Origin of the sequence: Pseudomonas sp. Leaf129, assembly GCF_001423465.1 — a bacterium.
Taxonomy (GTDB): domain Bacteria; phylum Pseudomonadota; class Gammaproteobacteria; order Pseudomonadales; family Pseudomonadaceae; genus Aquipseudomonas; species Aquipseudomonas coleopterorum.
In genome coordinates, this window is sequence record NZ_LMOC01000010.1 from 1 (window position 1) to 57,048 (window position 57,048).

Annotated in this window: 47 protein-coding genes, 1 tRNA gene and 1 pseudogene (1 of these 49 only partly in view); 23 read left to right on the forward strand and 26 right to left on the reverse strand. The window is 62.5% G+C overall.

Features of this window, described 5'->3' with window-relative positions:
• Positions 1-150: 150 nt before the first annotated feature.
• Positions 151-1,065, reverse strand: a complete 915-nt coding sequence (locus ASF66_RS18710) for a LysR family transcriptional regulator (RefSeq protein WP_056844920.1) — start codon at positions 1,063-1,065, stop codon at positions 151-153.
• Positions 1,066-1,149: 84 nt separating this feature from the next.
• Here ASF66_RS18710 and ASF66_RS18715 point away from each other — a divergent pair, with 84 nt between their 5' ends.
• Positions 1,150-1,932: an NAD(P)H-dependent oxidoreductase gene (locus tag ASF66_RS18715; protein ID WP_056844921.1), complete on the forward strand. Its 783-nt coding sequence runs from the start codon at positions 1,150-1,152 to the stop codon at positions 1,930-1,932.
• Positions 1,933-1,993: 61 nt separating this feature from the next.
• A complete protein-coding gene (locus tag ASF66_RS22215; RefSeq protein ID WP_177331310.1) occupies positions 1,994-2,143 on the forward strand; it encodes a GNAT family N-acetyltransferase in 150 nt (49 codons plus the stop codon).
• A 52-nt stretch (positions 2,144-2,195) separates the two neighbouring features.
• On the opposite strand, the gene mksF is transcribed toward ASF66_RS22215, so the two are convergent.
• The 3 genes from mksF to mksB are packed head-to-tail and all read right to left on the reverse strand — an operon-like array spanning position 2,196 to position 6,968.
• Positions 2,196-5,027, reverse strand: a complete 2,832-nt coding sequence (gene mksF, locus ASF66_RS18720) for an Mks condensin complex protein MksF (RefSeq protein WP_056844922.1) — start codon at positions 5,025-5,027, stop codon at positions 2,196-2,198.
• Complete coding sequence (gene mksE / locus ASF66_RS18725; RefSeq protein WP_056844923.1) at positions 5,024-5,689, reverse strand: Mks condensin complex protein MksE; 666 nt, start codon at positions 5,687-5,689, stop codon at positions 5,024-5,026. The genes mksF and mksE overlap by 4 nt, the downstream gene beginning before the upstream one ends.
• Positions 5,679-6,968: an Mks condensin complex protein MksB gene (mksB, locus tag ASF66_RS18730; protein ID WP_056844924.1), complete on the reverse strand. Its 1,290-nt coding sequence runs from the start codon at positions 6,966-6,968 to the stop codon at positions 5,679-5,681. The genes mksE and mksB overlap by 11 nt, the downstream gene beginning before the upstream one ends.
• Positions 6,969-7,127: 159 nt before the next feature.
• Here mksB and ASF66_RS18735 point away from each other — a divergent pair, with 159 nt between their 5' ends.
• Together ASF66_RS18735 and rimI are read left to right on the forward strand one after the other, a co-directional pair.
• Entirely contained in the window at positions 7,128-7,937 is an 810-nt protein-coding gene (locus ASF66_RS18735) for a hypothetical protein (RefSeq protein ID WP_056845158.1), read from the forward strand.
• On the forward strand, positions 7,930-8,382 hold the full coding sequence (gene rimI / locus ASF66_RS18740; protein ID WP_043186281.1) for a ribosomal protein S18-alanine N-acetyltransferase: 453 nt from the start codon (positions 7,930-7,932) through the stop codon (positions 8,380-8,382). Before ASF66_RS18735 ends, rimI begins: the two co-directional genes overlap by 8 nt.
• 75 nt (positions 8,383-8,457) lie before the next feature.
• Here the strand turns inward: rimI and ASF66_RS18745 are convergent, their stop codons facing one another.
• A complete protein-coding gene (locus ASF66_RS18745) occupies positions 8,458-8,865 on the reverse strand; it encodes a hypothetical protein (protein WP_043186284.1) in 408 nt (135 codons plus the stop codon).
• A 138-nt stretch (positions 8,866-9,003) separates the two neighbouring features.
• Between ASF66_RS18745 and can the strand changes: the two genes are divergently transcribed.
• Both can and sodC read left to right on the forward strand, forming a co-directional pair.
• Complete coding sequence (gene can / locus ASF66_RS18750) at positions 9,004-9,642, forward strand: carbonate dehydratase (RefSeq protein WP_049861794.1); 639 nt, start codon at positions 9,004-9,006, stop codon at positions 9,640-9,642.
• Between the two features lie 101 nt (positions 9,643-9,743).
• A complete protein-coding gene (sodC, locus tag ASF66_RS18755) occupies positions 9,744-10,268 on the forward strand; it encodes a superoxide dismutase family protein (RefSeq protein WP_056844925.1) in 525 nt (174 codons plus the stop codon).
• Between the two features lie 140 nt (positions 10,269-10,408).
• Here sodC and ASF66_RS18760 read toward each other — a convergent pair whose 3' ends face one another.
• From ASF66_RS18760 to ASF66_RS18770, 3 genes are all read right to left on the reverse strand, one after another.
• Complete coding sequence (locus ASF66_RS18760) at positions 10,409-11,347, reverse strand: 2-hydroxyacid dehydrogenase (protein ID WP_056844926.1); 939 nt, start codon at positions 11,345-11,347, stop codon at positions 10,409-10,411.
• 106 nt (positions 11,348-11,453) lie between these two features.
• Positions 11,454-11,530 (reverse strand) — tRNA-Met (locus ASF66_RS18765).
• A gap of 119 nt (positions 11,531-11,649) precedes the next feature.
• A complete protein-coding gene (locus tag ASF66_RS18770) occupies positions 11,650-12,945 on the reverse strand; it encodes an NCS2 family permease (protein ID WP_049861797.1) in 1,296 nt (431 codons plus the stop codon).
• Positions 12,946-14,243: 1,298 nt separating this feature from the next.
• Here ASF66_RS18770 and ASF66_RS23330 point away from each other — a divergent pair.
• Positions 14,244-14,537, forward strand: a pseudogene (locus ASF66_RS23330) (HAMP domain-containing protein); the annotation flags it as partial.
• A gap of 63 nt (positions 14,538-14,600) precedes the next feature.
• On the forward strand, positions 14,601-15,398 hold the full coding sequence (locus ASF66_RS23335; protein WP_442962793.1) for a methyl-accepting chemotaxis protein: 798 nt from the start codon (positions 14,601-14,603) through the stop codon (positions 15,396-15,398).
• Between the two features lie 88 nt (positions 15,399-15,486).
• On the opposite strand, the gene ASF66_RS18780 is transcribed toward ASF66_RS23335, so the two are convergent.
• From ASF66_RS18780 to ASF66_RS18800, 5 genes are all read right to left on the reverse strand, one after another.
• Positions 15,487-16,644, reverse strand: a complete 1,158-nt coding sequence (locus ASF66_RS18780; RefSeq protein WP_043186305.1) for an osmoprotectant ABC transporter ATP-binding protein OsmV — start codon at positions 16,642-16,644, stop codon at positions 15,487-15,489.
• Complete coding sequence (locus tag ASF66_RS18785) at positions 16,641-17,294, reverse strand: ABC transporter permease (protein ID WP_049861800.1); 654 nt, start codon at positions 17,292-17,294, stop codon at positions 16,641-16,643. The genes ASF66_RS18780 and ASF66_RS18785 overlap by 4 nt, the downstream gene beginning before the upstream one ends.
• Entirely contained in the window at positions 17,291-18,205 is a 915-nt protein-coding gene (locus ASF66_RS18790) for a glycine betaine ABC transporter substrate-binding protein (RefSeq protein WP_056844928.1), read from the reverse strand. Before ASF66_RS18790 ends, ASF66_RS18785 begins: the two co-directional genes overlap by 4 nt.
• 17 nt (positions 18,206-18,222) lie before the next feature.
• On the reverse strand, positions 18,223-18,936 hold the full coding sequence (locus tag ASF66_RS18795) for an ABC transporter permease (RefSeq protein ID WP_049861802.1): 714 nt from the start codon (positions 18,934-18,936) through the stop codon (positions 18,223-18,225).
• A gap of 690 nt (positions 18,937-19,626) precedes the next feature.
• The gene (locus ASF66_RS18800) at positions 19,627-24,357 is read right to left on the reverse strand and encodes a dermonecrotic toxin domain-containing protein (protein WP_056844929.1); all 4,731 of its coding nucleotides are present in this window, start codon (positions 24,355-24,357) and stop codon (positions 19,627-19,629) included.
• Positions 24,358-24,573: 216 nt separating this feature from the next.
• Here ASF66_RS18800 and ASF66_RS18805 point away from each other — a divergent pair, with 216 nt between their 5' ends.
• On the forward strand, positions 24,574-26,157 hold the full coding sequence (locus ASF66_RS18805) for a peptide chain release factor 3 (protein WP_049861804.1): 1,584 nt from the start codon (positions 24,574-24,576) through the stop codon (positions 26,155-26,157).
• Positions 26,158-26,171: 14 nt separating this feature from the next.
• On the opposite strand, the gene ASF66_RS18810 is transcribed toward ASF66_RS18805, so the two are convergent.
• Positions 26,172-27,245 (reverse strand): polyamine ABC transporter substrate-binding protein, encoded by a 1,074-nt coding sequence (locus tag ASF66_RS18810; RefSeq protein ID WP_056844930.1) that lies wholly within the window; start codon positions 27,243-27,245, stop codon positions 26,172-26,174.
• 159 nt (positions 27,246-27,404) lie between these two features.
• On the opposite strand from ASF66_RS18810, the gene ASF66_RS18815 reads away from it, so the two are divergent.
• Together ASF66_RS18815 and ASF66_RS18820 are read left to right on the forward strand one after the other, a co-directional pair.
• Positions 27,405-28,511 (forward strand): polysaccharide deacetylase family protein, encoded by a 1,107-nt coding sequence (locus ASF66_RS18815; RefSeq protein WP_056844931.1) that lies wholly within the window; start codon positions 27,405-27,407, stop codon positions 28,509-28,511.
• Between the two features lie 352 nt (positions 28,512-28,863).
• On the forward strand, positions 28,864-30,258 hold the full coding sequence (locus ASF66_RS18820; protein WP_049861807.1) for a PhoH family protein: 1,395 nt from the start codon (positions 28,864-28,866) through the stop codon (positions 30,256-30,258).
• Positions 30,259-30,314: 56 nt separating this feature from the next.
• Here the strand turns inward: ASF66_RS18820 and ASF66_RS18825 are convergent, their stop codons facing one another.
• The 4 genes from ASF66_RS18825 to ASF66_RS18840 form a co-directional block, all read right to left on the reverse strand.
• Complete coding sequence (locus tag ASF66_RS18825) at positions 30,315-31,040, reverse strand: hypothetical protein (protein ID WP_056844932.1); 726 nt, start codon at positions 31,038-31,040, stop codon at positions 30,315-30,317.
• Between the two features lie 9 nt (positions 31,041-31,049).
• A complete protein-coding gene (locus ASF66_RS18830; RefSeq protein WP_156463228.1) occupies positions 31,050-32,198 on the reverse strand; it encodes a hypothetical protein in 1,149 nt (382 codons plus the stop codon).
• Positions 32,199-32,209: 11 nt separating this feature from the next.
• Positions 32,210-34,729, reverse strand: a complete 2,520-nt coding sequence (locus tag ASF66_RS18835; protein ID WP_082484715.1) for a TcfC E-set like domain-containing protein — start codon at positions 34,727-34,729, stop codon at positions 32,210-32,212.
• A gap of 85 nt (positions 34,730-34,814) precedes the next feature.
• Positions 34,815-35,297: a CS1 type fimbrial major subunit gene (locus ASF66_RS18840; protein ID WP_049861811.1), complete on the reverse strand. Its 483-nt coding sequence runs from the start codon at positions 35,295-35,297 to the stop codon at positions 34,815-34,817.
• A gap of 235 nt (positions 35,298-35,532) precedes the next feature.
• On the opposite strand from ASF66_RS18840, the gene moaC reads away from it, so the two are divergent.
• From moaC to moaE, 3 genes are read left to right on the forward strand one after another with little or no spacing between them, the layout of a single operon-like run.
• Positions 35,533-36,006, forward strand: a complete 474-nt coding sequence (gene moaC / locus ASF66_RS18845) for a cyclic pyranopterin monophosphate synthase MoaC (RefSeq protein ID WP_056844935.1) — start codon at positions 35,533-35,535, stop codon at positions 36,004-36,006.
• Positions 36,003-36,245, forward strand: coding sequence for a MoaD/ThiS family protein (locus ASF66_RS18850; RefSeq protein ID WP_049861813.1), 243 nt, complete (start codon positions 36,003-36,005; stop codon positions 36,243-36,245). The genes moaC and ASF66_RS18850 overlap by 4 nt, the downstream gene beginning before the upstream one ends.
• Positions 36,246-36,247: 2 nt before the next feature.
• Positions 36,248-36,697 (forward strand): molybdopterin synthase catalytic subunit MoaE, encoded by a 450-nt coding sequence (gene moaE, locus ASF66_RS18855; RefSeq protein ID WP_056844936.1) that lies wholly within the window; start codon positions 36,248-36,250, stop codon positions 36,695-36,697.
• A 161-nt stretch (positions 36,698-36,858) separates the two neighbouring features.
• Here the strand turns inward: moaE and rhlB are convergent, their stop codons facing one another.
• Together rhlB and ASF66_RS18865 are read right to left on the reverse strand one after the other, a co-directional pair.
• On the reverse strand, positions 36,859-38,295 hold the full coding sequence (gene rhlB, locus ASF66_RS18860) for an ATP-dependent RNA helicase RhlB (protein WP_056844937.1): 1,437 nt from the start codon (positions 38,293-38,295) through the stop codon (positions 36,859-36,861).
• Positions 38,296-38,525: 230 nt separating this feature from the next.
• Entirely contained in the window at positions 38,526-39,182 is a 657-nt protein-coding gene (locus ASF66_RS18865) for an alpha/beta hydrolase (RefSeq protein ID WP_056844938.1), read from the reverse strand.
• A 468-nt stretch (positions 39,183-39,650) separates the two neighbouring features.
• Between ASF66_RS18865 and ASF66_RS18870 the strand changes: the two genes are divergently transcribed.
• The 7 genes from ASF66_RS18870 (at position 39,651) to ASF66_RS18900 (ending at position 47,180) form a co-directional block, all read left to right on the forward strand.
• Positions 39,651-40,679, forward strand: a complete 1,029-nt coding sequence (locus ASF66_RS18870; RefSeq protein ID WP_049861817.1) for an amino acid ABC transporter substrate-binding protein — start codon at positions 39,651-39,653, stop codon at positions 40,677-40,679.
• Positions 40,680-40,743: 64 nt separating this feature from the next.
• Positions 40,744-41,925, forward strand: a complete 1,182-nt coding sequence (locus tag ASF66_RS18875) for an amino acid ABC transporter permease (protein ID WP_056844939.1) — start codon at positions 40,744-40,746, stop codon at positions 41,923-41,925.
• 10 nt (positions 41,926-41,935) lie between these two features.
• Positions 41,936-43,033 carry an amino acid ABC transporter permease gene (locus tag ASF66_RS18880; protein WP_056844940.1) on the forward strand — a complete coding sequence of 366 codons (1,098 nt, stop codon included), beginning with the start codon at positions 41,936-41,938 and terminating at the stop codon, positions 43,031-43,033.
• Positions 43,034-43,043: 10 nt separating this feature from the next.
• A complete protein-coding gene (locus tag ASF66_RS18885; RefSeq protein ID WP_056844941.1) occupies positions 43,044-43,808 on the forward strand; it encodes an amino acid ABC transporter ATP-binding protein in 765 nt (254 codons plus the stop codon).
• A 524-nt stretch (positions 43,809-44,332) separates the two neighbouring features.
• The gene (locus ASF66_RS18890) at positions 44,333-45,556 is read left to right on the forward strand and encodes an MFS transporter (protein WP_056844942.1); all 1,224 of its coding nucleotides are present in this window, start codon (positions 44,333-44,335) and stop codon (positions 45,554-45,556) included.
• Between the two features lie 30 nt (positions 45,557-45,586).
• A complete protein-coding gene (locus ASF66_RS18895; protein ID WP_056844943.1) occupies positions 45,587-45,862 on the forward strand; it encodes a GIY-YIG nuclease family protein in 276 nt (91 codons plus the stop codon).
• Between the two features lie 382 nt (positions 45,863-46,244).
• Complete coding sequence (locus tag ASF66_RS18900) at positions 46,245-47,180, forward strand: glutathione S-transferase family protein (RefSeq protein ID WP_056844944.1); 936 nt, start codon at positions 46,245-46,247, stop codon at positions 47,178-47,180.
• 298 nt (positions 47,181-47,478) lie between these two features.
• Here ASF66_RS18900 and yejK read toward each other — a convergent pair whose 3' ends face one another.
• On the reverse strand, positions 47,479-48,486 hold the full coding sequence (gene yejK, locus ASF66_RS18905) for a nucleoid-associated protein YejK (RefSeq protein WP_049861824.1): 1,008 nt from the start codon (positions 48,484-48,486) through the stop codon (positions 47,479-47,481).
• Between the two features lie 408 nt (positions 48,487-48,894).
• Here yejK and ASF66_RS18910 point away from each other — a divergent pair, with 408 nt between their 5' ends.
• On the forward strand, positions 48,895-49,176 hold the full coding sequence (locus ASF66_RS18910) for an HU family DNA-binding protein (protein WP_043186365.1): 282 nt from the start codon (positions 48,895-48,897) through the stop codon (positions 49,174-49,176).
• A 185-nt stretch (positions 49,177-49,361) separates the two neighbouring features.
• Here ASF66_RS18910 and rlmF read toward each other — a convergent pair whose 3' ends face one another.
• The 5 genes from rlmF to ASF66_RS18935 form a co-directional block, all read right to left on the reverse strand.
• A complete protein-coding gene (gene rlmF, locus ASF66_RS18915; protein WP_056844945.1) occupies positions 49,362-50,300 on the reverse strand; it encodes a 23S rRNA (adenine(1618)-N(6))-methyltransferase RlmF in 939 nt (312 codons plus the stop codon).
• A gap of 105 nt (positions 50,301-50,405) precedes the next feature.
• Entirely contained in the window at positions 50,406-53,252 is a 2,847-nt protein-coding gene (locus ASF66_RS18920; protein ID WP_056844946.1) for a valine--tRNA ligase, read from the reverse strand.
• Positions 53,253-53,472: 220 nt separating this feature from the next.
• Positions 53,473-53,850, reverse strand: coding sequence for a hypothetical protein (locus ASF66_RS18925; protein WP_056844947.1), 378 nt, complete (start codon positions 53,848-53,850; stop codon positions 53,473-53,475).
• Positions 53,851-53,857: 7 nt separating this feature from the next.
• Positions 53,858-54,286, reverse strand: coding sequence for a DNA polymerase III subunit chi (locus ASF66_RS18930; RefSeq protein WP_056844948.1), 429 nt, complete (start codon positions 54,284-54,286; stop codon positions 53,858-53,860).
• A gap of 122 nt (positions 54,287-54,408) precedes the next feature.
• Positions 54,409-55,899, reverse strand: coding sequence for a leucyl aminopeptidase (locus ASF66_RS18935; protein ID WP_049861829.1), 1,491 nt, complete (start codon positions 55,897-55,899; stop codon positions 54,409-54,411).
• 263 nt (positions 55,900-56,162) lie between these two features.
• Here ASF66_RS18935 and lptF point away from each other — a divergent pair, with 263 nt between their 5' ends.
• Positions 56,163-57,048: the 5' portion of an LPS export ABC transporter permease LptF gene (lptF, locus tag ASF66_RS18940; protein ID WP_056844949.1), read on the forward strand. The gene runs 233 nt beyond the window's last position; 886 of the gene's 1,119 nt are visible here — the first part of the coding sequence; the start codon lies at positions 56,163-56,165; its stop codon lies beyond the right edge, outside the window.

Here is a 57,048-nt window from a genome sequence, read left to right on the forward strand (position 1 = left end):
CGCCGATGGTAGTGTGGGGTTTCCCCATGTGAGAGTAGGTCATCGTCAAGATTCAATTCCGAAACCCCTATCTGCGCAAGCAGGTAGGGGTTTTGTCTTTCTTGAGGCAAAAATAACCACGTTGGCGGGTGGTTTTTTCAGCACGCCTGCCTATGGATCTGTGCCCCTGTGCATTCCAGAGGCGATGAGATCGCGCAGCCACATGTGGCCAGGGTCTCGATGCAGTCTTTCCGGCCATAACATGAGCATCTCAAAACCTGGAATAGCGAGTGGAGGTGTCTGGACGTGAAGAGCTGGCTGATCCTGCACAAGTCTTTCCGGCACCACCGCGACCAGGTCACTGTGAGCCAGTGCTGAGACAAGCGAGTTGAAAGTGGACACGGATAGAACGACTTTGCGCTCCAGGCCCTGAGCAGCCAGTGCCTGGTCAGTACTGCCAATGAAGCCAGCGCCATTGGGTGACACCACGGCGTGTTCAAGACCACAGAATGCCTTAAGCGAAATCGGGGTTGCCAATGCGGGATGACCTCGACGCCCTGCCAGCACATAGCGTTCGTGAACCAAAGACTTGTGACGCAGTTTTGGTGATGCTTCATCGCGGGTGTGCAGGGCCAGATCGATCCGACCATTTTCAAGGTCATCGGCGAGGCTGAGGGGACTCTTGTTCAACAGCACCAGGCGGGTGTCCGGTGCCAGGCGCCTGAGCACCGCCAACGATGGCCAGACCAATGCGGTCACGGCGTAATCACTCGCAGCGATTTTCCAGGTGTGATTGGACAGTGCAGGCTCGAATGGGGCGCTCGGGCTCAGCGTCGCTTCCAAAGCTACCAGCGCTTCACGCAACGGTCCGCGCAACGCCTTGGCTCGCTCGGTAGGTGACATCCCTCGCGGGCCTGGCAGCAACAAGGGATCGTCCAGAATCTCCCGCAGTCGACCCAGTTGCAGGCTGACTGTCGGTTGAGCCAGATTCAGGAGTCGGGCCGCGCGCGTGACGTTTTGCTCGGACAGCAACGCATCCAGCGTGACCAGTAGATTGAGATCCAGGCGACGCAAGGTATTGTGCATGTAAATACCAGCTGTTTCGGGAATTCATTTCTATCATAGCGAGCCAGTCGCTACCGTGTGGCATTCATTTACCTGGAGCTCCACATGAAGCTGCTGCTTGTCTACGCCCATCCTGAACCTCGATCCCTGAATGGCTCACTCAAGGATTTTGCCATCGCTCACCTGAAAGCCGGGGGGCACGAAGTGGTCGTTTCGGATCTGTACGCGATGGGTTGGAAAGCGCCTCTGGATACCGACGATGCGCCTGGCTATGACAACCAAGCGCCTTTCAACCCTGCGCTTGAATCGCAGCGTGTGTTCGCTGCGGGCACGCAGCCGGTGGACATCGAGGGAGAACAGGAAAAGTTGCGTTGGGCGGACGCCGTGATCTTTCAGTTTCCACTGTGGTGGTTCTCGATGCCTGCAATCCTCAAGGGCTGGATCGAGCGCGTCTATGCCTACGGGTTTGCCTACGGCGTTGGCGAACACAGCGAAAGTCATTGGGGTGATCGCTACGGCGAAGGCAGCATGATGGGAAAGCGCGCCATGTTGGTGGTGACCATGGGCGGGTGGGAGCCTCATTACAGTGATCGAGGTGTGAACGGTGCGCTGAATGATCTGCTGTTCCCCATTCAACACGGTGTGCTTTTCTATCCTGGGTTCACGGTGATGCCGCCTTTTCCGATCTACAAAACAGGCAAAATGGACGCGACTCGGTTCGAACAGGTTTGTGAAGCCTACGCAGTCCGGCTGGATAATCTGTTCAGTGATGAGCCGCTGCGATTTCGTCGCCAGAATGGTGGGGACTATGAAATTCCGGCGTTGACTCTAAAGCCGCATGTTGCGCCTGGGCGTAACGATCTGGGCATCCATATGTGCGACGACTGAACGCTCGAAGGGTTGAAAAAGTCGAGTTCACGAAGACGTCGAGCCGGAGAATGCCGCCAGCTTGCATCTGCTGGAGAAGCTTGGATTTGCCCACGAAGGTACGTTGCGCGATGTCGAATACAAGGACGGGCGCTACATCAGCCTGCACCAGTTGAGCCTGATCAAGACCGACCCGGCGGCGGTTGAGCTGATCAGGTCGGCGGGTGGTTGAAGGCTTCAAAAAAAAAGCCCCGCTGTTGCGGGGCTCGTTCATTGCGTTGCGTTTACCGATTGGCCTCGCTTTCGAGTGCAGCGACCGCTTTCGTCAGTTCGTCGTGGCGGCGGATGAATTTCCAGTCCGCTTCATCGATGTAGATACCTTCGGCGCTGCTGCCGCCTTCGAGGTCGATGGCGACGTGAGCGGATACCTGTGGTTTCACGCTCGCCAGAATCGGTGTGAAACCCAGTTGCTGGCTGGTTTCCAGCAGGGCGGCCTGGTTGCGTTCGTCGATATCGGCGGCTTCGTCGAGGTAATAGGGCAGACGGATGCGGCCGGCTTGATCGCGATCCATCAGGTGCAGCAACAGGTACATGTTGGTCAGCGCCTTGATGGTCATTGTGGTGCCGTTGGAGGCGGCGCCATCGATGTCCGTGTGGATGACCGGCTGACCGTTGATCTTGGTGATTTCGAAGGCCAGTTCGAACAGGTCCTTGAGGCCGAGCTGGTTATGATTGGCCGCGACCATGCGGGCCAGGTATTCCTTGGCCTCCTCGTTCTTGCTGTCCTGCTCGGCGCTCTGGTTGAGGTCGAATACGGAAAGGGTTTCGCCTTCCTCGTATTGGCCTGCGCTGTGGATGATCTGGTCGATGTGCTTGAGGGCGTCCTTGTTGGGTGCGAGCACGATGCGGAAGCTTTGCAGGTTCGACACCTGGCGCTTGTTGATCTCGCGGTTGAACAACGCCAACTGATGTTCGAGGCTGTCGTAGTCGCTGCGGATGTTGCGCAGGGTCCGGGCGATGTCGGTGACGGCGGCGCGTCGAGCCTTGCCCAGGGTCAGGGCCTCGTCGGTGCGATGGGCGTAGGCGTTGATCAGCAATTGCAGACGGCGCTCGACGTTGTCTTCGCTGTCGAACTTGGCCACGCCCTTGAGGCGCACCTGGGCGTACAGGGCTTCGATCTGTCCGTCGACACGTTGCAGGCTCTGCCAGCTGTCCTGATAGTCATTGAGCAAGGGCAGCAGGTTGTCCATCGAGTCGTCGATCAGCTCCATGAAAGGCGTGCCGAATGGCAGATTGGCCGGGAGCAGGTGGCGGCGGCGCAGGGCATCGTCCAGGGTGCGCTGTTTGCTTTCCAGGTCGGCGATCTGCCGGCCCACCAGTTGCAGCTTGGCAGACAGCTGTCCGACGCGCTCGGTGAAGGCGTCGCTGGAGCGCGCCAGTTCGTCCTGGGCCGCTTCGAGTTGGGCAAGCTGTTCGAGTTTGTCCTGCTCTTCGCCGCTTAGGGTTTGGCTGCGACGGTAGTCTTCCAAGGCCTTCTGGGCATCCAGAACCTCTTGGTACAGCGTCTCGGAGCGCGACTTGCTGGCCGAGAGGTCCGCGGCAACGGCCTGCTGGGTCTTGAGTTGCTGCAACTCCTTTTCCAGGCGCGCACGTTGCTCGCGCAGGGCGGCGCGATCAGCCAGGGCCTGCAACACCGGCGGTTCGATGGTGGACAGGTCGATGGAGAGTCCGGGCAGTTCGAAGCGCTCGCCCTTGAAACGGTCGAGCACGGTCTGCACGGTGTCGACCCAGGCATTGCCGTCATCCAGGTCCAGGCCTCGTGGACCGGTGGGCAGGCTGAACAGTGCGCCGTTGAACAGGCGCATCAGGCGGTCGACATCCTGCTGCGAGAACTCTTCGCGCAGGCGCGCATAGCTATTGTTGTCGGCATGCTCCAGTTGCTGGCGGATGGACTTGAGGCGCTGCTCGACGTCGCCGACCCGCTCCTGCAGGTCCTGTGCGCTGAACTGGCGAGACTGCGCCAGGGCGCCGGCCAGTTCGTCGTGGGCATCCTTGGCAGCCAGCAGCTGCTGCTCCAGCATCCGGACGTCGGTGACCAGCGCGAAGCGGTTCTTGAGGACCGAGAGTTCGCCGAGCCAGCGCTGGATGGTCGAGATTTCGCGCTCCAGGCGCATGAGCTCTTGGGTGCTGCCGCGCTGGTTGGTCTGGAGCACATCCTGTTCGTTGCGGTAGTGCTCGGACTGGATGACCAGCTCTTCCTTGCGCGCGCCGGCATAGTCCTGCCAGGTACCCAGCAACCCATCCAGGATCGGCGAGAGGCGGTGCAGCTTGCCGCGCAGGCCGTCGCGTTGGGCGACGCCATTGGCCAGTGCCTCGACCAGCGGGCCGGCAGCGACCAGGGCGTTATAGTCCTGCTCCATACGGCGCACGTCGCGGAAGGCCTCTTCACAGGCGGCGATGTAGTCCACGCTGCCTGAGCGCAGGCTGTGCTCGAAGGCATCGAGGAACAGCTGCTTGAGTTTGGCCGCGGTGATTTCGCGCATGTGCAGCAGGTTGATGAACAGGGCGCGAAAGGTTTTCAGGCTCTGCTCGCTGGTCGAGCGCAGGGGGATCAGGGTGAGGTCGAGCGGTACGCTGGTGTGGCCGCCGACCAGCAGGCGACGCAGCTCCTCGGGTTTGAGCTCATAGGCCTTGAGGTTATGGCGTTCGAGATTGCTGAACAGCTCTTTCTGGCGCAGGCAGGTACCGTCCTGCTGGTAATGCGCTAGATCCAGCTCGCCCGCGTAGGCAAAGAACTGATGACCGAAGCCCCCGCCAGGACCGCGACCGACGACGCCGATGACATGGGGGCCATGGGCCAGGACGACTTCGCAGAGGATGTAGCTGGTATCGGTGGCGAAATAGAAGCGACGCGACTGCTCCAGGGTGTACTTGCCGAAGCTCATGTCGGACATGCGCGCCAGGATCGGGAACTGCAGGGCGTTGATCGAGGCGCTCTTGCCCAGGTTGTTGGCGCCGTAGACCGACAGCGGCTGCTCCAGCGGGAACAGTCCCAGGCTGTAGCCGGCGGTGTTGAGCAAGGCGAAGCGGCGGATGCCGTAGCGTTCCTGGGTCATGCGTCGAGCTCCTGTCGCTCTTGGGCTATGGCGAGGGCCAAGGCCTGTTCGTCGCTGATGTCATCGCCGTCATCGGTATCGTCCCCCGCGAGCATCGGCACCGGCAGGGGCAGGGCGCTGTGCAGGCTGGCGGCCAGGTCGCGGTCCTGCTGCACCGATAGGCACACATCGAGGAAGCGATGCATCGGCGCCAGGAAGCGATAGATGCCATTGTCTTCGGCGGTGAAGCCGAGTTGGGTCATGCGCCGCAGGATCTTCTCTTCCAGTTCTTCCTGGGTCTGCACCTCGGCCTGCAGGAACAGGTCGCGGTATTTGTCCAGCAGGGCCGGCAGTTCGTCGCGCCCCAGGCTGCCGCCATCGAGTACGGCAATCGGATCGCGGCCTTGATCGGCCAGGTGCTCCACCAGGATGAAGGTGAACAGGGACAGACGCTGCGCGGTCTTGTTGACCTGAGCGGCAGCGAGTTCGGGCACGAAGTAGTAGAAGCCGCGGGTGTCGCAGACCAGTTCGAAGCCCAGGGCCTTGAACAGGCCGCGGTACACGTCCTGCAGGGTCGAGAGTTGCGAGTAGAGCTCCGGGTCGCGTCGGCTGATGTGAAAGCCTTTGAGCAGCTCGCGAAAGATCGGCGCCAGGTGGGTCAGTTCGTTGAGGTCAAGATGCATGTTCGGTGCTCGCGGAGTGTGCCGGGGTGACCGCTGTGGCGGGCTCGGCGCTGGAAAGCAGGGCGAAGGAGCGCAGGCTCAGCTGGTGCTCGCGGGTATGGTAGTCACGGCGTTCGAGGCGTTGGCGGGCAAAGCGCTTGTCCCGCGACAGGCGCGAGAACCAGTACAGCAGCTCATCGGTGGCGCCATCGGGTTCCTGATCGAGCAGCCAGAGCATCAGGTCGGGCATCGGCAGGGCGTTTTCGCAACGTTCGAGCATTTCCTTGACCGTGCGGGGTGCGCGCTGGCTGCCTGCGGTGTCGCTCTTGTGCGCCTTGGGGAAGGGCGCGGGCTTGGCTTCGAAGCGGGCGAGGGCGTAGACATAGGCTTCGACCTGGCTGGCGCTGCCCAGGAATGTGCTTTGCGGACGGCTGAACAATGGCAGGGCGGCCTGGGGGACGGCGTCCAGGCCTTTGCGGCGAATGGCCGAGAGCGCGAGGGCTGCGCCGCGGGTCACGGCGTTGTGCCGGCGTGCTTCTTCGCGCAGCGGCAGCAGCAGTTCGCGGGCATGGCGCAGGGTCAACTGCGCGCACGTCTGCATTTCCAGAATGCGCGCGTGAGTGCGCAACAGCATGTCGTCATCGACCAGGTGACCAAGGCGCTGCTGTTCACTGAGCAAACGCAGCAGGACGTTTTCGACCTTGCGCACGCCTTGCTCGAAAGCACCGTCGGCGTTGACCAGTTGGATCATGGGTTCGACGTATTCATCCCATGTCGCGAGGACCTCGGCGTAGCGCTGGCGCAGGTCAACCTGACGATCGCGGGTCTTGGCCCGCTCGGCCACGGCCACCAGCGCCTGTTCGTCACTGGCCAGTTTCTTCAGGACATCGCGCACGCGCATGTCGAGCAGTCGCAGCTGGCGAGCCAGGTCGTTGCCATCGCGAATGTCGAAGGCATCCTGGATGTGCCCGGCCAAACGTTCGAGGTGGCGCAGGTAGGCTTCGATCTCCAGGCACAGGCCCAGGCGATGTTCGCGCCGCAGGTAGGCGAGGAAGTCGTGGATCTGCGCGTTGAGCTCGAAGCGGTTGGGGCTTTTCGCGACGGGTACCAGGATGTCCAGCCGGATCCAGGTGTCGAGCAGGCTGGTGATCTCCTGGGCAGTGCTGTCCAGGCGTTGGGCAGTCAGCTGCTGACGCAGTTCGACAAGGCTCAGGGTGCCTTGGTCGAAGTGCTCGCACAGCGGCTCCAGCAGGGCCCAGTGGTCGGCGAGGGCGCGCAGCACGCGCTTGGGTTCGATCATCGGCTGGTCGACTCGTGCCAGGTTAAAGGGTCGCGATTGTACTGCATGATGGGGCGGGTTTTGGTGCTGCGCGCGAGCGCTTGTGTAAAACGTGGCGGCACTTCGTGTCGAACATCGGTAGAATCCACCGCCTCGACTTACCCACAGATGGCTGACCCTTTGCTCAACGAGTCCCGTCGTCGCGCCTATCTGGACGCCATGCAGGTAGTGCATTGGCTGCCCCGCACCGAGCTGCCGTTCGCAGCACCTTCGCGTGCCTGTGTACTTGCGCATGTCGAGGTGTTGCCGTCGCCTCTGGAGCCTGCCGAGCAGGCGGCGGTGACCTCGGCGCTGCCGAATGCTCCGCGCGCGGTGGAGCCTGCGATGCCCGATCCGGCCAAGGTTCAGCGGCCCAGGATCGAGGTGCCGCGGCCCAGCGTTGCACGTCCGGCCGTGGCTGCTGTAACCGAAGAGGCCGTCGAGGCACCGGTCGCCAAACCGGTCAGTGCGCCGCCGCGTTTTGCCTTGCAGGTGCTGCGCGCCGGTCCTTGTCTGGTGCTGGTTGAGCTGGCCACAGGGCAGGCTTTCCAGAGTCGCGATCCTTCCTACCTGCTGCTCAAGGACATGCTGCGCGCTGCCGGCCTGCCCGATGCGCCACAGATTCTGGGCGAGCCGATCCGCTGGCCGTTTCTGCAGCGCGGCCAGTTGGACCAGGGGCCGGATGCGGCCTGCGATTTCGTGCAGGGCTTCGTCATGGCGCAGCTTGAGCAGGCGCCGTGCACGTGCCTGTGGTTGGTCGGGTTGCCGGCGATTCGGTTTGCCGGGCGTGCCAATGCCGAGGATTACAACCGCGAGCTGGAAGTGGAAGGGCTTGGACTGGCCTGGGCCGTACCGGGTCTTGAGCTGTTGATGGATGAACCCGAGCGCAAGGCTGCCGTGTGGCAGGCGATGCGCCGTCTGCTACCGCGTTGGAAAAACCGTGATGAGTGATGCCGTAAGCTTTCGCCGAATGACCGAAGCGGATCTGGATGCTGTACTCAAGATCGAATTCGCTGCCTACACCCATCCGTGGACGCGGGGCATCTTTCTCGATGGTTTGAAATCATACGAGATCTGGTTGATGTTCGACGGCCAGCAACAGGTGGGCCATGGCGTGCTCAACGTCATCATCGACGAAGCTCATCTGCTGAACATCACCGTGAAGCCGGAAAACCAGGGCCGTGGACTGGGTTTGAAGTTGCTAGAACGGCTGATGTCGCGAGCCTACGAGCTGGGCGGGCGTGAGTGCTTTCTGGAGCTGCGCGCCAGCAATCAGTCGGCGTACCGCCTGTACGAACGCTATGGCTTCAATGAGATCGGCAAGCGACGGGACTATTACCCCATGGCCGGTGGGCGCGAGGATGCGCTGGTCATGGCCTGTACGTTGTTCGAATGACTGCTTGGTTCAAGTAAGCGCCACCGATCACTGCCCTGCATGAGCCTGGGAAAGTGATCGGTGTGGACGCTGGCCTCAGCGTTTGCCGTCGAGCGGATCGATCAGGGCCAGTTCTTCTTCATCCAGGCCATCGCCGCCGCCAATGTCATCTTCATCGACGAAGCTCAGTTCCTGATCAGCGGGACCGCTTTCGCCTGGCTCATTGGGCGAACGTGCGCCATCCTCGTGGATCAATGTTTCTGGGCTAAGGTCGTCGTCGGTCGGATTGTGATCATCCATCGAGGCGCCGGTCAGGCCTGCTTCGCGTACGCGTTCCTCGGGGACCAGATGCTCCAGTTCGTCGGCGGGAATGGTGTCGCCGATCCGGCCGGTGGGACCGTCCGTGTCATCGAAATCCAGCTCGCGGACTTGGCCCATGCGATCTTCGGTGTCGTCGATCGGGTTGGGTTGTGGCGCATCGTAGGGGCGATGGGAGTCAGTCATTACGGCAATCCTCTGGTGTGTGTCTAGATAGGGTTGACCCTCGTGCGGCTGGAAAGATTCAGCGTGATTTGTCGGGACCCACCGTGACCTTGTGCGGTGCTGGCCAGTCATAATCCAAATCATTCTTGAGGCTTGAACATGCATGATCTACAGGAACTGATCGACAACAATGCGCGCTGGGCCGAGGCGATCAAGGAAGAAGATCCGGAGTTCTTCGCCAAGCTGGCGCGTCAGCAGACCCCGGAGTTTCTCTGGATCGGCTGCTCGGACGCTCGGGTGCCAGCCAACGAGATCGTGGGCATGCTGCCGGGTGATCTGTTTGTGCACCGCAACGTGGCCAACGTGGTGCTGCACACCGATCTGAACTGCATGTCGGTGATCCAGTACGCGGTCGATGTGCTCAAGGTCAAACACATCCTGGTGACCGGCCATTACGGCTGCGGCGGCGTGCGCGCAGCGATGCAGGATCGCCAGCTGGGCTTGATCGATGGCTGGCTGCGGACCATTCGCGACCTGTACTACGAGCACCGCAAGGTGCTGGCGACCTTGCCCACCGAGGAGGAGCAGGTCGACCGTCTGTGCGAACTCAACGTCATTCAGCAGGTGGCCAACGTCGGGCATACCAGCATCGTTCAGAACGCCTGGCACCGCGGTCAGGAGCTGTCGGTGCATGGCTGCATCTACGGCATCAAGGATGGGCGCTGGAAAAGCCTGGACGTGACCATCAGTGGCTTCGATCAACTGCCGCCGCAATACCGTCTGCGCGCGCTGGATTGATGGGCAGGAACGAGTGGGCCCGATTCGGGTTCTGAACGAGATGGGGCGGCGATGCGAGTCGCGGCCCTACCGGTAATCAAACGCGAAGCGAAGGAGGCACGATGAAGTCTTATGGCTGGCTTGCACTGATGGCTGCAATGTCGATCGGTAGCGCCAATGCGGCATCCAAGGAAGTCCAGATGAATCTGGTCAGCGCCGAGGGCGCGCCACAGCCGATCGGCACGGTGATGATCGAGGAAACGCCTTACGGGCTGGAGTTCACGCCGCAGCTCAAGTCGCTGCCGGCAGGCGTGCATGGTTTCCACGTTCATGCCAATGGCAGCTGCGCGGCGGCGATGAAGGACGGCAAGATGTCGGCTGCGGAAGCGGCAGGCGGGCACTTCGATCCACAGAAGACCGGCAAGCACCTGGGCCCCTATGATGCCAAAGGTCACCTGGGGGATCTGCCGGCGATCTATGTGAATGCCGATGGCACCGCGACCTATCCGGTGCTGGCGCCGCGCTTGAAGAAATTGAGCGAAGTGGAAGGGCATGCGTTGATGGTGCATGCCGGTGGTGACAACCATTCCGATTCACCGGCACCGTTGGGTGGTGGTGCGGCGCGGATGGCTTGTGGGGTGATTTGATGTTTGTGTGAGGTTGGGGAGCGGTGGTGCGGCCTTTGCGGGCAGAGGGCTCGCCGCCCGCTCCGGTCCTACAGCTGTTTTATCCTGATGTATCGTGGTGCGTTCTTCGCGGGCAGAGCCCGCTCCCACATGGGTGGTCGTCAAAGCTGGACGGGTGTCAGCACCGGTTCGCCACTGAAGAACGCGCTCAGGTTGCGTTCTACCATTGTCACCGTGTCTCGCGTGGCTTCTGGTGAGAGGCCGGCCACGTGAGGCGTCAGGACGACGTTGTGCAGCGTCTTGAAGGCTTCTGGTACGTTTGGCTCGTCGTCGAACACGTCCAGCGCCGCACCGGCTATTGCGTTGTTTTGCAGAGCCGTCAGGAGATCGTCCGTCGCCACTACGCTGCCGCGGGCGATGTTTACCAGAAACCCTTGCGGCCCGAGCGCTTCCAGCACGCTGGCGTCGACAATGGCGCGGGTTTGCACGCCGCCCGGTGTGGCAATGACCAGAATATCGCTGACTGCGGCCAACTCTGTCAGACTGGCGCAGTACCCATAGTCGACATCATCGCGTCGCGTGCGGTTGTGGTAGTGCACGCTCATGTCGAAACCCAGCGCGGCGCGCTTGGCGATTGCCAGGCCGACGGCTCCCAGCCCGATGATGCCCAGCCGCTTGCCGGCCACCGAAGGGCGCATGCTCTTGACCCACTCGCCACGCCGGACCGACGCATCGGCGCGCGGGATATCGCGCATCAGGGCCAGCAACAGCGCCAGGGTGTGGTCAGCCACCGAGGATGCATTCACCCCAGCGCCGTTGGTCACGGTCAAGCCGTGTGCCTTGGCGGCTGTCAGATCGACGTTCTCGTAGCCTGCGCCCAGTACGCAGATGACGCGCAGCTTAGGGAGAGCCGCCATCTCGTCCGCCGTCAAACCCAACGGGCCACGGGTGAGCACGGCATCGATGCGGTCCGCGTGGTCGGCGATCGCCTTGGCACGCTCGGCAGGCGAAGGCGCCATGATCAGGTCGTAGCCTTGATCTTCGAGAATCGACACATAGTCGTTGATGGTTTCGACCAGCACCAGCACCGTTGCACGCATGGAGACCTCCGGGATGGGAAATGAAGGTCATGGTAGCAAGTTGTGGTCATGTGGAAATGCGCGCATAAAAAAAGGGCCTACCTTTCGGTAAGCCCTTTTTCGTACTTGGTGGCTACACAGGGACTTGAACCCCGGACCCCAGCATTATGAATGCTATGCTCTAACCAACTGAGCTATGTAGCCAAGTGGCGCGCATTATTCGCTTGAAACGGGATTGTGTCAACACCCCTTTGCAAAATATTTATGCGTGCGATCAAACGCTTAGGCCAGGCGCGGGTGCAAGGGCGCGCCTGGCGCGGCAATCAGCCACCGAACCAGCCCAGCTTGATGACGAAGATGATCGACAGCACGACCAGTGCCGAATTGAGTTCGCGCCATTTGCCGCTCAGCAGTTTGACCGCCGTCCAGGTGATGAAGCCGAACGCGATGCCGTTGGCGATCGAGTAGGTCAACGGCATGGCCAGCGCGGTGACGACGACGGGTGCGGCAACGGTGATGTCGTCCCAGTCGATCTCTGCCAGCCCCGACGCCATCAGTACCGCCACGAACAGTAGGGCGGGGGCGGTGGCGAACGCTGGAACGCTGCCGGCCAAGGGCGCGAAGAACAGCGCCAGGAGGAACAGGCAGGCGACCACGATGGCGGTCAGGCCGGTTCGCCCGCCGGCGCTGACGCCCGCTGCCGATTCGATGTAGCTGGTGGTGGTCGAGGTACCCAGCAGCGAGCCGGCCAGTGCGGCGGTGCTGTCAGCGATCAGGGCGCGGCCCATTTTCGGCATGTGGCCGTCCTTGCCCATCAGGCCGGCACGCTTGGCCACGCCGATGAGGGTACCGGAGTTGTCGAACAAATCGACGAAGAGGAAGGCGAAGATCACGCTGATCAGGCCGACGTCGAACGCACCCTTGATGTCCAGTTGCAGGAAGGTCGGTGCCAGTGACGGCGGCATCGATACCACGCCGCCGAACGGCGTGATGCCGAGCACGATGGACAGCACGGTGATCAGCAGGATGCCGATCAGCACCGAGCCGCGGACCTTGAGCGCTTCCAGGGCAACGATGATGAAGAAGCCGAGGATCGCCAGGACCGGCTCGGGTTTGGACAGGTCACCCATGCCGACCAGAGTGGCCGGGTTGGCGACCACGATCTTGGCGTTTTGCAGTGCGATCAGTGCGAGGAAGAGGCCGATGCCTGCGGCGATGGCTGAACGCAGTGGCAAGGGAATGCTGTTGATGATCCATTCGCGGATGCGAAAGATCGACAGCAGGAAGAAACACACGGCCGAGATGAACACCGCGCCCAGTGCCACCTGCCAGCTGTGGCCCAGGTGCAGGACCACGGTGTAGGTGAAGAACGCATTGAGGCCCATGCCCGGCGCCAGGGCGATCGGGTAGTTGGCGATCAGGCCCATGATCGCCGAGCCGATGGCCGCCGCCAGGCAGGTCGCGACGAACAGGGCACCCTTGTCCATGCCGGTTTCGCCCAGGATGCTGGGGTTGACGAACAAGATGTAGGCCATGGCCAGGAAGGTGGTGACCCCGGCGAGGATTTCCGTGCGCACGGTGGTGTTGTGCGCCTTGAGCTTGAAGAATGAGTCCAGCATGTTGCTCCCCTGGGACGATGGACGCCGGATCGTGCGGCGACGGTGTGTGTAGCGAGCCAGCCTGAGCGAGCGTTGGCGTGTGCTGAAACATAACTGTGTGGTCAGCTTTTGCGGTTTGCGTGTAGCAGGTTCCGGGCCATGTCATTGGTTGCGGTGTTTGCGCGCCATCGGTAATGCGTTACGGCTCACTTGCCACTTCCGGTTACACATTCTTTGCACTGATTGGAAGCAGGGAGTCGGGGGCTTCTGCACCAAAGCGGAGCCGCGCCAGCGGTGGGGCGATCCAGGGTACGGGCAAAGCCGAGGGAAGATGATTGGTCTGAATCTTGCTGAGATGGCATTTTGCTGGCGCCACGTTTCCGTAGGTACCTGCAGTCTCCGTGGAGTTGTCGGACATGCATGCTTTGTTGTCGCCGGGTATCCGGTTGCTGGGTCGCTATGGTTTCGCGCGCAAGTTTCAGCTGCTGTTTCTCCTGTTCATGCTGCCGCTGGTAGGCAGTCTGTGGCTGTTGGGGGAAGATTTTCGCGACCGGCTGGCGGTTATCAATGCCGAGCGCAGCGGCGTGCATCAGTTGCTGGCACTCGACAGCCTGGATGCGCAGCTGTCGGCGCAGCGCAACCGTGCCGCGCGCTGGAAAGCGGTGGATATCCAGCGCCAGCCAACGCCGGAGGCGCAGGCGGCGATCGCTGCGCTGGAGGCGGCCACGCCGGGGATCCAGGCGTCGCTCGACAAGCTGGGCAGTGAGCTGGCGCGCGAAAAGGCGCCTGCCGATACCCTGGGGCGGCTGCAAGCGGTACAAACCGCGACCAAGGGTCTGGACTTGGCGAGCCTGCGCCAGGTGGGTTGGTGGCCTGACGGCTACGATCGCTTCACGGCCGCGCTGACGTCGGTGCAGGTGCTGCGCGAGCAGATCGCCATGGCCAGCGGACTGATCGTCGATCCGTGGCGGGAAACCTATCTGCTGATGCAGATCGCGACCCAGCAGGCGCCTGATCTGATCGAGCGCGTCGGGCGGTTGGGCAGCATTGGTCATTCGTCATTGGTAGCGGGGCAGTTCAGCCTGCAGAGTCGTCTGCAGATGCGTGATCTGCGCAGCCGCATCAACGATGCGCGCGAGCAACTGGTGAAAGCCGGTGGCGCCTTGCAGCAGCGCTTGCCGGAGCAACTACGTGGCTGGGACGAGCAGTACCAGAAAGCGCTGGGTACATTGGACGGCGAGTTGAAGCGTCTGGACGAGAATCTGTTCGGCGGCGACATCAAGCTGTCTGCCGCGCAGTTCGAAAGCAGTATCGACAGCATGCTCGGCGCCCTGAACGAATTGCGCCACGAGTCGCTGAAGTCGTTGGAGTGGCGTCTGGATCACTATCACGATCAGGCCGTTCGCCAGTTGATTCCAGGCGCTGCGGTATTCGCCCTGTTGCTGTTGGCCGCGCTGTACCTGTTCGTGTGCTTGCAGGCGTCGATTCGGCGCAGCGCCAGCGGGATCACAACGCTGGCGCAATCGCTGCGCGATGGCGATCTGAGTGTCCAGGTAGCGGTGCAGGGGCGTGACGAGCTGGCGGCGATCAGTACGGCGCTCAATGCCGCCGTGGTGCAGTTGCGTGGCAGTCTGCTGGGGGTCAACCACGAGACCGTGCAGTTGAGCCAGGCGGTGGTGACGCTCAATAGCCAATCCAGCGGCACGCTCGATGAGGTCGAGGCGCAGCAGCAACAGATCAGCCAGATCGCGGCGGCCGCCACGCAGCTGGCCGCCACTTCACAAGGCGTGGCCCGCAGTTGCGAGGAGGCTTCGGGCAGTGCCCAGCACACCCGGCAGATTGCCGAAGACAGCAGCCGCGACAGCCAACGCACCACTGCCAGTATCCAGCAGCTCAACCAGCGTTTGAACGGCACGGCGCAGGCGCTGGGCCGGGTGAGTGAACAGGGGCAGCAGATCCAGTCGGTGGTGGATGCGATCCGCGGTATTGCCGAGCAGACCAATCTGCTGGCGCTCAATGCGGCCATCGAGGCGGCCCGGGCGGGCGAGCAGGGGCGCGGCTTTGCGGTGGTGGCCGATGAGGTGCGCAGCCTGTCGCAGCGCACGCAAGCGTCCACCGGGCAGATTGCCGGGACGGTGGAAAGCCTGCGTTCGACGGTCAAGCAGGCCGTGGACCTGATGCAGGCCGCGTGTGGGCAGGCGCAGGTCGATGCGCAGTCGGTGATGGGCCTGGGTGAGCGCCTGGGTGAGATTGCCGGAGCGGTACAGGGGGTGACCGATACCCTGGCGCAGATCGCCACGGCGGTGGAGGAGCAGGCCGCCACGGCCGATGAGGTGAGCAGCAATATCCAGCAGGTGGATCAGGCCGCGGTGCGCCTGCTCGATGGTGCGCGGGCTGTGAACCAGGCGGCGGATCGGTTGGGGGAGGGGAGCCGGATGCTGAGCGAGAATACGGCGCGGTTCAATCTGGGGTAGGGCTGTGGAATTGCGGGGGGGCTTTCGCGGGCAGAGGGCTCGCCGCCCGCCCCGCTCCCACACGGAGTGGGAGCGGGGCGGTGGCTCGTCAGGCCTGGGCGGTTTCGGCGGGGGAGACGATGCTGGTTTTCATGCCGCGCGAGCGGCCTGAGCTGAGGTAGGCGGCGATCGATTCCTGGGTCACTTCGCCGAGGAACACGTTCTCTGCGTCCAGCACCGGCAGCCATGAGCGGTTGAACTCGTACATGCGCGACAGCAGGATCCGCAGGTGCTCGTCGTAGGCCGCCGTGGCGTTGAATTCACGCAGGAAGTCGACGCAGCTGCCGACCTGGCGGTACAGGTCGCGACGGCGTACATAGCCCATGGCCTTGTTCTGCGCGTCGGTGACCACGACGTAGCGGCGGTCGTGCTCGTCCATCAGTTCCAGCGCATCGGCCACCGGCGTTTCCGGGCTCACCGACGGTGCGTTGTCGGCGGCGTCCTCGGCCTTGACCAGCAGCAGGCGCTTGAGCGTGCTGTCCTGGCCGACGAAGTTGCTGACGAAGTCGTCCACCGGATGGGCCAGCAAGGTGTCGGGATGGTCGATCTGCAGCAGCTTGCCGGCACGGAAGATGGCGATCTTGTCGCCCAGCTTGATCGCTTCGTCGATGTCATGGCTGACCATGATCACGGTCTTGTTCAAGGCCCGCTGCATCTCGAAGAACTCGTTCTGGATCATCTCGCGGTTGATCGGGTCGACCGCGCCGAAGGGCTCGTCCATCAACAGCAACGGCGCTTCGGCGGCCAGGGCGCGGATCACGCCGATGCGCTGTTGCTGGCCGCCCGAGAGTTCGCGCGGGTAGCGGTGCAGGTACTGCTTGGGCTCCAGCTTGATCATGCTCATCAGCTCGCGGGCGCGCTCGGCGCAGCGCTTCTTGTCCCAGCCGAGCAGGCGCGGGACCACGGTGATGTTCTCCTCGATGGTCATGTTGGGGAACAGGCCGATCTGCTGGATCACATAGCCGATGTTGCGGCGCAGGGTCACTTCGTCCAGGCCGGTGGTGTCTTCGCCGTTGATCAGGACCTTGCCGGAGGTGGGCATGATCAGCCGGTTGATCATCTTCAGCGTGGTGCTCTTGCCGCAGCCCGAGGGCCCGAGGAATACGCAGATCTCGCCTTCGTTGACGGTCAGGCTTACCGCGTCGACGGCTTTGACTTCCTTGCCGTTGCTGTGGAAGGTCTTGGTCAGGTTCTGAAGTTCGATCATTTCAATAATCCTTTGGGAGTCAGGGCGCGTTGCAGCCATTGCAGGAGCAGGTCGGCGATGATCGCCAGGACACTGACCAGCACGGCGCCGACGATGAGCATGGACATGTCGCTGCGGCTGATGGAAGTGAGGATGAGGACGCCCAGGCCGCCGGCGCCGATGGTGGCGGCGATGGTCATGACGCCGATGTTCATCACCACGGCGGTGCGCACGCCGGCGAGGATCACCGGCACGGCGATGGGCAGCTCGACCATGCGCAGGCGCTGGCCGAAGGTCATGCCGATGCCCTTGGCCGCTTCGCGGATGCCGGGCTCCACGCCGGTCAGGGCCAGGTAGGTATTACGCAGGATCGGCAGCAGCGAGTAGAGAAACACGGCGGTGATGGCCGGCAGTGGGCCAAGGCCCTGGCCGAACTTGGAATAGAACGGCAGCAGCAACCCGAACAGGGCGATCGAGGGGATCGTCAGCAGCACCGTGGCGCAGGCCTGCAGGGGCCCGGCAAGTGCCGGAAAGCGGGTCATCAGGATGCCGATCGGCACGCCGAAGAGGATGGCCAGGCTGACGGCGATGCCGACCAGGGTGATGTGCTGCCAGGTCAGTTGCAGCACCAAGGGCCAGTCGAGGTGGGAGAAGGTGTCGAGGAAACTCATGGCTTCTCCTGGGCTTGATCGTTGATCGGATGGGCCTTGAGAAACTCGGCCGCGACGACGGTCGGGCTGCGGTGCGCGACATCGACCTGGGCATTGAGCTCACGCATGGTGGCATCGTCGAGCATCTCGGCAAGCGGCTTGAGTTGCGCGGCCAGTTGCGGATGGGCGTCGAGCAGTTGCTGGCGAACCACGGGCGCTGCGGTGTAGTCGGGGAAGTACTTGAGGTCGTCTTCGAGCAGCTTGAGCTTGAACGCGTTGAGGCGGCCATCGGTGGTATAGACGAGGCCAGTGAAGACCTGACCGTTGCGCAGTGCGGTATAGACCAGGCCGGCATCCATCTGGCGAATGTCACGGCGGGTGAATTTCAGGTCGTAGGTCTGGGTCAAGCCCACCAGGCCGTCGGAGCGGTTGGCGAACTCGGTATCCAAGGCCAGGATGTGGTCTTTCTTCGGCTCGTCGATCAGCACCTGGTTCAGCTGGCTGATGGTGTTGACCTGGGGATACGCCTTGGCGACGTCTTCAGGCAAGGCCAGGGCGTAGGTGTTGCTGAACCGCGAGGGGGTCAGCCAGACAAGGCCTTTTTTGCCGTCCAGCTCTTTGACTCGCGCGTAGGTCGCGGCGCTGTCGAGCTTTTCGTCGATGTGGTTGTAGGACACCAGAGAGACGCCGGTGTATTCCCAGAGCATGTCCAATTGGCCGCTTTCCTGAGCACTGCGCGCCAGATTGCTACCCAGGCCGCCGGTGACCCGTACGTCGTAGCCCTTGCTGCCCAGGTATTGGGCGGTGATGGCCGCCAGTACGGTTTGCTCGGTGAACACGCGCGCGCCGAGGCGGATCACGGGTTTGTCCGCGGCCTGCGCGACGCCCGCGCACAGCAGGGCCAAGCCCAGTACGATGCTTAACTTCTTCATTGAATTCATTCCTTCGCTCAGCGAGTCAATCCGCGTTCAAGCCAGAGGCGGCTGACCAGGGTCACGATGCCGTCCAGGATCAAGGCCAGCAGCGCGGTGCAGGCGGCGCCCAGCAACAGCTGCGGCTGATTGTTCAGGGCGATGCCGGGGAAGATCAGGCTGCCCAGGCTGTTGGCGCCGATGAGGAACGCCAGGGGCGCGGTGCCCACGTTGATCGCCAGCGCCACGCGTACACCGCCGACGATGATCGGCACCGCATTGGGCAACTCCACCTTGAACAGCACCTGCCGTGGGGTCATGCCAATGCCGGTGGCGGCTTCCTTGAGTGAACCCTGAACGTTTTTCAGCCCCTCGTAGGTGTTGCGCACGATGGGCAGCAGGGAGGCGAGAAACAGCGCGAAGATGGCAGGGCCGCTGCCGATGCCCAGGATGCCCAGGGCGATGGCGAGGACCGCCAGGGGAGGAATGGTGTTGCCGATGTTGAAGATCTGCATGAAGCGTTCGGCGCGCTTGACCATGCTGGGTCGACTCAGCGCGACTCCGGCAGGGATGCCCACCAACAGTGCGGCGAACATTGATACCAGCACCAGAATCAGGTGCGCTTGCAGGTAGAACAGCAGGTCTTCACGGTAGTGCTCGATAGTGCTTATGCCGATCCAATGGACCAGCAGGGCCAGGACGGCAACGATAACCGCGCCCCCTAACAGCCCTTTGCCATAGCGATTAGCCACAGGCGGACTCCTTTTTCAGTCGGCGCCTACCGGGCCTGCGACGAGCGCTCGGGCGAGCGATCGGCCCAGGTAGGACGCGAATAGCAGCTCGCGTGGTGCGAGCCATAAGCGCAGCCTCGTCAGGCTAACTTGCTGATTTTGCAGCCCCTGACGACAGCGCGAATCAGGGAATGGACGTCTCCGTGCCGCGAGAGGTTCCCACAGTGAGGCAGCATTTGGCCACCTTTTATGACCATAAAGCTTGCATGGGATGGCGTTCGAGGGAGAGTTGCCTAGGGCATTTGACGCGGCTTGCGCCGCGGCTACAGGGGGTTGCGGTGCCTGTAGCAACGGCGCGAGCCGCGTCGGCGTTGTATGCGACCTGTCTGAGTCACCGCAGTGCGGCCTTCGCGGGCAGAGCCCGCTCCCACATGGGATTGCGCGGCCTTCGCGGGCAGAGCCCGCTCCCACAAGGGATTGCGCTGACTTCGCGGGCAGAACACGCTCCCACACGGGATCGTGCGGCCTTCGCGGGCGGAGCACCCTCCTACACGGAATTGCGCTGCCTTCGCGGGCAGAGCCCGCTCCCACATGGGATTGCGCGGCCTTCGCGGGCAGAGCCCGCTCCCACACGGGATTGCGCTGACTTCGCGGGTAGCGCCCGCTTTCACAGGGGATTGAGGTGGCTGTGTAGCAGCGGCGCGAGCCGCGTCAGGGGGTTGTGCGATTTCCCAGGCGATAGATCAACAGCGTCACCGAATCGGCATTCTTCAACAGAATCTGTGCGCGAATGTCCGCGTCGGTCTGGAACCGCCGACGTGCATCGTCCAGATCAGGCGAGCCTGCCAGACGCAGGATCAGAGCGCGCCCTTTGCGGTCTTCGTTGCGGATATCGCGCACCTGTCCGGTAGCGCCATCGCGGACGACGAACAACTGGCGCGCAGGCGTGAGATGGGAGAACGACACGTCGTGCTGACGCACCAGCCATGCCCGCCTCACGCCCGGGCGCAAGCGATCGGTATAGGGCGTCGCCGCTTCGATGTAGCGGATGTCCCGGGTGTCGCAGGCGATATGGCTGAACTCATGCAACAGGATCATCGCCTTGCTCACGGCGTCGGTTTGCGTTGGGGTATAGGACGGTTTGAGGGGCAACAGGCGAGCCGTTTCGAAATTGAAGAATTCGTCCATCAGAAACACCTGTCCCTGTGGATCCTGTACAGACACGAAGGCAATACCCACCGAGGATTGCTCGCTCAGGCGACTTGCCATGACGTAGCGTTTCGAGCTTGTCGGCGAATAGGCGCGCGACGCCATGACCCTGGCCAGTTTCTCCAGCACTTTCTGAACCCGTTCGATCAACAGCGTCGTGACCTGGACGACGCCGAAGAAGTGCTTGAACACTTTCAAGGTATGGGCATCTGCACTGCCGACGGTCCGCGCTGTTCGCAGGCTGACCAGCGCATTGCCCAGATAACCCAAGGCATCGCGATGGGCACGGTAGAGGATGTCGGCACGGTGCGGACGCAATCGGCGGATCTGCTGGCAGCCCACGGCATGAATGATGATCTCGTTACGGCTCAGCGACCAGCGGACCAGGCGACTGCCCAGGCTGCTGGGCACTCCACCTGCGCTGATGGCGAGGTCCTGATCGGGATCGATGATCCACGTTTGCTCGGCGTCCAGCAGCACCCTGGGGCCAAGGTCATCATCAGGCTGCCCGGCCAGGTACCAGCGGCCCTGCTCCTGACGGGTGCGATAGACCTTGCCATTGAGGCTGATGAAGTGGGTCTGGTCGCCGGAGTTCAGGTAAGTGCGCGTTGGCGGCTGAAACGTCAATGACCGCAGGGTTTGGGTGGGCGCCTCGTAGCACGTGAGCGCAAGGCCGTACTCCGGAGCGCTGTGCACGGTTTGCCAGAAGTGCTCACGCGCGCTGCCCTGAAGCGCAGGCTGCGCCATTCCCTGACTGATCGCCAGCCCCTGCACCAGGGCGCAAGTCAACTGCGCCAAGGTTTGCCCCCAGCTGTTTTGTTGCACGTTCTGGGCGATGTCCAGCAGCGCCAGCTCGGTTTGCCAGGCGGCTACGGCCAGCCCGACCTTGCCCGGCAGGAACATGCTCAACTGCTCCCAAGCCAGGCTCAACACATTGACCAACGCTTGCCAGCGCACCTGTTCTGCGGTGACCCATTGCGTGGCGGCAAGGGCTTGCAGATACAGACCGTTCTCCACGAACAGGTAGCGCAGCGCGTTACCGGCGATAGGGTTGCAGGCCAATGCCGGGCCTGTTCGGGTGCTCTGCGTCAGATTGAAGTCGTTGTCCCCGGTCCGGCCCAGATGCGGCTCGCGGAAGCCGCCATGGGCATAGCGCGGCCGCAGGTTTTCCGGCATGCGCGCGAGCAGTCGCGTCTGCAAGGTCGGATCGGCGGCGAGGGCCGTGAGCAAGGCGGTGCCACTGTCGAAGGCTTGGAAGGTGTACGTGGCTTCATAAGGCAGGTAGAGCACCAGCGGACCCTCTTCACCGGCCCTGAACAGATAGCAACCGGGCACCGTGTCCGGTTTCATTCCGGGCTTGGCAATCAACTGCAGCGCGGTCAACAACACGGGTTGGCCGTTGAGTGGCTGTCGCACAGTGGGGTCGGGCATGCAGGCCACGCGAGTGATCAGCTCGACCGCCTGCAGGGGCAGGGCTTGCTGGAGCCGAGTTCGCCAGGCGCATTCCAGCAGCTGCCCCGGGAGCTGGCGGGCGTACAGCGTCAGTCGGCGAGGGTAATCGAGGTCCGTAGGGTCGAAGGTCTGCTTGAGCAGCGCCTGGTAGTGCGCGCCCACATCGGCCTCTCGTACCAATCGGCGGCAGTAGTCGGCGTCCAGCACGGCGGGCGCCACATGCCCCTCACCCAGCTCGACGCGGGTGACGGCGGCGTCCCAGTCCCGGTAGTGGTTCAAGGCGTATTCGATCAGGGTTTGCCGTCGCACGATCGAAGCTGCAGGAATGCCGGACGGAATTTCTCCGGACGCTACCGGGGCCGGCACGTATCGGGCTGTGGTGATGAAGATCGCCTTGGGGTTGAAACGATCGTGCGTGAAGTCCTGGTTCAGCCGGCGTTGCAGCACGCCGTGTGTGTAAGTGCCGATATCGGGAACACCAAACAGATAGTCGTCTTCGGCCGGGCTGGCCAGCAGGTTCAACCCCAGTGCGCGCAGGTAGTGCTGCTGATCTTCGACGGCCGCCTGCTGCAACCAGACGGGCAGGGCCGCCTTTGCCACCAAGCCGCGGGCCATGTCTTCGAGGCGATACAGCTGTTGCTGCAGGCTGTCCACGGTCATGGCTTCGCGTAGCAGGTCGGGCAAGGATTCCGCGGGCCAGCCCTGGTTGCGCAGTTGATCATAGGCTTGCAGCGCGGTTCGTTGCCGGTCCTCGCTGTCCAGGCTGTTCAAGGTGTTCAGTGCATCGCCCGGCAGGGCGGTCCAGTTGCTCAGCCCAGGGCTCAGTTCGGCCGGCCGTGGCGACCATTGCGTGGCGTTGCGATGCGCGGCTTCCTGAGACTCGAACAGTTGGAAGCCTGTCTCACATGACCAGATCACAACGGCCCCGCTGGCATCTGCGGACTGGCTCAACATCAGTGCGTCGGCATTGGCGTGCGCGGGGTGGCCGGTCTTGTGCTGCCACGCCTGTACCGGGTCGCCGCGCAGCAACGCTTCCACCAGCGGCGAGGCGACTGATCGACTTTGCTTGAACAGTGCCCATTCGACGCCGAACAGCGAGCGCCGCAACGAACGTCGATAGGCCTTTGCAGTGGCCTCACGATGACCCAGGGCGATTTTCAGTTCGCGGTACAGGCTGCGCTGTGCTTGCCCGGTGATGTGCTCGATCAGCAAGCTCGGTATCTGCTGCAGCACCTGACGTGAGCCTTCGGCTACTACCGTACCGACCTGCCAGCTCGTGCCAGCAGCAAGGGGCTCGTTCGTCCAGAGGCTATCGACCCAAGGCGTCGCCGCAGCGGACCGTTTGCTGTCGATGAGGTACAGCGAGCGGGCGGGTGGTCCGTTTGGCAGAATGCTCGCCAGTTGCAACTCCAGGGCTTGAAGCGCGGCCCAGCGCAAGTCGGGACTGCGTTCGAGGTAGCTGGCGTAGTGGATGTGCAGTTCGGTCAGCGCGCTCACCCTGCGCTGGGGCTGCTGCAGGTCATCTTGCGCCGCACCGGTGAGTTGCATCAGGCTGACCAGGCTGTCGCGTGGGTCAGCGGCGAAGGGCGGGGCCAGCCTTTGCAGGCTCGGGGCCAGCCGCTGATGCAGGGCCAGGGCTTGCTCGCAGTGCGTATGCATATCTCGCGTGGCAGCAGCCGGCGAGCTGTCCGAGAACACCGAGTGCTGTACTTGAAGCAGGCGTCGGGTGTAGCTGTGCAAACCGCCTGAGGAGTCAGGCTCGTGTACCAGTTCGATGCCGGTGATGGGCAGTGCCTTGAAGGCTGGCTGTTGTGCGTTCGGCACACAGGACAGCCACCGAGCACGCTGCTCCAGATCGGTGAGTGCTGCCAGGAGTGCTGAACGGTCGGCGTAACGCACCAGCCCCATTGCGGCGTTGAAGAAGTACGCAGCCGCGGTGCTGTCACCGGTCAGTACCAGGCTGTTTGTCAAAGGCTGCTGGCGACCTTCGGCAGTCGATCCTTGCAGGATGAAGCAGGAAAGAGGTGATGGCTGTACCTGGCCCTGAAGCCAGGCCCAGAGCCGATCATGCTCGCCGGCAGGCAGCGTGCCGTCCCATTGCAAACGGGTAAGCTCGGTGATCAGTTGCGTACGCAACTGATGGGTCAGCTGTTCGGCAGGCAGCGCTGGCTGGTCGGCTCCCTCGCGCCAGTAGTAGGCGAGCCGGTTGGCCATGACGGCGGCGGATCCGCGGGTCACCTGCTCATCGGGAATGGGCTGATCCAGCAACAACTGACGCAACCCGCGCAACTGCTCGCTCAGTCGATGCTGGATGTCCAGCATCAGGGTATCGAACACCGAACCCTCCATGAGCATGACCTGCACCTCGTCGAGCCCGTCGAGGTGCAGCTGTCGATTTTCCTCCAGCGTGTGCAGGTAGCTCAGCGTCAGATCGCCATCGGGGCCCGTCAGACGCTCGAGCAGATAGTGCTTCAGGTGACGTCGGTCGTCGAACAGCTGCAAGCCGCTGATCGGGTGGTAGTGGGCCACCCATGGGTGCTGGCTCGTGCTGATCATCATGCTCAAGGGCAATTCGACGGCATGCCCTCGCGCGGTGATCACGCTCAAGCCATCCACGCGTATTTCGTCGTATGCCTGGTGATCGCGCTCGGGTTGGGCAAGCTGGCGCAACCATTGCGCCGCTTCAGGCGTCAGGAATGGGTGGGACACAGCGTTCAGGTGGCGCAGGAAGCGCTGTTCCAGCGCGCGGCTGTGAAACCAGGGCAGTGGTAGGGTCGTCATTGGTAGCTCCGGGGGGCAAGAGGCACCGCTGCGGGCTTCAGAATCAAGCCCTGCGATGGGGGCACCACGTTGCCTGGGGTGCGCAGCTGCGCGGTGGTAGATATCGCATGGCCAAGGCAGAGCCGGGGTAAATGCCATGGCGCACGCAGTGGCCCCCACCGTTGGAACTGGGCTATAATCCGCGCCCATTTTCTATCCCTCGCCAGGCGATCCCCCATGACTCAACAGGCCGCCGAAGTCGCGAAACGCCGCACTTTTGCCATCATTTCCCACCCGGATGCGGGTAAGACGACCATCACCGAAAAGCTCTTGCTGATGGGCAAGGCGATCGCCGTGGCCGGTACGGTCAAGTCGCGCAAGTCCGACCGTCACGCGACCTCCGACTGGATGGAAATGGAGAAGCAGCGCGGGATTTCCATCACCACCTCGGTGATGCAGTTCCCCTATCGCGAGCACATGGTCAACCTGCTCGACACCCCGGGTCACGAAGACTTCTCGGAAGACACCTACCGCACCCTGACGGCGGTGGACTCGGCGCTGATGGTGCTCGATGGCGGTAAAGGCGTCGAGCCGCGCACCATTGCTCTGATGGATGTCTGCCGCCTGCGCGACACGCCGATCGTCAGCTTCATCAACAAGCTGGACCGCGACATTCGCGATCCGATCGAGCTGCTCGACGAGATCGAAGCGGTACTCAAGATCAAGGCCGCGCCGATCACCTGGCCGATTGGCTGCTACCGCGACTTCAAGGGCGTCTATCACCTGGCAGGCGACTACATCATCGTTTACACGCCGGGCCATGGCCACGAGCGTACCGATGTGAAGATCATCGAGAAGCTGGACTCCGACGAGGCCCGTGCGCACCTGGGTGACGAGTACGATCGCTTCGTGGAGCAGCTGGAACTGGTGCAGGGCGCTTGCCACGAATTCAACCAGGACGAGTTCCTGACCGGCCAGCTGACGCCGGTGTTCTTCGGTACGGCGCTGGGCAACTTCGGCGTCGACCATGTGCTCGATGCCGTCGTGGACTGGGCACCGCGCCCCCTGCCGCGCGTGGCGAACGAGCGGACCGTGGAACCGGTGGAAGAGAAATTCTCCGGCTTCGTGTTCAAGATCCAGGCGAACATGGACCCCAAGCACCGCGACCGTATCGCTTTCATGCGCATCTGTTCGGGCCGCTACGAGAAGGGCATGAAGATGCGCCATGTGCGCACCGGCAAGGACCTGCGCATCGGTGACGCCCTGACGTTCTTCTCCTCCGAGCGCGAGCAGCTCGAAGAAGCGTTCGCCGGCGACATCATCGGCCTGCACAACCACGGCACCATCCAGATCGGCGACACCTTCAGCGAGGGTGAAAGCCTGGGCTTCACCGGTATCCCGCACTTCGCCCCGGAGCTGTTCCGCCGGGTGCGGCTCAAGGATCCGCTCAAGTCCAAGCAGTTGCGCCAGGGGCTGCAGCAGTTGGCCGAGGAAGGTGCCACCCAGGTGTTCTTCCCCGAGCGCAGCAACGACATCATTCTCGGCGCGGTCGGCGTGCTGCAGTTCGACGTGGTCGCCAGCCGCCTGAAAGAGGAATACAAGGTGGAATGCGCCTACGAGCCGATCACCGTGTGGTCCGCCCGCTGGATCGAGTGTGCCGACAAGAAGAAACTCGAGGAATTCAGCAACAAGGCCGCTGAGAACCTGGCCCTGGACGGCGGTGGGCACCTGACCTACCTGGCGCCGACGCGAGTCAATCTGGCGCTGATGGAAGAACGCTGGCCGGACGTGAAATTCCGCGCCACTCGCGAGCATCACTGATCCAAGCCAGGGCCTCAGTGACGGATCTGGTTCCAGATTCGGGTGCGCAGCTGTTCGATGTCGGCCGGCATGGGTTGTAGCAGGAACAGCTTGCTCATCACCTCGGCGCTGGGGTAGATCCGCAGATCGCCCTTGATCGCAGGGTCGACCCATTCATCGGCGCCTTCGTTGCCATTGGCGTAGTGCACGCTGTTGGTGATGTTGGCCATGACCTTGGGGTCCAGCAGGTAGTTGAGAAAGGTGTACGCCGCGTCTTCGTCCGGAGCGTCGGTGGGGATGGCGACCATGTCGAACCACATGGTCGAGCCCTCCCGCGGCAAGGTGAACTCGATCTCGACGCCCTGGCCGGCCTGTCTGGCCTGGGTCTGCGCCTGCAGGATATCGCCGGAAAAGCCGACCACGGCGCACAGCTTGCCTTCAGCCAATTGATGGCTGTACTCCACCGAATCGAAATAGCGTACGTAGGGCTTGATGCTTAGCAGCAGCGCGCGCGCCTTGTCGTAGTCGGCCGGATTCTGGCTGTGCGAGGGCAGTCCCAGATAGTTGAGGGCCATGGGCAACAATTCGGGGCCGATGTCGAGGAAGGCGACTCCGCACTTCTTCAAGCGCGCGATGTTTTCCGGCTTGAACACCAGATCCCAGGAATCCACCGGCGCATCGTCGCCCAGAGCGGCCTTGACCTGCTGCACGTTGTAGCCGATGCCGCTGAAGCCCCACAGGTAGGGGAAGCCGTAACGATTGCCGGGGTCGTTGATCTCCAGGGCGCGCAGCAGGGCAGGGTTCAGGTACTTCCAGTTGGGTAGACGGCTACGGTCCAATGGCTTGAGATTGCCGGCGCTGATATGCCGATTCATGAAGTGGTTGGACGGAAAGATCACGTCGTACTTTGCGGGTGATTCGCGCAGGCGTTTCTCCAGGGTTTCGTTGCTGTCGAAAAAGGAATATTGGGTGTCGATGCCGGTCTGGCGCTGGAAGTTGGACAGGGTGTCGGGGGCCATGTAATCGGGCCAGTTGAAGATGCTGACCTTGCCGGCGGCGAACGCCGTGGGCGTGGCCAGCATCAGCACGGCGAGGGCCAAGCGAAGCATAGGGTGATTCCTGAACCGCCGTTGATTGCCTACTGTAATCACAGAAACGAGGTGGGGGAAGGCCCGCGCACACCACCACGCTACGCGCCGTGGCATGACAGCGGTATAGTGCCCGCGCACCCTTCATCGAGGAGATCGCCGTTGCGTTGGGTATCAAGGATGCTGGCCGCTCTGTTCTGCGCCGCTCAGGCCGCCGTCGCCGCGCCGCCGGTGGCGACCCTGGAGCGCAGTCACTGGCCCGAGCGCATCGACTCGCCGGTGCTGTTCGATGTCGCCTCGCGTGCGCAGATACTGCTGTTCGCCCGTTCGTTGCTGGCCAGTGAAAGCCAGGACGAAGCACAGCTGACCGCACGTCTGGGTCTGCGCCAGATCAACCTGCTGGCGATCGACGACTTGCGCCAGCGACTCTGGCAGCGGCTCTGGGCCAATTTCGATCTGGCGCAGCAAAGCTGCGAGCAGGACGCCTCGTTCTGCTATGCCATCGACAGCGAAAGCGATCTGCGCACCCAGGCGGCCGATCTGGGTATCGCGCCCGAGTCCTTCTATTCCGGGTTTGCCGTGCCGGGCCAGGTGTTCAGCGAGGCCTATCTCAACGAATTGTTACGCCTGGCCGCCGTATCGCCGCAGACCACCAGTGAAGTGCAGCTGTTGTCGGAACAGGAATTCGATGGCAATGGCTTTGCCGACCGCACATTCCTGCTGACCTTCGACGGCGGCCCCAGCCCGGTCGATGGCGCCACCGATGCGCTGACCGGCTACCTGCGTGCGCAGGATCTGAGCGCTACGTTCTTCGTCCCAGGCCAGAGCCTGCAGGCGCGCGCCGACAAGACCTCGGTGGCTCGATTGCAGGCGCTGTATGCCGGCCAGTGCGTGGCGACCCTGGGCTGGCAGTACGTTTCCCATGGGCAATGGGACAAATGGCAGGACTCGGTGCTGCGTAGCATCGCCCTGCTGCAGAGCGATCTGCCCGACAGCTACGTGGCCTGGTTCCGCCCGCCCTACGGTCAGCGCCGCGCCGACAGCGGTGGGTTCTTCGCTGGCGCGGGTCTGAAAGTGGCGCTGTGGAACATCGATTCGATGGACGACGACAGCCGCCTGACCGCACAGCAGGCCGGCGAGCGCACGCTCAGCCTGATGCTGCTGTGGCGACGGGGGATCGTGGTGTTTCATGACAGCCTGGCCAAGGCTCAGACTGCGGTGCCCTGGCTGATGCGCGAAACCGCCCAGACCGACATCCAATGGCAAGCCTGCGCCGACGTTCAGTGAACAAAAGCGTTAAACGTCAGGTTTTACGGGGCTTTGGCAGGTTTTTTGCGAAATTTGCCGGTCTGATGACGGGCGGGTCAACTTCGGACTCTAACGGCGTGCGTTGCAGCCGCCAAGCGTTATTCGCACTACGGAAAAATAAACTTCAAAAAACCGTAAAGTGCTTTTTTCCTTCATGGGTTTTGCGGTATTACGAAGACAGACCGCCGAACCCTGCATCACAGGTGGCGTCTTCCAGAGACACTCCACCTGTGCGCAGGTCCTGCTCCTTGATGTGGGAATCCGGCGGCCTTTTCGCGGCGCAGCACCGTCCAGGTATTGCGTTGTCAGGCTCCCAAAAAGGTGACCGAGTATGGATGAACAAGGACGCAGCACCTCTTCCGATCAGCCAATCCTTTATGTGCTCGATACCAACGTACTGATCCACGATCCGAACGCCCTGCTGAACTTCGAAGAACACCACGTCGCCATTCCCATGACCGTCCTGGAGGAACTGGACAAACTCAAGGATGGCAAGCAGACCGTCGCTGCCGAGTGTCGGCAGGCCATCCGTCTGATCGACAAGACCCTGGGAGATGCCTCGCCTTCAGTGGTCGAGTCCGGCGTGCCGATCATGCGCGTCAATGGCAGCACCAAAGGCTTTCTGTCCATCCTGATGGACAAGCGTCCTGAACCTTCGAACCTGCTGCCGCAGAACCTCAACGACAACATCATCATCAACCAGTTGATCGACCTGCACACTCGCAACCCCGACCTGAGCGTGATTCTGGTCACCAAAGACATCAACATGCGCCTCAAGGCGCGCGCCTGCGGCATTGCCGCCGAGGACTACAGTACCGACCAGCTGGTCGACGACGTGTCGCTGCTTTCTCGCGGCTATCACAACGTGCCCGGATCGTTCTGGGACCGCGTGAGCAAGGTCGAGACCCGTCAGGACCACGGCCGCACCTGGCACCGTGTGCAGTTGAGCGAGCTGCTGCCGTCAGTGCACATGAACGAATTCATCATCGACGAGCAGGGTTTCGTTGGCTGGATCAAGGGCATCAAGGACGACGAGTTGATGATCCTGGACCTGCATCAGGAGCCTTTGCTGCACCAGGAAGCCTGGGGTCTGAAGCCACGCGACATCTATCAGGCGCTGGCCTTGTTCGCCCTGCTGGACCCGGACATCCACCTGGTCAACCTGTCCGGTGCGGCGGGTTCGGGCAAGACCATCCTGGCGCTGGCTGCCGCCATCGAGCAGACCATGGTGACCAAGCGCTACCGGCGCATCATCGCCACCCGCAGCGTGCAGGGGCTGGACCAGGAGATCGGCTTCCTGCCCGGTACCGAAGCGGAAAAAATGGAGCCCTGGCTGGGCGCCATCACCGACAACCTCGAAGCCCTGCACATGGAGGACGAAAACACCCACGGCAGCGTCGACTACATCCTGAGCAAGGTGCCCTTGCAGTTCAAATCCCTCAACTACATCCGAGGCCGCAGTTTCCAACAAAGCCTGATCCTGATCGACGAATGCCAGAACCTGACTCCGCATCAGATGAAAACCATCATCACCCGTGCCGGCGCCGGTTCCAAAGTGATCTGCCTGGGCAACCTGGCGCAGATCGACACCCCCTACCTGTCGGCGCCCAGCTCGGGGCTGACCTATCTGACGGAGCGTTTCAAGGATTTCCCGCAGGGCGTGCACATTACGCTGCAGGGTGTACCACGGTCGATTCTGGCCGAGTATGCCGAATCCCATCTCTGACCTGACCACTGCCCGGTGGGCGCGAACAGGCTTCGCGCACACCGCCGGATGGCTGGTCAGCCGTTGAAATCGAACGCCCGCTGCTGCGTGCCTTCTTCCAGTACGAAGCGATAGTTGCGACCGGGCTTGCGCTCGAACTCAAGGCTTTTGGTCGGCCGCACATGGTGCTTGGTGGGCGGCGCGCAGTCGTTGCCGTTCAGATCACAGTCGTTGAAGTGGTCGAGCACGATCGTCGAGTTACCCTTGTTCGGAATGATGAAACGTTTGGGTTCGTGCACCACCTCGGTGGCGTACTGGGGTTGCGCAGGCCTGACGAACACCACCGCGCCGTACCCCGCCAGGATGTTCACGCCGGCCTTGAGCGATGCGTCGTACTGTTCGGCTTCCTCGGACGTCAGCCCGAAGCCATCGTTGATCTCCGGCAGCACGGGTATGAAACGCAAGCGGTAATAGCGTTCCTTGTCGCGTTCGCCGCGGAACAGCAAACGTACCTGCTGCATGCCATTGGCCGGAACGATCAGCCGCGCCGGGCTCGCCACCAGACTGCGCTGCTCCGAGGGCTGACCGTCCATGGCGACTTCGGTGACGGTGCCGTCGGCGGCATACACCAATTCGGCGACCATGACCTTGACGAAGGCGGTGCTGTCACCGCCGTTGTAGATACGTTTGAGGGCAGTGCTGCGGCCGCCGTCGAGGTATTCATAGAGCGCGCCGATGTTCAGCTCGGGCGCCGCGTGGGCGGGTAGCGTGAGCAGACAGAGTATGGGCAAGAGGTATTTCATGTTGGACCCTCAGGGGTTGGCGTCGAAAACAATGGTAACGGTGCCGCTGTAGGTGGTACCGGGAAAATTGAGCATCTGCCTGAGCACATTTTGCTGGATTTCCAGGTGCACGGTGCCGGGTTGGTTTGATGCACTGCCGCTGGGTGTGATCAACCTGGCGTTCTGCGACCCGCGCTGCAGTTCCAGTCGAGTGACCGGCTGGCCGTTGTAACTGAACGGTCCCGGCAAGCTGAGCGCGACTTCCACGTTGACCGATCGGGCGTGGGGTGAGTTGGGCATCAGTCGGCACCGTGGGGGGTAGGGGTACTGACATTCCAGATAGACGGCAAAGGTGCTTGCTGCCCATACCCTGATCGGCAGGTCTTTGAACAGGCGTTCTGGTATGACCTTGTGATTGTTGTAGTCGTACCAGCCGCGAGGGGGCAGTAACGCCACTTGGGTATTGGCTGCCGGCATGTCCACGCGAATGTCGTGTTTGACCGTCAGTTGTACCCGGACGTCGAGTGTGTCGGCGCTTTGGCCGTAGATCTCGCCGAAATCGAACTCTCCGGCCGGACCGATGCGATTGGTGACTACCCCTTCCCAGAGACCGGGGCTCAAAGACTCGGGTTTGGGGAACTCCGGATAGAAGGTCATGCCCAGTTCGCTGACGTAAGACTCCTCGACCGCCGGGACGGCAGTGGGTCTGCTGTAGCAGGCGCCAGCAGGAATGGTCCACAGATGGCGAGTGTATTGGGTACTATTGTAATGAGGTCCCATGCTCTGGCAGCCATTGACGCCGGTGACGCTAGCGCTCATCACTCGATGAGTGCTGTGGCTTGCGCGCTGGCTGATGTACTGGGTACGCAGGACCACTTTAGCCGTTTCATGAGTAGTCTGGTTGATCAACTGAATCGTCATCACCTGCGGCGCGCGTACATAGATCATTTCCCGCACGTTGGTGGTTTCCAGGTTGATGGACTTGTAGTAGGTCAGCGGCAAATTGACTGACCAGGGGCTCCAGCAGAAACTGCCCTGGGCGAAAAAGCTGCAGAACAGTGCTCTGGGGGTGGTATTGGCGATGGTACCGTTGCGGACCTCCGCCGTAATCAGCGCCTCTGCACCACGGGCCATTCCGCTGACCAGACACAGCACGGCCAGCGCGTAGTTTGCGAACATGATCAGCCGCCTCATCCGGCGTCTCCTTCACGGTTGAGGCTGGCGCCTGCCAGCGTGTCGGGGCTGCACTGCTGGTCACCGACCAACAGCACTTCGTTTTCGCGGCGGGCATGGCGCTCATCCAGCTTGATGAAGCACAACCGGCCGCCACGCTGGCGGACCTCCAGAGTGGGCGTGGACTCGCTCATTTCCACGGCAAAGAATCCGTCGGGCTCGGTCAGGCTGCGACTGGCATGGTTGATCACCAGCGCTCCCTTGATCGGTGCGCCGCGCACGTCCAGCAGGCGCCCCAGCACGGTGACCGTGCGCATGATGCGCACCTGGTGGTAATCGACGCCGCCCCGATTGAGGTGGTAACTGAACCCGGCGGGCTGAATTACCGCCGCGTGGGCGTCCAGGCCCTGGAAATCGAACTGCACCTGGCCTGGACGATAGGCATTGACCGGAATCACATTGCGGCCCGGTTTGAGCTGGGCACTGGGGCCTTGCAGGTTGTCGGCGCGCAAGGTGAGGTCGTCCAGGTCGGAAATCACATCGACGATCATGCTGGCGGCGTAGGCTTGCACATCGCCGCTCATGGCCGCTTTGCCGCCACCCACGGCCAGGGTGCTTTCCAGGTTCAGGCCGCCGCTGAGGGTGTTGTCGTAGGACGAGTTCTGCATATGAACATCGCCATACACGGCGCGGTTCTGGAATTGCACGTTGCCTGCCAGTCCGGCGCCGTAGCGGTCGGCGCTAAGGGTGGTGGAAACGTTGCGCAAGGTGTGGTGCTCCAGCGCTTGCTGATAGGTCAGCGACAGGTTCTGGTCGCGGGTGCCATCGCGCGCGGTGCGCGAGCCGAGCGTGCCGGAGAAGCGCCGGCCGTCGTCGCCCAGGCTCATGCTCAATGTGAAGTTGATGCCACGGTTGCGCTGGTGGTCGGTGCCTGGGTTGCCCGGTCGATCGAATACCGAGGTGCGCCAGTTGGCCAGCGAGCCGAGCAAGCTGCCATGGTAGGTCAGACCCAGGTCCACCGAGGTGCCGCCATACAGGCCATTGGTTTGCGAAACACGGCTGGTGGTACTGATGCGGCGGTCCAGACGGTGCAGCCACGACAGCGATGTCTGCGTGACTTCCTGGCCCGGTGCGCGCACGAACTCGCCACGCAGGCGCGGGTATTGCTGCCAGGTCTGGCTGCGGCTGAGCACCAGGTTGCCGGCTGGGTAGTTCCACAACGCCTGCAGGTCGTAGCCATGGCCGTGCTCGTCGGTCTGGAACACGTTGGCGTACAGCTTGAGGGTGTCCAGCGCGTCCCAGTCGGCGGAAACGCCATACTGGTTGAAGCCCCTGACGTGCTGCAGCGAGCCGCCAAGTACCAGTCGCGAGTGGGCCAGGTAGTTGAACAAGGCCCCGGCGGTCATGCTGGTATCGTCATCATCTTCCCAGTTGGACAGCCGGGTGGTGCGTTGGCCCAGGTACAGGTTGTAGCGCCAAGGCTCGTCGGGATTGCTCCAGTTGGACGGCTTGTAGATGAATTCCTCCGTGCTGGCGGTGACCTGACCGTCTTCGATCAAGCGTACTTCCACGTCATAGATGCCGCCGGGCAGCACCTTGGTGTCGATTGCCTGCAAGCCCGGTTGCACCGGTTGGCTATTGATCAGCGCACCGTTGCGATAGATCTCCACCACGCCGGGCCGATTCGGCGTGACGTAGATCGGCGTGGCGCTGGGATTGGCGCTGTTTACGGCCAGGCTGTCGCTGCTGCCATACATGATGCCCAGCGCCGTGTCCGGGCTGTCGCCGAGCAGGCGCGGCTGGCGCATCAGCCCCTGGGCATCGGGCGTGAAGTAGCCCAGGCGGTAGAAATGACCCTGCTCCAGGCGCTCGGCGTACAGTTGGTCGACGCGGTGCCGGGTGCGCTGTTGGGTGTCGCTGGAGCGGTCCACCTGAAGCTGCCCCAGGGTGGTCCATTGGCCGACGCTGCCTTGGGCTTGCAATGCGTAGCGGCCGGTCTGGTCAGCTTCATTGCCGGAGATGTTCAGTTGGTTGCGCACAATGACGCCGTGACTGCCTTGCGCCGGAAGGGCGTGGTAGCGCTCCTCTTCGCTGAGACGCTCGACGGTGCGGGTCAGAATGGAAAGCTGTGAATTGCTCAGGCTGTAATGCAACGCCAGCAAGTCATTGGCGCAATTGCGTGCGCAGTTACCCAGGGGGCGTGGATCGCTCAGGTATTCGCTCCAGCGTTGCCGTTGCGCGTCGGGTTCCTGGCTGTCCTCGCTGCCGGTGAATTCGATCAGTTGCACCTTTTCATCACGGCTGAGCATGACCAGTGCTTCGCCCAGCAGGCGGCCATCCAGGTCCACGCGTACTGCCAGAGGAACATCGAAGAAGTGGTCGTTGAATTCGCGCGGCAAGCCTTCGGCCTGGCTCAACACGCCCAAGGGGTTAAAGGAAGCGGGTGTGTCGGCGGATGCCGTGGTCGGCAACGTCGCCAGGCACAGCATGCCCGCCGCCAAACGTTCTCTGAAGACCGATGTGGCGGTTCTCGTCATGGGTATCACACAGGCAAATTCCGCCCGGTCGAGCGCACAGGCGCGCCGCCGGGAGGCAGGGTTCAGCTCAGAAGCGGAAGCGCGATCACTTTGGATCTGGAGTTTCGAACACGAGGTTGACCAGGCCCTGATAGTTACCCGGTACATAGCCGGTCGTAGGCTTGGCGCCTGCGGTGACCAGGAAGTCGACCACGCTACCGGCAGCGGCGTCGGCGGCAGTGGTCACGATTTCCGATTTGGTGCTGAGCACCTGGCTGCCGATCTTGACGTTCAGCGCGATCGTGTTGGCACCGCTGGTCATCGCTGGCGAGTTGAGCAGCTTGGCTTTGATGGCGCCACTGCTGCTTTTGACCGAGAGCTGCTTGCGGATCGGCTCCAAGGTACCGTCCACCGGCTTGAAGCTCATGTTCTGTGGGTCGTTCATCCAGTTGCCGCCCAACGGTTCGACGAAGAACTTGTCGGTTGGGATGGTGGCGGTGACGGTCAAGGTGTGGTCGATACGCTGGTCGGCCCAGGCCGAGCCGGTCATCAGCAGGGCCAGGGGCAATGCGAGCAAGCGAGATTTCATCAGGGGGTTTCTCCTTTGGGTGATGGGGCGCCTGCGGCGGTTCACGCTGGGGGGGGCGCGTGGATCACGGCAGGCGCGGCGATTATCGAAGGCCCGATGGCTGCGCAAAGTCGTCCAAATCCCAAAGAATCTGCGAATTTTCCGAGGAGGGGCGCCTGGCCTTGTGCAGGAAACAGGCATCGGGTTTAAACTCGAGCCCTTCATACTCAGGTTCATATCCAGGAGCTGTCTTTCCGTGCTGACTCATCTCGATTCTCAAGGCCGCGCCCATATGGTCGACGTGACCGACAAGGCGGTGACCTTTCGCGAGGCCGTGGCCCAGGCGCGCATTCGCATGCTGCCGCAGACCCTGCGCATGATCGTCGACGGTGAACACCCCAAAGGCGATGTCTTCGCGGTAGCGCGCATTGCTGGCATCCAGGCGGCGAAAAAGACCAGCGATCTGATTCCTCTGTGTCACCCGCTGATGCTGACCGGCGTCAAGGTCGAGCTGGCAGCCGATGGCGAGGACAGCGTCTTGATCCACGCCCGCTGCAAGCTGGCCGGCCAGACCGGCGTGGAAATGGAAGCCTTGACGGCGGCCAGCGTCGCCGCGCTGACGGTCTACGACATGTGCAAGGCAGTGGATCGCGGCATGGTCATTGAAACGGTGCGCCTGCTGGAGAAGCTGGGCGGCAAGAGCGGTCATTTCCAGGTGGATGCATCATGAATTGCAAGGTGCTGTATTTCGCCCGCTATCGCGAATTGCTGGGGGTGGGTGAGGAAGTGGTAGAGGGTGAGTTCGCCAATGTCGAGACGCTGCGTGAATTCCTCATCCTGCGCGGCGATCGCGAAGTGCTCGGTGAGAAGGGCCTGATGTGCGCCCGCAACCAGGAGATGTGTGGGTTGAATGAGCCGCTGCTCGACGGCGATGAAGTGGCATTCTTTCCAACCGTTACCGGAGGCTGAGCATGGGCGTTCGCGTGCAGCACGAACCATTCGACCCCGGTGCCGAGCTCAACGCTTTGCATCAAACCAATACCGGGGTGGGCGCCGTGGTGGGTTTCGTTGGCTACGTGCGCGATTTCAATGACGGGCTCGAAGTTCGCGGAATGTTGCTGGAGCACTACCCTGGCATGACCGAGAAGGCCTTGGACAAGATCGTTCTGGAAGCAGCGCAGCGTTGGCCGTTGCTGAAACTGGAGATCCTGCACCGTGTCGGTGCGCTGGAACCGGGTGAGCCGATCGTGTTCGTCGGTGTGGCCAGCGCCCATCGTCAGGCGGCGTTTCAGGCCTGTGATTTCGTCATGGACTATCTCAAGACCCGCGCGCCGTTCTGGAAAAAGGAGAACACCGAGGATGGCCCGCGCTGGGTGCAGGGGCGAGAAAGCGACGAGCAGGCGGCCCAGCGCTGGGAATGATCTGAAGGTCGGCGGCGGTCCTTTCGCGGGCAGAGCCCGCTCCCACAAGAGGCGGCGCTGTGGAGCGGGTGTACCGCGATGAGGCCTTCGCGGGCAGAGCCCGCTTCCACAAAAGGACGGCGCGGTGAGGCCTTCGCGGCCACGGAACGCTCCTACGGGGGTCAGGAGCGCTTGCGTTCCACCGGTTTGAGCAGCTCGGCTGATGGCATTTCGAAGTTGATCTTGCGGCCCAGCAGCGCTTCGATGGAAGGCAGTTGGTAGGAGTCGTCTTCGCCTGCGAAGCTGATCGACACGCCACTGGTGCCGGCCCGCCCCGTACGACCGATGCGGTGAACGTAATCGTCCGGCACTTCGGGCAGGGTGAAATTGATCACATGGCTGATGCCATCGATATGGATCCCGCGGCCTGCCACATCGGTGGCCACCAGCACGCGGATCTTGCCCTCGCGAAACCCCTCCAGCGTCTTGATGCGCTTGTGCTGCGGCACATCGCCGGACAGTTGCGCGGCATTCACGCCGTCGCGCACCAGGCGCTCTTCGATGCGGCGCACTTCGTCCTTGCGGTTGGCAAACACGATCACGCGCTCCCAATCGTTACCGGTGACCAGGTTGTACAGCAGCGTGTACTTGTCGCTGCCAGCGACGGCGTATATGTGTTGCTCGACGGTTTCGCTGGCGACGTTCTCAGGTTCGATCTCGACGATGGCCGGGTCGGTGGTCCACTGCTGGGCCAGGTTCATCACGTCTTCGGTGAAGGTGGCCGAGAACAGCAGGGTCTGGCGCTCCTGCTTGGGCGGGGTCTGGCGAATGATCTGACGCACCTGGGGGATGAAGCCCATGTCGAGCATGCGGTCGGCTTCATCGAGCACCATCACTTCGACCATGTCCAGGTGTACTTCGCCGCGCTGGTTGAAGTCCAGCAGGCGACCGGGGGTGGCGACCAGGATGTCGCAGTGACGGGCTTCGAGCTGCTTGAGCTGCTTGTCGAAGTCCATGCCGCCGACGAAGGTCATCACATTCAGACCGGTGTACTTGGTCAGGCCGGCGGCATCCTTGGCGATCTGTACCACCAGCTCACGAGTGGGCGCAATGATCAGCGCGCGCGGCTCGCCCATGAAGCGCTCCTTGGGCGCAGGCGTCTGCTGCAGCTGGGAGATGATCGACACGAGGAAGGCGGCGGTCTTGCCGGTGCCGGTCTGGGCACGGCCGATGGCGTCGCGGCCCTTGAGGGTGTAACCCAGCACCTGCGCCTGGATCGGCGTGCAATAGGGGAAACCGAGGTCGTGGATGGCGTGCATCAGCTCGTCGGTAAGCGCGAAGTCGTGGAAGCGGGTCTTGCCTTCCTGCGGGGCGACCTGAAAGTCAGCGCGGTTCCAGGCCGGTGCCACTGGCTTGGGCGGGCGAGGGCGGCGGGGCGTTTCGACGATGATGGGTGCAGCGGCTGCTGCCGGTTCAGGGCTGGCGGCCGGTGCAACCGCCGCAGTGGCCGGCGGGGTCGATTCTTCAGTGTCGACGGGTAGCGCGCGGGTGGCGCCAGTGTCGGCAGCAAGCGGCTGTGCGTCGCTTTTGCCAAACATCTTCTTGAGTGCTTTGAGCACGGGCTTCTCATCGATTGGTTAAGGAATGTGCGTCAGGCAGTGTAATGCAAGAATCGCGCACGACGGTAGAAGAGTGCTGGATGTGGGAGCGGCGCGCGCGGTGAGCCTTCGGGCCGCGAAGGCTGTGCCGCGGTATGGCAGATAGACTGAAGCGTCTGGTTCGCGGCCAATGACCGCTCCTACGGGGGATGTGTAGGAGCGGTCATTGGCCGTGAATGGCCGGCCTGGGGTCAGTGCAACCGCTGCGCCAACCAATCGCCGATGTCCGCGATCTCTTGCGGTAACACTTGGTGACCCATGGGGTATTCCCGCCACGCTGCGTCCACGCCCCAGCCTTTGAGGTATTCATAGGCACTGCGACCCATGGCATTGATCACCACCTCGTCGTTCTGCCCATGCAGGCAGAGTGCCGGGGTGCGCTGCTGGCTCGCGGCCAGCTCGATCTTCTCGTCGAAGGTCGGCGCATAGGTCGACAGCGCCAGCACCCCACCCAACGGTCCTGTCCAGGTGATGTAGGCCGTGTGCAGGACCACTGCGCCACCTTGGGAAAACCCGGCGATGAAGATTCGCTCCGGGGCGATCCCGCTGGCCTGCTGTTCCTCGATCAGGCCGCAAAGCATCTGCGCAGACGCTTCCAGCTGACCCTGGTCAATCGCCCGTGCCGGACTCATGGCAATGATGTTGTACCAGCTGGGCATGGCGTAGCCGCCGTTGATGGTGACCGCGCGGGTTGGCGCCTGGGGCAGTACGAAGCGCGTGCCGTGTAAGCGTTGCTGCAGGGCTTCTGCTACCGGCAGGAAATCGTATCTGTCCGCACCCAGGCCGTGCAGCCAGATGACACAGGCGTCGGCGGTGTGGTTCGGTTCTATGATCAGGGGGTCAGTCATGGTTGCTCCGTTGTGGGGCGCCCGCTCCGTTTGAGTGCAGCGCAACGGGGCGCGATGGTGCGATCTCTGAAGAAGATGTCGCAAGGCTACAAGTTTTTCTATTGACGCGCACTTAAACGCTTTCCGGATTCACTCTGGTACGAGGCTTGCTAAGTAACTGGCGTAATACCAGCATCCTCATCGGCGGTAACACTATAGAGCCCTTTGGAACTGACGCAGAGCAGTCCATCAGGGTTGTAGCAGAATCGGTCGATGATCGCGAAAGACGCCGCAGGCCACTGCGTCGGACCTTGCGGGGAGCGGGGGCAAGCGTTGCATATCCCGGTCGCGCCATCTGGCCACTCGGGTTCATCACTTGTATTGCGATTGATGCTTGACCCAACAACTAGCCGACACGGGTCGATACCGCCTCATTTAGGTGCAGCGCAATTCAAGCTCGGACACAACAAGAGCAACTGGAGGTTTTGAATGAAGATGTTGAAATCCACCCTGGCTGTACTGACCGCTGCGACCGTTCTGGGCGTGAGCAGCTTCGCTCAGGCGGGTGCCACTCTGGACGCCATCCAGAAGAAAGGTTTCGTACAGTGCGGCGTCTCCGACGGCCTGCCTGGTTTCTCCGTTCCTGATGCTTCGGGCAAGATCGTTGGTATCGACGCCGACGTCTGCCGTGCCGTCGCTGCCGCCGTGTTCGGCGACGCCACCAAGGTCAAGTTCAGCCAGCTGAACGCCAAGGAGCGTTTCACCGCGTTGCAGTCCGGTGAAATCGACATCCTGTCGCGCAACACCACCTGGACCAGCTCCCGCGATGCGGGCATGGGCATGGTCTTCGCCGGCGTGACTTACTACGACGGCATCGGCTTCCTGGTGAACAACAAGCTGGGCGTGAAGAGCGCCAAGGAACTGGACGGTGCAACCATCTGCATCCAGGCCGGTACCACCACCGAACTGAACGTGTCTGACTACTTCCGCGGCAATGGCCTGAAGTACACCCCGATCACATTCGACACTTCCGACGAAAGCGCCAAGTCCCTGGAAGGCGGCCGTTGCGACGTACTGACCTCCGACAAGTCGCAGCTGTTCGCCCAGCGCAGCAAGCTGGCCGCACCGAACGACTATATCGTGCTGCCGGAAACCATTTCCAAGGAGCCTCTGGGCCCAGTGGTACGCCGTGGCGACGAAGACTGGCTGGCGATCGTCAAGTGGACCCTGTTCGCTCAGCTCAACGCCGAAGAAGCTGGCGTGACCTCGAAGAACGTCGAAGCCGAAGCCAAGTCGACCAAGAACCCTGACGTGGCTCGTCTGCTGGGCGCCGATGGCGAATACGGCAAGGACCTGAAACTGCCGAAGGACTGGGTGGTACAGATCGTCAAGCAGGTCGGCAACTACGGTGAAATGTTCGAGCGCAACCTGGGCGCGAACACCCCGCTGAAGATCGACCGTGGCCAGAACGCTCTGTGGAACGCTGGCGGTATCCAGTACGCACCACCCGTACGCTGATCGGCCCTGCGCCTGACGGCACGTTGCCGTCAGGCGCTGTTCTCCCTCTCCTCTGGGGCTTTCCATGCAAAATCAAATCGGCGCACCCAAGCAGGGCCTGTCCCTGACTGATCCACGTGTGCGTGCGTGGCTTTTCCAGATCATCACCATTGTGGCGGTGGTCGGTATGGGCTGGTTTCTGTTCAACAACACACAGACCAACCTGCAACACCGGGGCATCACTTCCGGCTTCGACTTTCTTGAACGCAGTGCCGGCTTCGGCATTGCCCAACACCTGATCGACTACACCGAATCGGACAGCTACGCGCGCGTGTTCGTGATCGGCCTGCTCAACACCCTGTTGGTGTCGATCATCGGCATCATCCTGGCAACCCTGCTGGGTTTCGTGATCGGTGTGGCTCGGCTGTCCCCCAACTTCATGATCAACAAGCTGGCGACGGTCTATATCGAGGTGTTCCGCAATATCCCGCCGCTGCTGCAGATCCTGTTCTGGTACTTCGCGGTGTTTCTGACGCTGCCTGGGCCGCGCGCCGCCCATGGCTTCATGGACAGCTTCTACGTCAGCAGCCGCGGCCTGAACATGCCGGCTGCCCTTGCTGCACCGGGTTTCTGGCCGTTCGTGATCAGCGTCATCCTGGCCATCGTCGGCATCGTGCTAATGTCCAAATGGGCCACCAAGCGCTTCGAAGCCACCGGCGAGCCGTTCCACAAGTTCTGGGTGGGCCTGGCGATCCTGATCGTCGTGCCGGCCCTGTGCTCGCTGATCTTCGGCGCTCCTGTGCACTGGGAAAAACCCGAGCTCAAGGGCTTCAACTTCGTCGGTGGCTGGGTATTGATCCCGGAACTGCTGGCCCTGACCCTGGCCCTGACCGTGTACACCGCGGCGTTCATCGCCGAGATCGTGCGTTCGGGCATCAAGTCGGTCAGTCACGGCCAGACCGAAGCGGCGCATTCCCTGGGGCTGCGCAACGGCCCGACCCTGCGCAAGGTGATCATCCCGCAGGCCCTGCGCGTGATCATTCCGCCACTGACCAGCCAATACCTGAACCTGGCGAAGAACTCGTCGCTGGCTGCCGGTATCGGTTACCCGGAAATGGTTTCGCTGTTCGCCGGTACCGTGCTCAACCAGACGGGGCAGGCGATCGAAGTCATTGCCATCACCATGAGCGTGTACCTGGCGATCAGTATCAGCATTTCCCTGCTGATGAACTGGTACAACAAGCGCATTGCGCTGATCGAACGGTGAGGATGAGCGCATGACGACCCATATTTTCAAACCCGACCAGCCACCACCGAGCAAAGTGTTCGGCCCGGTCGCGTGGATGCGCCAGAACCTGTTTTCCAGCTGGCTCAACACCTTGCTGACGCTGTTGTCGCTGTACCTGATCTGGCTGATCGTACCGCCGTTGTTGAGCTGGTCGATCTTCGACGCGAACTGGGTCGGCACCACCCGTGCCGACTGCACCAAGGAAGGCGCCTGCTGGGTGTTCATCCAGCAACGTTTCGGCCAGTTCATGTACGGCTATTACCCACCCGAGCTGCGCTGGCGCGTCGACCTGACCGTGTGGCTGGCCGTGCTGGGTGTGGCGCCGCTGTTCATGTCACGGTTCAAGCGCAAGGCGGTCTATGGCATCGGCTTTCTGGTGCTGTACCCGATCATCGCCTACTTCCTGCTGCATGGCGGCGCGTTCGGCATGCCGACCGTGGCAACCAGCCAATGGGGCGGCCTGATGCTGACCCTGGTGATCGCCACCGTGGGCATCGCGGGCGCCTTGCCGCTGGGGATCCTGCTGGCGTTGGGCCGGCGTTCGAAAATGCCGGCGGTGAAGGTGGTCTGCGTGACCTTCATCGAGTTCTGGCGTGGCGTACCGCTGATCACCGTGCTGTTCATGTCCTCGGTGATGCTGCCGTTGTTCCTGCCTGAAGGCATGAACTTCGACAAGCTGCTGCGCGCGCTGATAGGCGTGATCCTGTTCCAGTCCGCGTATGTGGCGGAAGTGGTGCGCGGTGGCATGCAGGCGATTCCCAAGGGGCAGTACGAAGCTGCCTCGGCCATGGCGCTGGGCTACTGGCGCAGCATGGGCCTGGTGATCCTGCCGCAGGCCCTGAAGATGGTCATTCCGGGCATCGTCAACACCTTCATTGCATTGTTCAAGGACACCAGCCTGGTGATCATCATCGGCCTGTTCGACCTGCTCAACAGCGTCAAGCAGGCGGCAGCCGACCCGGCGTGGCTGGGCATGGCGACCGAGGGCTACGTGTTCGCGGCCCTGGTGTTCTGGATCTTCTGTTTCGGTATGTCCCGCTACTCCATGCACCTGGAGCGCAAGCTGGACACTGGCCACAAGCGTTAGGAGCTTAATCATGAGTGAAGCGATCAAGAAACCGGCCGGCGCTCCGGGCATCATCCAGATGCAAGGCGTGAACAAGTGGTACGGCCAGTTCCACGTGCTCAAGGACATCAACCTGAACGTGACCCAAGGCGAGCGTATCGTGTTGTGCGGGCCTTCGGGTTCGGGCAAGTCGACCACCATTCGCTGCCTGAACCGGCTGGAAGAGCATCAGCAGGGCACCATCATCGTCGACGGCGTGGAGCTGACCAACGATCTCAAGCAGATCGAAACGGTACGTCGCGAAGTGGGCATGGTGTTTCAGCACTTCAATCTGTTTCCACACCTGACCATTCTGCAGAATTGCACGCTGGCGCCGATGTGGGTGCGCAAGATGCCCAAGCGCCAGGCCGAGGAAATCGCCATGCATTACCTGGAGCGCGTACGCATTCCGGAGCAGGCGCACAAGTTTCCCGGTCAGTTGTCCGGTGGTCAGCAGCAGCGTGTGGCCATTGCGCGGGCGCTGTGCATGAAGCCCAAGATCATGCTGTTCGACGAACCGACTTCGGCGCTCGACCCGGAAATGGTCAAGGAAGTGCTCGACACCATGATCGGCCTGGCCGAAGACGGCATGACCATGCTCTGCGTGACCCACGAAATGGGCTTTGCCCGCACCGTGGCGAACCGGGTGATCTTCATGGACAAGGGGGAGATCGTCGAGCAGGCCGCGCCGAACGACTTCTTCGACAACCCGCAGAGTGACCGGACGCGGATGTTCTTGAGCCAGATCCTGCACTGATCACTGTTTGCAGCAAACCAAAAACCCGGGCCTGTGCCCGGGTTTTTTCGTCTCAGGTCTGCTGCACCGCGGCGCCTGCTTCGCGGGCAGAGCCCGCTCCCACAAGGGATCCGCGCTTGTTGTGAGATCCTGTTGTGGAGCTCTGTTGTGGGAGCGGGCTCTGCCCGCGAGGCATACCGGCTCCCAAAGGATTTCCGCCACGCCCGATGCCTGCTGAGAACCTGTTGTGGGAGCGGGCTCTGCCCGCGAAGGGCGCGCTGCGGGGTGAAGGGCACACTGCCAGTCAGGCATTTGCCCTTGCTGACATACCCCCTCCCACAGGGGATCCGCGCCTGTTATGAGGCCCAGTTGTGGGAGCGGGCTCTGCCCGCGAAGGGCGCGCCGCGGTCTGAAGGACACACTGCTAGCCAGGCATTTGCCATTGCTGGCAATAGGCTCTACGCTTCTTCGTTCAAAGCCGTATCCAAGAGACCACCAGACATTCTCGTCCTGGCAATGGTCCGCACTTTCGTTTCTGGACTTTTATGCCTACTGCCAACTGTACCCCTTCGAGTCGCGATATCGTCACGCCGCTGCATAAACCCTGGTTGCTGATCCTTGGTCTGGTGCTGGTGGCGCTCAATCTGCGTCCGGCCCTGTCGAGCATGGCGCCGTTGCTTGCGCAGGTCTCTGCCAGCCTCGGCCTGAGCGGCTCGACGGCCGGTCTGCTGACCACGCTCCCGGTCCTGTGCCTGGGCCTTTTCGCGCCGCTGGCACCTTTGCTGGCTCGGCGATTCGACAGCGAGCGCGTGGTCCTTGGCGTGTTGCTCGTGCTGGCGGCCGGTATCGCTTTGCGCAGTCAGTTGGGCATCTGGGGCTTGTTCATCGGCAGCCTGGTGGCCGGTGGCAGTATCGGGATCATCGGTGTGCTGCTGCCTGGCATCGTCAAGCGCGACTTCGCCCGACAGGCTGGCACGATGACCGGCGTCTACACCATGGCGTTATGCCTGGGAGCGGCATTGGCGGCCGGTTCCAGCGTGCCGCTGAGCCAGTATTTCGACGACAGCTGGCGCATCGGCCTGGCGTTCTGGATGGTGCCGGCATTGCTGGCTGCGGTGTTCTGGCTACCGCAGACGCGACAGAAGCATGGTGTCCAGCGCGCTCGCTATCGTGTCAGTGGGCTGTTTCGTGATCCGTTGGCGTGGCAGGTCACGCTGTTCATGGGGCTGCAGTCCTCGCTGGCGTATATCGTCTTCGGCTGGTTGCCGTCGATCCTGATCGGGCGCGGGTTATCGGCTGCGCAAGCGGGTCTGGTCATGTCATTCTCGATCATCGTGCAGTTGCCCAGCGCGTTGACCGTGCCATGGCTGGCCACCCGCGGCCGTGATCAGCGCCTGCCGATTCTCGCGGTGATGGCGCTGAGCCTGGCTGGGTTGTTCGGCCTGCTTTACGCACCGCTGGGTGGAATGTGGGGCTGGGCGATCGTGCTGGGTTTGGGGCAGGGCGGTGTGTTCGCGCTGGCACTGACCTTGATCGTGCTGCGCTCGCGCGATGCCCATGTGGCGGCCAATCTGTCGAGCATGGCCCAGGGCGTGGGCTACACCATCGCGTCGATGGGGCCCTTTGCGGTCGGTCTGGTGCACGACATGACGGGTGGGTGGGGCGCAGTGGGTTGGGTGTTCGCCGTCATCGGCGTCGCGGCCACGGCCGCCGGCATGGGTGCAGGGCGTACGCTGCATGTAGGTGCGGTGGCGACTAAGGTGGAGTGATTTTGCTTGCTCACAGACGCTGCTGAATCGATGACCGCTATCGCGCCATCCAAGCCTTGGTACGTCTACCTGGTGCGCGCGGCGAATGGCTCGCTTTACTGCGGCATCAGTGACGATCCGCAGCGCCGTTTCGCCAAGCACCAGAGTGGGAAGGGCGCGCGGTTTTTCCTGTCCAGCCCGGCAGTGGCGTTGGTGTACGTGGAAGCATGGCCAAGCAAAAGCGAAGCCTTGCGCCACGAACGGCTGATCAAACGCTTGCGCAAGGCAGCCAAGGAACACCTCGTAGCCTCCTTCACCCCCATGTAGCAGCGGCGCGAGCCGCGTCCGGCTTCATCGCGTTCATTCAGGCACACCGCATACACCGCCGACGCGGCTTGCGCCGCTGCTACAGGGATTGCGTACCCTTGTAGCAGCGGCGCAAGCCGCGTCCGGCTTCATCGCGTTCATTCAGGCACACCGCATGCACCGCCGACGCGGCTTGCGCCGCTGCTACAGAGATCGCGAGCCGTGTTCGGGGTTGTGCGTTCGTTCAGGCACACCGCGTGCACCGCCGACGCGGCTTGCGCCGCTGCTACAGGGATCGCGAGCCGCGTTCGGGCGTGCGTTCATTCAGGTACACCTACAGGGGTATGTGCTGCGGGCGAGGGCGAGTAAGCTGTGGGCTTTCCCATCCGCTGCTGGAGCCGATATGTCCGAGTTGATCCTGCATCACTATCCGACCTCGCCGTTCGCCGAGAAGGCCCGCTTGATGCTCGGCTTCAAAGGGCTCGCGTGGCGCTCGGTACTGATCTCGCCGATCATGCCCAAGCCTGATCTGACAGCGCTGACCGGTGGCTATCGCAAGACGCCAGTGCTGCAGGTCGGCGCCGATGTCTATTGCGACACAGCCCTGATCGCTCGACGGCTGGAGCAGGAGAAAGCCTTGCCGGCGCTGCTGCCCCTTGGGCAGGAACTCACCGTGGCCACTTTCGCCGCCTGGGCCGATTCGGTGCTGTTCCAGCATGCCGTCAGCCTGGTGTTCCAGCCCGAGTCCATCAGCGCCCGTCTGTCGCGTCTGCCCGAAGACGCCGCCAAGGCCTTCATCGCCGACCGCATGGCGCTGTTCCAGGGCGGCACTGCGACGCGCTTGTCGGTCGAGCAGGCCAAGCATCAGTGGCCAACGTTCATGGCGCGCCTGGAACAGCAACTGCAGAACGCAGAGGGCGACTACCTGTTTGGCGAACCTACCCTGGCCGATTTCTCCATGGCCCACCTGTTGTGGTTTCTCAAGGGCACGCCGGTCACCGCCCCGCTGGTGGATGTTTATCCCGCGATCCATGCCTGGCTGGGGCGCGTACTGGGTTTTGGCCACGGCACCTACAGCGAGCTGACTGCCGACGAAGCCCTGGCGATTGCCAAAGCGGCCACTCCGGCAGACTTGCCCGACGAAACGTTCGAGGATCCCAACGGGTTCAAGGTGGGCGACCAGGTGAGCATCTCGGCCGTGGACTATGGCGTCGACCCCGTGCAGGGCGAGCTGTTGTTTGCCGGGGCCGAGGAATTGATCATCCGGCGTGAAGACGCGCGCGCCGGCGTGGTGCATGTGCATTTCCCGCGAGTGGGTTTTGCGATCACAACACCGTAGCGGCGACGTCAAGCCGGACACCCCACACCGCCTGCCTCCCCGCCAACTGTGGGAGCGGGCTCTGCCCGCGAAGGCCACGCTGCGGTCCGATTGACACCCCGCACCGCCAGCTTCCCCGCCAACTGTGGGAGCGGGCTCTGCCCGCGAAGGCCACGCTGCGGTCCGATTGACACCCCACACCGCCTGCCTCCCCGCCAACTGTGGGAGCGGGCTCTGCCCGCGAAGGCCACGCTGCGGTTCGATTGACACCCCACAGCATCCGCTTAGCGGTCGGTGACCACTCACACGGCGCAGTCCGTCAATCCTTGCGCCGTTTGAGCTGGTCGGTCAGTTGCGACGGCAGGCCCTTGATGATCAAGGTACCGGCTTCTTCGTCATACTCGATCTTCGAGCCCAGCAGATGCGCCTCGAAGCTGATCGACAGCCCCTCGGCCCGCCCGGTGAAGCGACGAAACTGGTTGAGGGTGCGCTTGTCGGCCGGAATCTCAGGCGACAAACCGTAATCCTTGTTGCGGATATGGTCATAGAACGCCTGCGGGCGCTCTTCATCGATCAGCCCTGACAGCTCTTTCAACGTGACCGGCTCGCCCATCTTGGTCTGGCTGGTGGCGTACTCCACAAGCGTCTGGGTTTTCTCCCGCGCCGACTCTTCTGGCAGGTCCTCGCTCTCGACGAAGTCGCTGAACGCCTTGAGCAGTGTCCGCGTTTCTCCCGGACCATCGACACCTTCCTGACAGCCGATGAAATCGCGGAAGTACTCCGAGACCTTCTTGCCGTTCTTGCCCTTGATGAACGAGATGTACTGCTTGGACTGCTTGTTGTTCTGCCACTCCGACAGGTTGATGCGCGCCGCCAGGTGCAGTTGCCCCAGGTCCAGGTGCCGCGACGGGGTCACGTCGAGCTCTGAGGTCACGGCCACGCCTTCACTGTGATGCAGCAGGGCAATGGCCAGGTAATCGGTCATGCCCTGCTGATAGTGCGCGAACAGCACGTGCCCACCGGTGGACAGGTTGGATTCTTCCATCAGCTTCTGCAGGTGCTCGACGGCCGTGCGGCTGAACTGGGTGAAGTCGCGGCCCTCGTCCAGATAGTCCTTGAGCCAGCCGCTGAATGGGTGCGCACCGGACTCGGCATGGAAGAAGCCCCAGGCCTTGCCCTGCTTGGCGTTGTAACTTTCGTTGAGGTCGGCAAGCAGATGTTCGATGGCGCTGGACTCGGCCAGCTCGCTGTCGCGTGCATGAAGCACGGCAGGCGTGCCGTCGGGTTTCTTGTCGATCAAATGGACGATGCAGTGACGGATCGGCATGGGCTTCTCGGCTTGTCTGACTGATGGGCACGGCGGCTGGAGCAGGCTGTGCCACAAAGGGGCGAAGTGTAACGTAGATAGGGGTTTTACGGATTGCCGGTGACCTGCGCATGCGCTGAAACGACGAAATCGTCTACTTTTTGGCCAAACCCATGATAAAGCTGAATAAAAGGGCCGCTAGTGGCGGATATTTGTTTGGCTCTGTGCTAGTTTTGCCCGGTCTTGCGGCCCACGAGGCCGTGAAGCCCCGCAGAGAGCGGCTTTCGAGTCGAACCAAACGTCATTCTGGGTATCTACAATGGCGATTGGCATGACCGAAACGCGAGCCCCGGCGGACGTCGCACGCCCGGCTCCGACTTACGCTGCACTTTGCAATCCAATTGAATTTGATAGGGAAGGTACACCACCATGGCATTAACCAAAGACCAACTGATCGCCGATATCGCTGAAGCTATCGACGCGCCGAAAACCACCGCGCGCAACGCTATCGAGCAGCTGGGCCAGATCGTTGCCGATCAATTGGAAAATGGCAGCGAGATCACTCTGCCTGGTATCGGCAAGCTGAAAATCACCGAGCGTCCTGCCCGCACTGGCCGTAACCCTTCGACTGGCGCTGCCATCGAAATCGCTGCCAAGAAAGTCGTCAAGTTCGTCCCAGCCAAAGTGCTGACCGATTCCGTTAACAAGTAATTGTAACGGCTCGACGAACCGTGCCGCGGGTCAACCCGGGCGCGGTTTTTTTGTGCCTGTAATTCCATAGGCGCGGTCTGTGAGCATCTGTGGGAGCGGGCTCTGCCCGCGAAGCTCGCAACGCGTGGTGGCTGCTTCGCGGGCAGAGCCCGCTCCCACAGGGGCCGCAGTGCGCCGTGAATCAGTCAGCTGAACCAGTTTTTGCCGGCTGGCTCTGCCTGGAAGGTCCAGGCGACGAAGCGGCTTTGCTTCTGGCCTTGGCCCATTTCCACCACTCGGACCTGCACGGCATTGACCCTGCCAAGGGCTGTCTGAATGGCCGGCAGGTTGGAGGCCTTGGACACCAGCGTCGAGAACCACAATACCTGCTGTCCCACGGCCACGCTTTCGTTGATCAGCTGTGTCACGAAGCGAATCTCGCCGCCTTCACACCACAACTCGTTGTTCTGACCGCCAAAGTTGAGTACGGGCAACTTGCGCTTGGGATCGGCCTTGCCCAGCGCGCGCCATTTGCGCTGGCTGCCGCGGGTCGCTTCCTGCAACGAGGCATGGAAGGGCGGATTGCACAGGGTCACGGCGAACCGTTCTTCGCGGCCCAGCAGTCCCTGGAGAATCTGCCGAGGCTGCGCCTGCTGGCGCAGGGAAATGGCCTTGCCCAGTTTGTTGGCCTGCACGATGGTGTTGGCCGAGGCCAGTGCCACCGGGTCGATGTCGGAGCCGACGAACTGCCAGCGATAGTCACTGTGGCCCAGCAGGGGATAGATGCAGTTGGCACCTACACCCACATCCAGCGCCCTGACGCCGGCGCCCCGCGGAATCTCGCCACCGTTGCTTTCGGCCAGCAGGTCGGCCAGGCAGTGCAGATAGTCGGCCCGTCCGGGTATGGGCGGACACAGGTAGCCATCCGGGATGTCCCAGTGCTCAATGCCATAGAGGGTCCTGAGCAACGCCCGGTTGAACACCTTCACCGCCGCAGGATCGGCGAAGTCGATGCTTTGCTTGCCATACGGGTTGAGGATGACGAACCGGGCAAGGTCCGGATGGCTCTTGATCAATTGCGGGAAATCGTAGCGACCCTGGTGGCGATTGCGCGGGTGCAGGGTGGGTTTTGGCGGGGTGGACATGGGGAGGTTACCGGTGGGGGCGGGGGCCTCTTCGCGGGCAAAGCCCGCTCCCACAGGATGTTGTCTGGGAGCGGGGTCTGCCCGCGAAGAGGCCAGCAAGACGGATTACAGACTGGCGATCCGCGCGTGCTGTTCAGCCAGCTTGGTCAATGCCTGTTCGGCTTCGGCCAGTTTGGCGCGCTCTTTGTCGATGACGGCAGGTGGTGCCTTGTCGACGAAGGCTGCATTGGACAGCTTGCCGCCCACGCGAGCGACTTCACCGTTCAGGCGCTGGATTTCCTTGTCCAGGCGAGCCAGTTCGGCGTCCTTGTCGATCAGCCCGGCCATCGGCACCAGCACTTCCATTTCACCGACCAGCGCAGTAGCGCTCAGAGGCGCTTCCTGGCCATCGTCCAGCACGGTGATGGACTCCAGCTTGGCGAGCTTCTTGAGCAAGGCATCGTTTTCCTGCAGACGACGCTGGTCCTGGCTGCCGGTGTTCTTGAGGAACAACGCCAGCGGCTTGCCCGGACCGATGTTCATCTCGCCGCGAATGTTGCGCACGCCGAGCATCAGGCCCTTGAGCCACTCGATATCGTCTTCGGCAGCGGTGTCGATACGGCTTTCATTGGCCACCGGCCAAGGCTGCAGCATGATCGTCTTGCCCTGCACGCCAGCGAGCGGCGCCAGGCGCTGCCAGATTTCTTCGGTGATGAACGGCATGAACGGATGCGCCAGGCGCAACGCCACTTCCAGCACGCGCACCAGGGTGCGACGAGTACCGCGCTGGCGCTCCACCGGAGCGTTCTCGTCCCACAGCACCGGCTTGGACAGCTCCAGGTACCAGTCGCAATACTGGTTCCAGATGAACTCATAGAGTGCCTGGGCAGCCAGGTCGAAACGGAACTGATCCAGATGACGCGTGACTTCGGCTTCGGTGCGCTGCAGCTGCGAGATGATCCAGCGATCAGCCAGCGAGAGCTCGTAGGCCTCGCCGTTCTGGCCGCAGTCCTCGCCCTTGTCGAGCACATAGCGCGCGGCGTTCCAGATCTTGTTACAGAAGTTGCGATAGCCCTCGACACGGCCCATGTCGAACTTGATGTCGCGGCCGGTGGACGCCAGCGAGCAGAAGGTGAAGCGCAGGGCGTCGGTACCGTAGCTGGCGATGCCGCCTTCGAACTCGTCGCGGGTCTGCTTCTCGATCTTCTTCGCAAGCTTGGGCTGCATCATGCCGCTGGTGCGCTTTTCAACCAGGGCTTCGAGCTCGATACCGTCGATGATGTCCAGCGGGTCGAGCACGTTGCCTTTGGACTTGGACATCTTCTGGCCCTGGCCATCACGCACCAGGCCATGCACGTAGACCGTCTTGAACGGTACCTGCGGCGTACCGTTCTCGTCCTTGACCAGGTGCATGGTCAGCATGATCATCCGGGCGACCCAGAAGAAGATGATGTCGAAGCCGGTGACCAGCACGTCGGTGCTGTGGAATTTCTTCAGGAATTCGGTCTGCTCCGGCCAGCCCAGGGTGGAGAAGGTCCACAGGCCCGAGCTGAACCAAGTGTCCAGTACGTCGTTGTCTTGGTTGAGCACCACATCGGCGCCCAGGCCGTGCTTGCTGCGCACTTCGGCTTCGCTGCGGCCGACGTAGACCTTGCCGGACTCGTCGTACCAGGCCGGGATGCGATGGCCCCACCAGAGCTGGCGGCTGATGCACCAGTCCTGGATATCGCGCATCCAGGAGAAATACATGTTTTCGTACTGCTTGGGCACGAAGGCGATGCGGCCGTCTTCTACAGCGGCGATGGCAGGTTCGGCCAACGGCTTGGTGGACACGTACCACTGGTCGGTCAGCCAGGGCTCGATGACGGTGCCGGAGCGATCGCCCTTCGGCACTTTCAAGGCGTGGTCATCGACGCTGACCAGCAGGCCGGCGGCGTCGAACGCGGCGACGATCTGCTTGCGGGCCTCGAAGCGCTCCAGGCCGGCGTATTCGCCAGGCAAGGTGCCATCGACGCTGTCGTTCAGGGTACCGTCGAGGTTGAACACCTGAGCGCAGGGCAGAACGTTGGCATTCTTGTCGAAGATGTTGAGCAACGGCAGGTTGTGCCGCTTGCCGACTTCGTAGTCGTTGAAATCGTGGGCCGGGGTGATCTTCACGCAGCCGGTGCCGAACTCGGGGTCGCAATAATCATCGGCGATGATCGGAATGCGACGGCCTACCAAGGGCAGTTCGACGAACTTGCCGATCAATGCCTGGTAACGCTCGTCGTTCGGGTTCACCGCGACCGCGGCGTCGCCGAGCATGGTTTCCGGACGTGTGGTGGCGACGATCAGGTAGTCGTTGCCTTCGGCGGTTTTCGCGCCGTCTGCCAGCGGGTACTTGAGGTTCCAGAGGAAACCTTTTTCATCGTGGTTTTCCACTTCCAGGTCGGAGATGGCCGTGTGCAGCTTGGTGTCCCAGTTGACCAGGCGCTTGCCGCGGTAGATCAGGCCGTCTTCGTGCAGGCGCACGAAGGCTTCCTTGACCGCTTCGGACAGGCCGTCATCCATGGTGAAACGTTCGCGGCTCCAGTCGACCGACGAGCCGAGGCGACGGATCTGGCGGCTGATGTTGCCACCGGACTGGTCTTTCCATTCCCAGATCTTTTCCAGGAATTTTTCCCGGCCCAGGTCATGGCGATTTAGGCCCTGGGCTTCGATCTGGCGCTCGACCAGCATCTGCGTGGCGATACCGGCGTGGTCGGTACCCGGCTGCCACAGGGTGTTGCGACCCTGCATGCGGCGGAAACGGATCAGGGCGTCCATGATCGCGTTGTTGAAGCCGTGGCCCATATGCAGGCTGCCGGTAACGTTCGGCGGCGGGATCATGATGGTGTAGGAGTCGCCGGCACCTTGCGGGGCGAAGTAGTTCTCGGCCTCCCAGGTCTGGTACCAGGAAGTTTCGATAGCGTGCGGCTGGTAGGTCTTATCCATGCGCGGCGGGACCCTATAAGGCATTTATTCAAAGAAAGCCGGGAAGTATAGCGGGGATATGGCGGCTATGGGAGGGAGGCGGGCTGCGTAGGAGCGGTCCGTGGCCGCGATGGGCGCAATTCGGTATGGCTGACACACCGTAGCGCCTGTTTCGCGGCCGAGAACCGCTCCTACGGTGGTAGGCGAGCGGTCCGTGGCTGCGAAGGGCGGGGGAAGGGGATCAGGGCTGGTTCAGCAACCTTTCCATGCGGGCCTCGAGGCGGCGCTTGATTTCGGTTTCGATGTGCGGTGCGAAATCGTCGATCACATCCTGCATGATCAACTGAGCGGCGGCGCGCAGTTCGGCGTCCAGGTGCAGCAGGGTGTCCTGGCGGTTCTGCGCGGGGGTAGGGGCAACGGTTGCCGCCGCTGGCGCTTCGGCAGCGGCCCCGGGCTCGTCGTGCAGTTCGAACAGCAACGGCACATCCGGCTCGCTGCGAACCACGGCGTCAGTCAGGAGCGGTGGCTGCAGGGTGTCGTCGCCGAGCAGCTTGCGGATCGATTCGAGGTCGTCCAGCAGGTGTACGGATTTGGGCAAAGGCTTGGTGTTGTTGTCCATCGTAGGCTCAAAGTCGCGATAAGCGGTGGTCTTGCAGAGGATAGCCTTGTTCACGGTAGAAGCGAAAACTCTCCCGGGCGGCCTGACGAATAGCAGGGTCTTCTACCACTATTTCAGCGATACGGGCGAACTGCCCGGCAAAGCTCGGTACGCTCAAGGCCAGGTTGATCAGCAGGTCGTCATGGCCCGCCGCCTGTGCAGCGATGCCCAACGTGACGGGCGAGTGCGGATCGTCCTCCGCCAGGCTGTGGGGGACGAAGCTTTCACCCTTGAAGCTCCACAGGCGTGCATCCAGTGCCTCGCGCTGGGCAGCGTCGGTGCAATGGACGTACACCCGATGGCCCAGGCGCCAGGCTTTTTCGCCCAATTTGCAGGCGAAATCCAGACGAGCGGCGGGCAGGGGCGTGGGCAGAACATAGAAGTCGACTTGGGGCATGGTGTGTTCCTGGTGCTTGAGACCGAGTCGTTCTTTTCGCGGGCAGAGCCCGCTCCCACAGGAAGCATGCTTGTGTGGGAGCGGGCTCTGCCCGCGAAAAGGACCGACGCGGACTTGAGGCATTACACCCCGGCGCGATCCAGCAGGTACTGGGTGAGCAGAGGCACCGGACGACCGGTGGCGCCCTTGTCCTTGCCGCCGCTGACCCACGCCGTGCCGGCGATGTCCAGGTGCGCCCACTCATAGGCTTTGGTGAAGCGGGACAGGAAGCAGCCGGCAGTGATGGCACCGCCCTTCGGCCCACCGATGTTGGCGATGTCGGCGAACGGGCTGTCCAGTTGCTCCTGGTACTCCTCGAACAGCGGCAGCTGCCAGCAACGATCGTCCGCCTGCTTGCCCGCTTCCAGCAACTGGCCGACCAGGGCTTCGTTGTTGCTCATCAGGCCGGTGGTATGGCCGCCCAGAGCGACGACGCAGGCGCCGGTCAGGGTCGCGATGTCGATCACCGCGCGCGGATTGAAACGCTCGGCGTAGGTCAGGGCATCGCACAGCACCAGACGGCCTTCGGCGTCGGTGTTGAGGATCTCCACGGTCTGGCCGCTCATGGTCTCGACGATGTCGCCGGGGCGTGTCGCACGGTCACTGGGCATGTTCTCGGCGCAGGCCATCAGGCATACCAGGTTGATCGGCAGCTCCAGCTCCAGCACGGCGCGCAGGGTGCCGAACACGCTGGCCGCACCGCACATGTCGTACTTCATCTCGTCCATGCCGGCCGCTGGTTTGATGCTGATGCCACCGGTGTCGAAGGTGATGCCTTTACCCACCAGCACGTACGGCTGCTCGGATTTCTTCGCGCCCTGATAGTTGAGCACGATCAGGCGTGGCGGCTGTGCGCTGCCCTGGGCGACGGCCAGGAACGCGCCCATGCCCAGTTCCTTGAGCTTCTTCTCGTCGTGGATCTCGACCTTGAGATTCTTGTGCGCCTTGCTCAGGCTCTTGGCGGCTTCGGCCAGGAAGCTGGGGTGGCACAGGTTGGGCGGCAGATTGCCCAGGTCCTTGGTGAAGCTCATGCCGCTGGCGATGGCCTTGGCATGGGTCACGGCGCGTTCGACGTCGGCCTGGCTGGATTTCTGCGTCAGCAGGGTGATTTTCTGCAAGGCACGCGGATCGGCCTTCTTGCTCTTGAAGCGATCGAACACGTATTCGCCATCGATCAGGGTTTCTGCCAGCAGGCGGGTTCGGCCGTAGGCGTCACGGCCCTTGACGGTCAGCTCGTCGAAAGCGAACACGGCATCGCTGCCGCCCAGGTTCTTCAATGCGCCATAGGCAGCGCTGGCCAGCTTGCGCCATGGGCGGTCGGCCAGTTCTTCGTCCTTGCCGCTGCCCACCAGCAGCAGGCGTTCGGCCTTGAGTGCAGGTACGCCCGGCAGCAACAGGGTCTGGCCGGCACGGCCGACGATGTCGCCACGCTTGAGTGCAGCGCTGATCAAGCCGCCGCTCAGGCTGTCGATCTTGCTGGCAATGGCGCCCAGTGCGCGCTCTTCGCCGATGGCGACGACGAGGGTCGCGGTTTTAATCGATTCGGCAGCAACGCTCTTTACAACCAATTCCATATCCAGAACCCCTGATTCTAGGTCGATGCTTGCGCAAGACGGTTCGCGCGAAAGCGTCCAGTTTGACCCCAGCCCCAGCCCCCTCGCAACCTTTGCATGGTGGTAATTGTCCATCCAATGCCGCTGTTAAGTGACAGGCACAGCCTTTCACAGGATAATGCGGCGACTTTTTTACCTGGCCCGCTCCTGCGGGCCGGCCCCTGTCCTGGCTGCTACGTTCCCCTGTCGGGCTGCCTGCGCGCGACGACCCTGGAGTGTCTGGTTTGATCGTTTTCCGTTATCTGTCCCGTGAGGTCATGATCACAATGAGCGCCGTGAGTGCGGTGCTCCTGGTGATCATCATGAGCGGGCGCTTCATCAAGTACCTGGCCCAGGCGGCGTCAGGGATCCTCGACCCCGGCGTGCTGTTCATGATCATGGGCTTCCGCCTGCCGGGTTTCCTGCAGTTGATCCTGCCGCTGGGCCTGTTTCTGGGCATCCTGCTGGCCTATGGGCGCCTGTACCTGGAAAGCGAGATGACCGTGCTTTCCGCCACCGGCATGAGCCAGCAGCGCCTGCTGGCGATCACCATGGCCCCGGCGGCGCTGGTCGCCCTGCTGGTGGCCTGGCTGAGCCTGAGCCTGGCGCCGCAGGGCGTCGCCCAAGTCGCCACGATCATCAATCAGCAGGACGCCATGACCGAGTTCGACACCCTGGTGCCGGGTCGCTTCCAGGCGTTGCGCGATGGCACCCGCGTCACCTACACCCAGAGCCTCTCGGAAAACCGCGTCGACCTCAGTGGCGTGTTCATCTCCGAGAAACGCATGTCACAGGACAAGGCGAAGGATCGTGGAATTTCCGTGCTGGTGGCCGAGAAGGGCCGCCAGGAAGTGCGTGCCGATGGCAACCGCTACCTGATTCTGGAGAACGGCTTCCGTTACGACGGCAACCCGGGCGAAGCCAACTACCGCGCCATCCAGTACGACACCTACGGTGTGCTTCTGCCCAAGCCGGACGTGAGCAGTGACATCACCGATCGCGAAGCCATCCCCACCGGCGAGCTGTGGGGCAGCAATGACCCACGGCCTCGCGCCGAGCTGCAGTGGCGCCTGTCGCTGCCCATACTGGTGTTCATCGTGACTCTGATGGCAGTCCCGTTGTCGCGGGTCA

Bases quoted from the DNA above. Each gene is read 5' to 3' on its own strand.
- ASF66_RS18710 (WP_056844920.1), bottom strand. From the start codon at position 1,065: ATGCACAATACCTTGCGTCGCCTGGATCTCAATCTACTGGTCACGCTG.
- ASF66_RS18715 (WP_056844921.1), top strand. From the start codon at position 1,150: ATGAAGCTGCTGCTTGTCTACGCCCATCCTGAACCTCGATCCCTGAAT.
- mksF (WP_056844922.1), bottom strand. From the start codon at position 5,027: ATGACCCAGGAACGCTACGGCATCCGCCGCTTCGCCTTGCTCAACACC.
- mksE (WP_056844923.1), bottom strand. From the start codon at position 5,689: ATGCATCTTGACCTCAACGAACTGACCCACCTGGCGCCGATCTTTCGC.
- mksB (WP_056844924.1), bottom strand. From the start codon at position 6,968: ATGATCGAACCCAAGCGCGTGCTGCGCGCCCTCGCCGACCACTGGGCC.
- rimI (WP_043186281.1), top strand. From the start codon at position 7,930: ATGAGTGATGCCGTAAGCTTTCGCCGAATGACCGAAGCGGATCTGGAT.
- ASF66_RS18745 (WP_043186284.1), bottom strand. From the start codon at position 8,865: ATGACTGACTCCCATCGCCCCTACGATGCGCCACAACCCAACCCGATC.
- can (WP_049861794.1), top strand. From the start codon at position 9,004: ATGCATGATCTACAGGAACTGATCGACAACAATGCGCGCTGGGCCGAG.
- sodC (WP_056844925.1), top strand. From the start codon at position 9,744: ATGAAGTCTTATGGCTGGCTTGCACTGATGGCTGCAATGTCGATCGGT.
- ASF66_RS18760 (WP_056844926.1), bottom strand. From the start codon at position 11,347: ATGCGTGCAACGGTGCTGGTGCTGGTCGAAACCATCAACGACTATGTG.
- ASF66_RS18770 (WP_049861797.1), bottom strand. From the start codon at position 12,945: ATGCTGGACTCATTCTTCAAGCTCAAGGCGCACAACACCACCGTGCGC.
- ASF66_RS18780 (WP_043186305.1), bottom strand. From the start codon at position 16,644: ATGATCGAACTTCAGAACCTGACCAAGACCTTCCACAGCAACGGCAAG.
- ASF66_RS18785 (WP_049861800.1), bottom strand. From the start codon at position 17,294: ATGAGTTTCCTCGACACCTTCTCCCACCTCGACTGGCCCTTGGTGCTG.
- ASF66_RS18790 (WP_056844928.1), bottom strand. From the start codon at position 18,205: ATGAAGAAGTTAAGCATCGTACTGGGCTTGGCCCTGCTGTGCGCGGGC.
- ASF66_RS18800 (WP_056844929.1), bottom strand. From the start codon at position 24,357: ATGACGACCCTACCACTGCCCTGGTTTCACAGCCGCGCGCTGGAACAG.
- ASF66_RS18805 (WP_049861804.1), top strand. From the start codon at position 24,574: ATGACTCAACAGGCCGCCGAAGTCGCGAAACGCCGCACTTTTGCCATC.
- ASF66_RS18810 (WP_056844930.1), bottom strand. From the start codon at position 27,245: ATGCTTCGCTTGGCCCTCGCCGTGCTGATGCTGGCCACGCCCACGGCG.
- ASF66_RS18815 (WP_056844931.1), top strand. From the start codon at position 27,405: ATGCTGGCCGCTCTGTTCTGCGCCGCTCAGGCCGCCGTCGCCGCGCCG.
- ASF66_RS18820 (WP_049861807.1), top strand. From the start codon at position 28,864: ATGGATGAACAAGGACGCAGCACCTCTTCCGATCAGCCAATCCTTTAT.
- ASF66_RS18825 (WP_056844932.1), bottom strand. From the start codon at position 31,040: ATGAAATACCTCTTGCCCATACTCTGTCTGCTCACGCTACCCGCCCAC.
- ASF66_RS18830 (WP_156463228.1), bottom strand. From the start codon at position 32,198: ATGTTCGCAAACTACGCGCTGGCCGTGCTGTGTCTGGTCAGCGGAATG.
- ASF66_RS18835 (WP_082484715.1), bottom strand. From the start codon at position 34,729: ATGACGAGAACCGCCACATCGGTCTTCAGAGAACGTTTGGCGGCGGGC.
- ASF66_RS18840 (WP_049861811.1), bottom strand. From the start codon at position 35,297: ATGAAATCTCGCTTGCTCGCATTGCCCCTGGCCCTGCTGATGACCGGC.
- ASF66_RS18850 (WP_049861813.1), top strand. From the start codon at position 36,003: ATGAATTGCAAGGTGCTGTATTTCGCCCGCTATCGCGAATTGCTGGGG.
- moaE (WP_056844936.1), top strand. From the start codon at position 36,248: ATGGGCGTTCGCGTGCAGCACGAACCATTCGACCCCGGTGCCGAGCTC.
- ASF66_RS18865 (WP_056844938.1), bottom strand. From the start codon at position 39,182: ATGACTGACCCCCTGATCATAGAACCGAACCACACCGCCGACGCCTGT.
- ASF66_RS18870 (WP_049861817.1), top strand. From the start codon at position 39,651: ATGAAGATGTTGAAATCCACCCTGGCTGTACTGACCGCTGCGACCGTT.
- ASF66_RS18875 (WP_056844939.1), top strand. From the start codon at position 40,744: ATGCAAAATCAAATCGGCGCACCCAAGCAGGGCCTGTCCCTGACTGAT.
- ASF66_RS18880 (WP_056844940.1), top strand. From the start codon at position 41,936: ATGACGACCCATATTTTCAAACCCGACCAGCCACCACCGAGCAAAGTG.
- ASF66_RS18885 (WP_056844941.1), top strand. From the start codon at position 43,044: ATGAGTGAAGCGATCAAGAAACCGGCCGGCGCTCCGGGCATCATCCAG.
- ASF66_RS18890 (WP_056844942.1), top strand. From the start codon at position 44,333: ATGCCTACTGCCAACTGTACCCCTTCGAGTCGCGATATCGTCACGCCG.
- ASF66_RS18895 (WP_056844943.1), top strand. From the start codon at position 45,587: ATGACCGCTATCGCGCCATCCAAGCCTTGGTACGTCTACCTGGTGCGC.
- ASF66_RS18900 (WP_056844944.1), top strand. From the start codon at position 46,245: ATGTCCGAGTTGATCCTGCATCACTATCCGACCTCGCCGTTCGCCGAG.
- yejK (WP_049861824.1), bottom strand. From the start codon at position 48,486: ATGCCGATCCGTCACTGCATCGTCCATTTGATCGACAAGAAACCCGAC.
- ASF66_RS18910 (WP_043186365.1), top strand. From the start codon at position 48,895: ATGGCATTAACCAAAGACCAACTGATCGCCGATATCGCTGAAGCTATC.
- rlmF (WP_056844945.1), bottom strand. From the start codon at position 50,300: ATGTCCACCCCGCCAAAACCCACCCTGCACCCGCGCAATCGCCACCAG.
- ASF66_RS18920 (WP_056844946.1), bottom strand. From the start codon at position 53,252: ATGGATAAGACCTACCAGCCGCACGCTATCGAAACTTCCTGGTACCAG.
- ASF66_RS18925 (WP_056844947.1), bottom strand. From the start codon at position 53,850: ATGGACAACAACACCAAGCCTTTGCCCAAATCCGTACACCTGCTGGAC.
- ASF66_RS18930 (WP_056844948.1), bottom strand. From the start codon at position 54,286: ATGCCCCAAGTCGACTTCTATGTTCTGCCCACGCCCCTGCCCGCCGCT.
- ASF66_RS18935 (WP_049861829.1), bottom strand. From the start codon at position 55,899: ATGGAATTGGTTGTAAAGAGCGTTGCTGCCGAATCGATTAAAACCGCG.